The sequence below is a fragment of the Streptomyces sp. cg40 genome (assembly GCF_050320165.1).
GTDB lineage: Bacteria > Actinomycetota > Actinomycetes > Streptomycetales > Streptomycetaceae > Streptomyces > Streptomyces hokutonensis.
On record NZ_CP190128.1, the window covers coordinates 5235172 to 5291819 of the forward strand.

The following is a 56648-nucleotide window of genomic DNA, read 5'->3' on the forward strand; positions in this document are numbered from 1 at the left end:
CAGTCGCCGAGCCAGTCCCCCAGCCCGTCTCCCAGCCCGCCCCCGAGCCCCTCTCCGAGTCCGGCGTCGGAGGCACCTGAAGAGGCTCCGTCGGGGACCCCGTAAACCGTTTTGGCGATACCTCCCGCCATCCCATATGCTTCTCACGTCCCCGACGCGCTGAGAAGCGCCCAGGCGGGCCGATAGCCCTCATCGTCTAGCGGCCTAGGACGCCGCCCTTTCAAGGCGGTAGCACGGGTTCGAATCCCGTTGGGGGCACGCAACACACTGTGCGAGACTATTCCCGCACAAGCTTGGTCCTGTGGAGCAGTTTGGAGTGCTCGCCACCCTGTCAAGGTGGAGGCCGCGGGTTCAAATCCCGTCAGGACCGCTGAGGTTTCCCCGGAAGCCTCGTGGCTGGGTAGCTCAGTTGGTACGAGCGATCGCCTGAAAAGCGATAGGTCGCCGGTTCGACCCCGGCCCCAGCCACCGGATCGAAAGCCCTGTCCCACCGGGACGGGGCTTTCGTCGTGGCCGGACGACACAGGGTGGGGCGCGATGGGCCAGGACACGGACCTCGAGAAGATACGCGCGCGGTACGGGCTGCTCGCGGTGGTGGGCAGCAATGTAGCGATCACCGCGGTGGCGATCTTCGGGGTGTGGCAGCTGGACGGTGACCGGGCGGTGATCGTGGGCGTGCTCTCCTCGGCGTTCACCGCGATGGCGAGTCTGACCACGGCGTATCTGGGGATCAAGGCCGTGTCGAACACGGCGCAGTCGATGGCCGGCAAGAACGCCGGTGCGGGATCGGGCACGGGTCAGGAGTAGCGCGGCGCCCGCCCCCGCCAATTCATTCGCCAGGAATTTCGCCAAGGTGAGATCCTGGACGGCGTATGTCTACGCACCCCGCCTCCGCCCCCGGCACTCCTGCCGCCCCCGCCCTCGGCGATCTCGCCCCCCGCCTGGCCGAGCTGACCCTGCGCGACGCGCACCGGCTCGGGCGCAGGCTCGAAGGCGCGCGCAGGATCCGTAAGCCGGAGGCCCGTGCCGCCGTGCTCGCCGAGATCGAGGCCGAGGTGGCCCGTGGCGAGGAGCGGATGGCCGAGCGGCGCCGTCGTATCCCCGCGATCTCGTATCCCGAGCAGTTGCCGGTCAGCCAGAAGAAGGCCGACATCGCCGCCGCGATCCGTGATCACCAGGTCGTGATCGTGGCCGGTGAGACCGGCTCAGGGAAGACGACCCAGATCCCGAAGATCTGTCTCGAACTCGGCCGTGGCGTCCGCGGCATGATCGGGCACACGCAGCCGCGTCGTATCGCCGCCCGGACCGTGGCGGAGCGGGTCGCGGAGGAGATGGACACCCCGCTCGGCGAGGCCGTCGGCTGGAAGGTCCGCTTCACCGACCAGGTCAACCAGGACTCCACCTTCATCAAGCTGATGACGGACGGCATCCTGCTCGCCGAGATCCAGACCGACCGCGAACTGCGCGCCTACGACACGATCATCATCGACGAGGCCCACGAGCGGTCCCTCAACATCGACTTCCTGCTCGGTTATCTGGCCCAACTGCTGCCCAAGCGCCCGGACTTGAAGGTCGTCATCACCTCGGCGACGATCGACCCGGAGCGTTTCTCGCGGCACTTCGGCGAGGCCCCGATCATCGAGGTGAGCGGCCGGACGTATCCGGTGGAGGTGCGTTACCGTCCCCTCCTCGAAGACGACTCGGAAGACTCCGACCGCGACCAGATCACCGCGATCTGTGACGCCGTGGAGGAGCTCCAGGGCGAGGGCAAGGGCGACATCCTCGTCTTCCTGTCCGGCGAGCGGGAGATCCGCGACACGGCGGACGCGCTGGTGAAGAAGAACTACCGCTTCACCGAGGTCCTCCCCCTCTACGCCCGGCTCTCGCACGCCGAGCAGCATCGCGTGTTCCAGCAGCACACGGGCCGAAGGATCGTTCTGGCGACGAACGTCGCCGAGACGTCTCTCACCGTCCCGGGCATCAAGTACGTCATCGACCCGGGCTTCGCCCGCATCAGCCGCTACAGCCACCGTACGAAGGTGCAGCGGCTGCCCATCGAGGCGGTCAGCCAGGCAAGTGCCAATCAGCGCAAGGGCCGTTGCGGCCGTACGTCGGACGGCATCTGCATCCGGCTCTACTCCGAGGACGACTTCCTCGCCCGCCCGGAGTTCACGGACGCCGAGATCCTGCGGACGAACCTCGCGTCCGTCATCCTCCAGATGACCGCGGCCGGTCTCGGGGAGATCGAGAAGTTCCCCTTCATCGACCCGCCGGACCACCGCAACATCCGCGACGGTGTCCAACTCCTCCAGGAACTCGGTGCGTTGGACCCGGGCGAGAAGGACCCGCGCAAGCGGCTCACGCAGACCGGCCGCAAGCTCGCCCAGCTCCCCGTGGACCCCCGTCTGGCCCGCATGGTCCTGGAGGCCGACAAGAACGGCTGTGTCCGCGAGGTCATGGTGATCGCCGCCGCGCTCTCCATCCAGGACCCGCGCGAGCGCCCCGCCGAGAAACAGACGCAGGCGGACCAGCAGCACGCCCGTTTCCGCGACGAGACGAGCGACTTCCTCGCCTTCCTGAACATGTGGCGGTACATCCGCGAACAGCAGAAGGAGCGCGGCTCCTCCGCCTTCCGCCGGATGTGCAAGCAGGAGTACCTGAACTTCCTCCGCATCCGCGAGTGGCAGGACATCTACAGCCAACTCCGCACGGTCGCCAAGCAGATGGGCATCCAGTTCAACGAGGAGGACGCCGCCGAGCAGAGCGTCCACGTCTCCCTCCTCGCGGGACTGCTCTCGCACATCGGCATGAAGGACGTGAAGGACGGCGCGAAGAACGAGTATCTGGGCGCCCGCAGCGCCAAGTTCGCGATCTTCCCCGGCTCGGCGCTCTTCAAGAAGACCCCGCGTTTCGTCATGTCGGCGGAGCTGGTGGAGACTTCACGCCTCTGGGCGCGCGTCAACGCCAAGATCGAGCCCGAGTGGGTCGAGCCGCTCGCCGGCCATCTCCTCAAGCGGACGTACAGCGAACCGCACTGGGAGAAGGACCAGGCGGCCGTGATGGCCTTCGAGAAGGTCACGCTCTACGGCGTCCCGATCATCGCCCAGCGCAAGGTGAACTACGGCCGCATCGACCCGGAGGCGAGCCGCGAGCTGTTCATCCGCAACGCGCTGGTCGAGGGCGACTGGCGCACGCACCACAAGTTCTTCGCCGACAACCGCAAACTCCTCACCGAGGTGGAGGAGTTGGAGCATCGCGCCCGGCGCCGGGACATCCTGGTCGACGACGAGACGCTCTACGACTTCTACGACCAGCGGGTCCCCGAACACGTGGTGTCCGGCGCCCACTTCGACTCCTGGTGGAAGCACAAGCGGCACGAGGAGCCCGAACTCCTGGACTTCGAGCGCTCGATGCTCATCAACGAGCGCGCGGGCGACATCAGCAAGGACGACTATCCGGACTCGTGGCGGCAGGGCCCGCTCAAGTTCCGGGTGACGTACCAGTTCGAGCCGGGCGCGGACGCGGACGGGGTCACCGTTCACATCCCACTCCACGTCCTCAACCAGGTCACGGACGAGGGCTTCGACTGGCAGATCCCGGGCCTGCGGGAGGAGGTCGTGACGGAGCTGATCCGCTCCCTCCCGAAGCCGATCCGCCGCAACTACGTACCGGCCCCGAACTTCGCCCAGCGCTTCCTGGCGACGGCGACCCCGTTGCAGGAGCCGTTGACCACCACCATGGCCCGCGAGCTGAAGCGCATGGTCGGGGTCCCCTTCACGGCCGACGACTTCGACTGGTCGAAGGTCCCGGACCATCTCCTCATCACCTTCCGGATCGTGGACGAGCGGCGCCGGAAACTGGCCGAGGACAAGGACCTGGAGGCGCTGAAGCTCCGGCTGAAGCCGAAGGCACGCCAGGCGATCTCGCAGGCGGCCGCGGCGACGGCGGAGCGCGAGGGCGGAGAGTCCCTGGAGCGCAAGGGCCTGACCGACTGGTCGATCGGCACGCTCACGAAGGTCTTCGAGACGCGTCGGGCGGGCCAGCCGGTGAAGGCGTACCCGGCGCTGGTCGACGACGGCGACACCGTCTCGGTCCGGCTCTTCGACACGGAGGCCGAGCAGGCCGAGGCGATGTGGAAGGGCACGCGGCGGCTGATCGTCCGCAACATCCCGGTCAATCCAGCGAAGTTCGCTTCCGAAAAGCTGACCAACGCGCAGAAGCTCGCGCTGTCCGCGAATCCGCACGGTTCGATCCAGGCGCTGTTCGACGACTGCGCGCTCGCGGCGGCCGACAAGCTCATCGGTGACTTCGGCGGGCCGGCGTGGGACGAGGAGTCGTACCGGAAGCTCTACGAGCGGGTGCGCGCGGAGATCGTCGACACGACGGTGCGGGCCGTGAGCCAGGTCCAGCAGGTGCTGGCCGCCTGGCAGGCCTGTGAGCGCCGTCTGAAGGCGGCGAACAGCCCGGCCCTCCTCCCGAACCTCGCGGACGTACGCGCGCAGTTGGACGCCCTCGTGAAGCCCGGGTTCGTGACGGCGGCCGGGATACGTCGCCTACCGGACCTGATGCGCTACTTGGTGGCCGCGGACCGCCGACTCCAGCAGATGCCGACGGGAGTCCAGCGGGACACCACCCGCATGGAGAAGGTCCACGAGATGCAGGACGAGTACGCCTGGCTCCTGGAACAACTCCCCCAGGGCCGCCCGGTCCCCTCCTCCGTCCGTGACATCCGCTGGATGATCGAGGAACTCCGGGTCAGCTATTTCGCGCACGCGCTGGGCACGGCGTACCCGGTCTCCGACAAGCGGATCGTGAAGGCGATCGACGCCGCCGCGCCGTAACAGCACCCGCACACAGGGTGAGTTCGACCAGGCGGGCCACCCTCCTGTACAGTCTCGTCTCGCAGCACAACGCACCATCAAGTGCCGCGAAACCAGGTCCTGTGGAGCAGTTTGGAGTGCTCGCCACCCTGTCAAGGTGGAGGCCGCGGGTTCAAATCCCGTCAGGACCGCAGTGAACGACCGAGGCCCGCAACTCTCCGGAGACGCGGGCCTCACTCGTACGCCCACCCACACCAGCCGCGCTCGCCACCCTGCCAAGGCGGAGGCCGCGCCCGCGGCGCAGCCGCAATCGGGTACAGCAAATCCCGTCAGGACCGCAGTGAACGACCGAGGCCCGCAACTCTCCGGAGACGCGGGCCTCACTCGTACGCCCACCCACACCGACCCCTGCTCGCCACCCTGCCAAGGCGGAGGCCGCGCCCGCGGCACAGCCGCAATCGGATACAGCAAATCCCGTCAGGACCGCAGTGAACCACCGAGGCCCGCAACTCTCCGGAGACGCGGGCCTCACTCGTACGCCCACCCACACCGACCCCTGCTCGCCACCCCGCCAAGGCGGAGGCCGCGCCCGCGGCACAGCCGCAATCGGATACAGCAAATCCCGTCAGGACCGCAGTGAACGAGACCCATCTCCTTCGGGAGGTGGGTTTTTTCGTGCACGCGCGGCGGCCTTTCTGCGCCGGCCCGCGCCACCCAGCCCGTCCGGCGTCTGAGGACGAGGCCCCTTCAGGGCCGATGGGGGTCTGGGGGCGGAGCCCCCAGGGACGGCGCCAGGCGCAGACGGCCCTCTTGACGCTGCCGCAGGCGCCCGGTACCCAGAAACCAGGCCCCGTTCCCGCAGGGCCACTGGAGGTGGCGTATGGCGGCTTCGGTCAGGCGTGAGACGCGGGCTCTGCTCCGTGCGCATCTGTCGGCCGCCAGTTCCTACCGCCATGTGACCCGGCACTGTCCGATCTGCCACCGGCTGCAGCGGCTGGCCCTGGACTCCCCTCCACAACCGGAGCCCGAGGACGATCCACCGGACCAACTCCCCTAGCGCACAGGGACCATGGGCAACAAGCCCCGCGGCATGTGACGGGTGTCACCGCATAAGTTTTTGAAACGGTGGAACTTAAGACTCGCCTACAACTGGTCAATTTAATATGTGCAATTGCACCCCTGTGAGCGATGGTCCACAGGAGATCCGACAGCCCTCCCCAGACTCCGACAAGGTCCCTCACAGGACCCCTCGGGAGCCGCGCAGGGACCCACGACCAGGCACAAAAAAGATCGCGCTGGACCCGGCGGAGTCCAGCGCGATCTACGACGCACCCTGTGTTCACATGTCTAAGAGCGTTGGGCGTGGGCCCTGTTGGGGCAGAACCCGCGTCGCTTGGAGCTGTGCTGTCGGGCGCTTGACCGGTTGGGGGACCAGCCGTTTCGCCCTTATTCAGTTGGTCAGGCTTCGCTGCGCTGCTGCGGAATGCCCGCGAGCAGTGCACGGACCTCCGCCTCGCGGTAACGGCGGTGTCCGCCGAGCGTGCGAATCGAAGTGAGCTTGCCGGCCTTCGCCCACCGCGTGACCGTCTTGGGGTCCACACGGAACATCGTGGCGACCTCAGCCGGGGTCAGCAGCGGCTCGGCATCAGGGGTGCGAGCGGTCATGAGCGGCCTCCTCGGGAGAACCGAACCTTCTCGGTTCTTTCCTCTAAATTCTGCACCTTGACCCGCGTTGCCCGAAATGGCGGACGCGAGTCGAGTCGGTTATAGGACGAACGGCATGTCCTCGGCACTACAACTACACCATCTGTCCAACCGCTACGGCCAAACCGATGGAATTGCCATCCCAGGTGTCCATCAGCGACGGAAGCCGATGGACCATGCCATAACGGACAGTCACACCACTGTGACGATCAGTCACAGGGTGATCAGGAGTCATCGAGACCCCCCAAAGCACGCAATGCTGAGATTCCGCCCACAACGGGACGGACAGAGTCCTCCCCGGACTCCTTGTCCTATTTTGGCATGAGGGCGGGCAAGGGGCGCAAGGGATCTGCACGTGCGATCCGTCACGCTTGACATCAATCGTCCGGATCGGGACCTACGTCCCGTGTTGACGAACCGTAAGAATCCTATGCGCACTTGTTCGAAGGTGTCAGCCTCGCGGGCCGCCGCCTCAGCTGCCTCAGTTCGCCGACCGCCGGTCCCGTACCGACCGCCACCGCTCCACGAGCCGCCCGTACGCCTCGCCGGCCGCCGCCCCGTCCCCGGTCCGCAGCGCCTCGATGCCCTCGGCCACGTCCGCCGCCGAGTGGTCGTCCTCCAGCTCGCCGGCCGGCAGGACGTGCACGAGGCCGCCGTAGTCCAGTTCCACCAGCGAACGCGGATGGAACTCCTCAAGCCAGCGCCCGACGTCCACCAGACCGTCGATCAGCGGCCCGTCGTCGATCGCGTCCTTCAGGGTCCGCAGCGCTCGCGCCGTGCGCCGCCGCGCCTGCACCATCGGCGTGCGGTAGCGCAGCATCGGCGGATCGTCCCCGGAGGCCTTGTCGTAGCGGCGCTCCTCGTCCCCGACGAGCACGAACCAGTTCAGCGGCACCTGCCAGGTCGCCGTGCGGATCCACGGCCGCGCGTCCGGGTTGCGGGCCAGCCAGCGCTCGTAGTCCTGGGTGGCCTGGTGCCGTACGAGCGGCGGCAGCACGGAGTCCAGGACCGACGGCGGAAGTTCCTCCGCGAGGTCCCCCAGTGCCTGCCAGCCGCGCAGCCGGGTGCGCCAGGGGCAGACGCAGACCACGCCGTCGACCTCGACCACGAAGGCGTCCGCGCTCTCGTGCACCGGCACCGCGACCGGCGGGGTGGGCAGCAAGTCGGCCAGCGCGCGGCGGAGTTCGTCCTGGTACGACGGCCGGTCGGGCCGGCGGGCGTAGCGCGCCCAGTGGCCGCGCTCCGGCTCCGGGAAAGCGGCCAGCGGTTCGTAGACCCGCAGATAGGTCGCGTACGGGACGGTCACCGAGGACACCTTCTTGGGCACGCCTGCTCCCTCCCCCGCCGACCGTGCGGAAAACCTTCGGAACCCGCTCACAAACGGGCGGGAAAACTATGCAAATCGTCGCACGGCCACCCCCCTGCGGTAGGTGATCCTGAACACTGCACCGATGGCGGCCACACCCAGGCCCTACGCTCGTGCCACGGCACCCGCCACCCCTATGGGGGCCTGTCTCCAACCGCCGCCACTTACCCAGGAGTCACCACAGTGACCGACGTAGACAACGGCGTCCTGCACACCCTGTTCCACTCGGACCAGGGCGGTCATGAGCAAGTCGTGCTCTGCCAGGACCGGGCCAGCGGCCTCAAGGCCGTCATCGCCATCCACAACACCGCGCTGGGCCCCGCACTGGGCGGCACGCGCTTCTACCCCTACGCGAGCGAGGCCGAGGCCGTCGCCGACGCGCTCAACCTCGCCCGCGGGATGTCGTACAAGAACGCCATGGCCGGCCTGGACCACGGCGGCGGGAAGGCCGTGATCATCGGCGACCCGGAGCGCGACAAGACCGAGGAACTCCTGCTCGCCTACGGCCGGTTCGTGGCCTCGCTGGGCGGGCGCTACGTCACCGCGTGCGATGTCGGCACGTATGTCGCCGACATGGACGTCGTCGCGCGCGAGTGCCGCTGGACGACCGGCCGGTCCCCGGAGAACGGCGGCGCCGGCGACTCCTCCGTGCTGACCGCCTTCGGCGTCTTCCAGGGCATGCGGGCCAGCGCCCGGCACCTGTGGGGCGACCCGTCGCTGCGCGGCCGTACGGTCGGCGTCGCGGGCGTCGGCAAGGTCGGGCACCACCTGGTGGAGCACCTGCGGGACGAGGGCGCCGAGGTCGTCGTCACCGATGTGCGCGAGGAGTCCGTACGGCGGGTCCTCGACAAGCACCCGACCGGTGTGCGGGCCGTCGCGGACACCGAGGCGCTGATCCGGGTCGAGGGGCTGGACATCTACGCTCCCTGCGCGCTCGGCGGTGCCCTGAACGACGGGACCGTGCCGGTGCTGACCGCCAAGGTGGTGTGCGGCGCGGCCAACAACCAGCTGGAGCACCCGGGCGTCGAGAAGGACCTCGCCGACCGCGGGATCCTCTACGCGCCGGACTACGTGGTGAATGCCGGCGGGGTGATCCAGGTCGCCGACGAGCTGCACGGGTTCGACTTCGAGCGGTGCAGGGCGAAGGCCGCGAAGATCTTCGACACCACGCTGGCCATATTCGCACGTGCGAAGGACGACGGTATTCCGCCGGCCGCGGCGGCCGACCGGATCGCCGAGCAGCGGATGCACGAGGCGGCCTCGCGGAACAGGTGAGCCGGTACCCGCCGGCGACGACTTCGAGAGAACTCTCACGTTCGTCGGCGGGTCGCCTGCCAAGAAGTGGTTAAAATCGCGGTTGACCAGCGAGGACAGGGCACCTCGCGGGTCCTGTGGCCCGGCACGTGCTGCGGGCGACGTACCGTATGGGCGCGGGCTCAGGTACCGTGGAAGCCCTACGGACCGGTCTCTCCACGGAGAGTCCGTTCCAGATCATGAACGCGTGTCAAGACTCTGAGGCCACCGAGCCTCGTATCCGAGGGGGTCGAGCCATGGGGCGCGGCCGGGCAAAGGCCAAGCAGACGAAGGTCGCCCGCCAGCTGAAGTACAGCAGCGGCGGGACTGACCTCTCGCGTCTGGCCAATGAGCTGGGCGCTTCGACTTCGAGCCAGCCGCCGAATGGCGAGCCGTTCGAGGACGACGACGAGGAAGAAGACGACCCGTACGCTCAGTACGCGGATCTCTATAACGACGACGATGAGGACGAGGACGACGAGTCCGGTCCTCAGTCGCAACGTCGCGGCGCTTGACGCAACAGCGTCCCTCCGCAGTTTCCGCGTATCCGGAACAACTGCACCTCACCCGGTCCGGGGCAACACCGCCGGACCGGGTTTTGTGCTGCCGTTCGGCAGGCGGCTGTTGTGATCAGACCGCGTAGTCCCCGACCAGCTCCGCGCCCGTCGCGTGGTCGCCGCGCTCGGTGATCTCGCCGGCGACCCAGGCCTCGACCCCGCGGTCGGCCAGCGTCTCCAGGGCGACGTCCGCGGACTCCTCGGGCACGATCGCGATCATGCCGACGCCCATGTTCAGCGTCTTCTCCAGCTCCAGGCGCTCGACCCGGCCGGTCTTCCCGACGAGGTCGAAGACCGGCGCCGGGGTCCAGGTGGAGCGGTCCACGATCGCGTGCAGGCCGTCCGGGATCACCCGGGCGAGGTTGGCGGCCAGTCCGCCGCCGGTGACGTGCGAGAAGGCGTGCACGTCGGTCGTGCGGGTCAGCGCGAGGCAGTCCAGCGAGTAGATCTTCGTGGGCACGAGGAGTTCCTCGCCGAGCGTGCGGCCGAGCTCGTCGATCCGCGCCTCCAGGTCCAGGCCGGCCTGGTCGAGCAGCACGTGCCGGACGAGCGAGTACCCGTTCGAGTGAAGTCCGGAGGAGGCCATCGCGATGACCGCGTCACCCGTGCGGATGCGATCCGCGCCGAGCAGCCGGTCGGCCTCCACGACGCCCGTACCGGCGCCGGCGACATCGAAGTCGTCCGGGCCCAGCAGACCCGGGTGTTCGGCGGTCTCGCCGCCGACCAGGGCGCAGCCGGCCAGCACACAGCCCTCGGCGATGCCCTTGACGATGGCCGCGACACGCTCGGGGTGCACCTTGCCGACGCAGATGTAGTCGGTCATGAAGAGCGGCTCGGCGCCGCACACCACGATGTCGTCCATGACCATCGCGACCAGGTCGTGGCCGATCGTGTCGTAGACGCCGAGGCGGCGGGCGATGTCGACCTTCGTGCCGACGCCGTCCGTGGCGGAGGCGAGCAGGGGGCGCTCGAACCGCTTGAGGGCGGAGGCGTCGAAGAGCCCGGCGAAGCCGCCGAGGCCGCCGAGGACCTCGGGGCGCTGGGTCTTCTTCACCCACTCCTTCATGAGTTCCACGGCGCGGTCGCCGGCTTCGATGTCGACGCCTGCGCTGGCGTAGCTGGCACTGGTCTCAGACATTGCCTGGGATCTTTCGCGTTGATTGGTGCGGCGGGGCTGCGGCGGTGCTTACGGGCGACGGATCGCGTCGGCCGCGGCCGTGGCGGCCGGACCGGCCGCCAGCTCGGTCTCCAGGAGCTGCTTGCCGAGCAGCTCGGGGTCCGGGAGGTCCATCGGGTACTCGCCGTCGAAGCAGGCGCGGCAGAGGTTCGGCTTGGCGATGGTGGTCGCCTCGATCATGCCGTCCAGGGAGATGTACGACAGCGAGTCGGCGCCGAGCGAGGTGCCGATCTCGTCGATCGTCATGCCGTTGGCGATGAGTTCCGCGCGGGTGGCGAAGTCGATGCCGAAGAAGCAGGGCCACTTCACGGGCGGCGAGGAGATCCGGATGTGGACCTCGGCGGCCCCGGCCTCGCGGAGCATGCGCACCAGCGCCCGCTGGGTGTTGCCGCGCACGATCGAGTCGTCGACGACGACCAGCCGCTTGCCCTTGATGACTTCCTTCAGCGGGTTCAGCTTCAGGCGGATACCGAGCTGCCGGATGGTCTGCGAGGGCTGGATGAACGTACGGCCGACATAGGCGTTCTTCACCAGGCCGGCGCCGAACGGGATGCCCGAGGCCTCCGCGTAGCCGATCGCGGCCGGGGTGCCCGACTCCGGAGTCGCTATGACCAGATCGGCCTCGACGGGAGCTTCCTTGGCGAGTTTCCGGCCCATCTCCACGCGGGAGAGGTACACGTTCCGCCCGGCGATGTCGGTGTCGGGGCGGGCGAGATAGACGTACTCGAAGACACAGCCCTTGGGCTTCGCTTCCGCGAATCGGGACGTACGCAGGCCGTTCTCGTCGATGGCGACGAACTCGCCCGGCTCCAGCTCGCGGACGTAGGCGGCGCCGCAGATGTCCAGGGCGGCGGACTCGGAGGCGACGACCCAGCCGCGCTCCAGGCGGCCGAGGACCAGCGGGCGGATGCCCTGGGGGTCGCGGGCCGCGTAGAGGGTGTGCTCGTCCATGAAGACGAGCGAGAAGGCGCCCTGGACCTGCGGGAGGACCGTGTGGGCGGCCTCCTCGATGGTCAGCGGCTTGCCGTCCGGGTCCTCCTGGGCGGCGAGCAGGGCCGTGAGGAGGTCGGTGTCGTTGGTCGCGGCCACGCGCGGGGTGCGGCCGCCCTCCTTCTTGGGGAGGTCGGCGACCATCTCCGCGAGCTGGGCGGTGTTGACCAGGTTGCCGTTGTGGCCGAGCGCGATCGAACCGTGCGCGGTGGCGCGGAACGTCGGCTGGGCGTTCTCCCACACGGAGGCGCCGGTGGTCGAGTAGCGGGCGTGACCGACCGCGATATGACCCTGGAGCGAACCGAGCGAGGTCTCGTCGAAGACCTGCGAAACGAGGCCCATGTCCTTGAAGACGAGGATCTGGGAGCCGTTGCTGACCGCGATTCCCGCGGATTCCTGGCCTCGATGCTGGAGGGCGTAGAGCCCGAAGTAAGTGAGCTTGGCGACCTCTTCACCGGGAGCCCAGACTCCGAAGACGCCGCAAGCGTCCTGGGGTCCTTTCTCGCCGGGGAGCAGATCATGACTGAGTCGACCGTCACCACGTGGCACGGCACCGAGTGTAGGCGAGATCGACCACTGGTCCGAATTCGGGATACACGCCTGCAATGGATCACTCCCCGACGGCACCGCTCCCACCAGCCAAAACACGGAGAGCGACGCTACGACGGCCCCGCCGCCCGCCCTACGAGGTGAGCGGTCGCACATCCTGCCGCGCCCGAACCGCCCTCAGGACATGATCGGCAACAGGGCCGCGAGGTCGGCCCGCTCCCCGCTGGCCCTGACCGTCGCCTCTTCTACGGCGTCCTTCCACGAGGTCCGTCCGGTCGCGAGCCGGATCCAGGTCAGGGGGTCGGTCTCCACGACGTTGGGCGGGGTGCCGCGGGTGTGCCGGGGCCCTTCCACGCACTGCACGACGGCGTACGGCGGGATCCGCACCTCCGTCGAACCGCCGGGCGCCTTCACCGCCAGCGCGTCGGCCAGCAGCCGGGTGCAGGCGGCGAGTGCCTGACGGTCGTAGGGGATGTCGAGACCCGGGACGGCCGCGTTCAGGTCGTCGGTGTGGACGACGAGTTCGACGGTACGGGTGACGAGGTAGTCGGCCAGTGGCATGGCACCGGCGTTGGTTTCGAGCAGCCGGTTGCCGGGGTGGGCGTCCAGGTGCCCGGTGAGGGTCCGCTCGATGTCGGCGAGGTAGGTGCCGAGGTCGGGGTGCCGCTCGGCGAGCGCACGCGTGAAGTCGGCGATGGCGGAGGAGTTGGCCGCGGTGGCGAAGGGCCAGTCGAGAAGCACGGAGTCCTGCGCGGGCGGGGCCGGCCGCTCCAGGGCGCGGTGGACGGCGGTCACCGCCATCCCGATGTGCGCGACGAGTTCGCGTACGGTCCAGTCGCCGAGCCGGGTCGGCGACGCGAGTTGCTCGGGGCCGAGGCCCGCCACCGCCTCCCGCACGTTCCCGAACTGGGCGAGTACCGCGGTGCGGGTCTTCGCCGGGTCATAGGTGCGGGCGCGCTTCTTGGCCGTGGGCATGGCGGGGAGCCTAGTGCTTGTCGGGAGCGGTCTCATGGCGTTTTCCGCGCGTCCGGGAGAGGGCCGTATCGGCGGTCTGTCGGAGGTGTCGGCGGTGCGTCGGCGGGCTGTCGGCGGCGGGTTGAAACCTGGCCGGGATCCCGTCGGACGGCCGTCCGGTGGGCCCGTCGTACGCAAGGAATCGTCATGACCACGCACGTCACGATCATCGGCGCCGGACTCGGCGGACTGACTCTCGCCCGTGTCCTGCACGTCCACGGCATACCGGCCACGGTCTACGAGGCGGAGGCCTCACCGATGGCCCGGATGCAGGGCGGCATGCTCGACATCCATGACTACAACGGCCAACTCGCCCTGGAGGAAGCCGACTTGCTGGACGCGTTCCGCGCCATCGTCCTGCCGGGGCGGCAGGCGACCCGCGTCCTCGCCCCGGACGGCACCGTCCTGCTCGACAAGCCGGACGACGGCACGGGTCACCGCCCCGAGGTGCAGCGCGGCGAACTGCGCCAGATCCTGCTCGACTCGCTCCCGGCCGGCACCGTGCGGTGGGGGCACAAGGTCACCGGGGTGCGCACGCTCGGCAAGGGCCGGCACGAGGTGGTGTTCGCGGAGGGCGGCACCGTCGTCACCGGTCTGCTCGTCGGCGCGGACGGCGCCTGGTCCCGCGTCCGGCCGCTGCTGTCCGACGCCACCCCGGAGTATTTCGGCCGGACCTTCGTCGAGACCTACCTCCACGACGCCGAGACCCGGCATCCCGCCGCCGCGAAGGCGGTCGGCGGCGGATCGCTGTTCGTGTTCGACAAGGGCACGAGCGGGCAGTGGATCGCGGCCCACCGCGAGAGCGGCGAGACGCTGCACGCCTATATGACGCTGGCCAGGCCGCTGGAGTGGTTCGACGGCATCGACTTCACCGATGTCGCCGCGGCCACCGCGCGCATCGCCGCGGAGTTCGAGGGCTGGGCCCCCGAGATCACCGCCCTGATCACCGACAGCGACACCGCTCCAGTACCGCGCCCACTCAACTCGCTGCCGATCGGCCACCGTTGGGACCGGATTCCGGGCGTGACCCTGGTCGGCGACGCCGCCCATCTCTCCCCGCCGGACGGCGAGGGCGCCAACCTCGCCATGCAGGACGGCGCCGAACTCGCCCTCGCCATCGCCGCGTACCCCGACGACATCGAGCGGGCGCTCACCGCGTACGAGGAGGCGCTGTTCCCCCGAAGCGCCACCGCCGCCGTCGAGGCCGTGGCCACCAACGAGGCCATCGGTACGGACCCGTTCGCCTTCTTCGACCAGGACGAACAGGAGGCGTGACGGACGAAAGCGTCCGTGGAGCGGTCATCACCGTGACCGCGTCCACGGACGCTTTCCACACCCGTGCGTTACGCCAGCAGCGCCGGGATCGTCCCCTCGTGCGCCTCGCGCAGTTCCGCCAGGGACAGCGCGAACTCGCCCTGGATTTCTACGGATTCACCGTCCACGACACCGATGCGCGTGACCGGCAGGCCCCGTGCGCCGCACATGTCGTTGAAGCGGAGTTCCTCCGAGCGCGGGACGGCGACGACCGCGCGGCCCGCCGACTCCGAGAAGAGGAAGGTGAAGGCGTCGAGCCCGTCGGGGACGATCAGGCGTGCGCCCTTCTCGCCCAACAGGGCCGATTCCACTACCGCTTGGATCAGACCGCCGTCGGACAGGTCGTGCGCCGAGTCGATCATGCCGTCGCGGGAGGCGGAGATCAGGATCTCGGCGAGGAGGCGTTCGCGCTCCAGGTCGACCTTCGGGGGCAGTCCGCCGAGGTGGTCGTGGACGACCTGGGACCAGGCCGAGCCGCCGAACTCCTCGCGGGTGTCGCCGAGGAGGTAGAGCAGCTGGCCCTCCTCCTGGAAGGCGACCGGCGTGCGGCGCGCCACGTCGTCGATCACGCCCAACACCGCTACGACCGGCGTCGGGTGGATGGCGACGTCGCCCGTCTGGTTGTAGAGCGAGACGTTGCCGCCCGTGACCGGGGTGCCCAACTGCTGGCAGGCGTCGGCCAGTCCACGGATGGCCTCCGCGAACTGCCACATGACCGCCGGGTCTTCGGGCGAACCGAAGTTCAGGCAGTCGGAGACCGCGAGGGGCTTCGCGCCCGTGGTCGCCACGTTGCGATAGGCCTCGGACAGCGCCAACTGCGCGCCCGCGTACGGGTCGAGCTTCGCGTAGCGGCCGTTGCCGTCCGTCGCGATGGCGACCCCGAGGCCGGTCTCCTCGTCGATGCGGATCATGCCCGAGTCCTCGGGCTGCGCGAGGACCGTGTTGCCCTGCACGAAGTGGTCGTACTGCGAGGTGATCCACTTCTTCGACGCCTGGTTCGGGGACGACACCAGCGCCAGGACCTGGGCCTTCAGTTCCTCCGAAGTCCCGGGCCGGGCAAGCTTGTTGGCGTCGTCGGCCTGGAGCGCGTCCTGCCAGGACGGGCGGGCGTACGGGCGCTCGTAGACCGGGCCGTCGTGCGCGACCGTGCGCGGGTCGACGTCCACGATCTTGCCGCCGTGCCAGAAGATCTCCAGGCGGTCGCCGTCGGTCACCTCGCCGATGACCGTGGCGATGACGTCCCACTTCTCGCAGATCTCCAGGAAGCGGTCGACCTTGGACGGCTCGACGACCGCGCACATGCGTTCCTGCGACTCGCTCATGAGGATTTCCTCGGGCGAGAGCGTGGAGTCGCGGAGCGGGACGTCGTCCAGGGTGACCGTCATGCCGCCCGAGCCGTTGGACGCCAACTCGCTTGTGGCGCAGGAGAGTCCGGCCGCGCCCAGGTCCTGGATGCCGACGACCAGCTTCTCCTTGAAGGCCTCAAGCGTGCACTCGATGAGGAGCTTCTCCTGGAAGGGGTCGCCCACCTGGACGGCGGGGCGCTTCGACGGCTTGGCGTCGTCGAAGGTCTCGCTCGCCAGGATCGACGCGCCGCCGATGCCGTCGCCGCCCGTGCGGGCGCCGTAGAGGATGACCTTGTTGCCCGCGCCGGAGGCCTTCGCGAGGTGGATGTCCTCGTGCCGCATGACGCCGATGGCGCCCGCGTTGACCAGCGGGTTGCCCTGGTAGCAGGCGTCGAAGACGACCTCGCCGCCGATGTTCGGCAGGCCCAGGCAGTTGCCGTAGCCGCCGATGCCCGCGACGACGCCCGGGAGGACGCGCTTGGTGTCGGGGTGGTCGGCCGCACCGAAGCGCAGAGGGTCGACGACGGCGACCGGGCGGGCGCCCATCGCGATGATGTCGCGCACGATGCCGCCGACGCCGGTGGCAGCGCCCTGATACGGCTCCACGTACGACGGGTGGTTGTGGGACTCCACCTTGAAGGTGACCGCGTAGCCCTGGCCGACGTCGACCACGCCCGCGTTCTCGCCGATGCCCACGAGCAGCGCGTCGGACTGGGGGGCCTTCTCGCCGAACTGGCGGAGGTGGACCTTGGAGGACTTGTACGAGCAGTGCTCGGACCACATGACCGAGTACATGGCGAGCTCGGCACCGGTGGGCCGCCGGCCGAGGATCTCCACGACCCTCTCGTACTCGTCCTTCTTCAGGCCGAGTTCGGCCCAGGGCAGCTCGACGTCGGGGGTCTCGGCCGCGTGCTCGACCGTGTCCAGAGGCGTCCGGCTCATGCGTTGACCAGCTTCTTGAGGATCGAGGTGAAGAAGGGAAGGCCGTCCGTGCGGCCGGACCCGATGAGCGGCTCGACCGCGTGCTCGGGGTGCGGCATGAGACCTACGACGTTCCCGGCCGCGTTGGTGATGCCGGCGATGTCGCGCAGCGAGCCGTTCGGGTTCAGGTCCAGGTAGCGGAAGACGACGCGGCCCTCCGCCTCCAGCTCGTCGAGCGTGTGCTCGTCGGCGACGTAGCGGCCGTCCATGTTCTTCAGCGGGATGTGGATCTCCTGGCCGGCGGTGTAGTCACCGGTCCAGGACGTGTCCGCGTTCTCCACCCGCAGTTTCTGGTCACGGCAGATGAAGTGCAGGTGGTTGTTGCCGAGCATCGCGCCGGGGAGGAGGTGCGCCTCGGTGAGGACCTGGAAGCCGTTGCAGATACCGAGGACGGGGAGTCCCGACTTCGCCTGCTCGATGACCGTCTCCATCACCGGCGAGAAGCGGGAGATGGCACCCGCGCGCAGATAGTCGCCGTAGGAAAAACCGCCCGGGAGGACTACCGCGTCGACCTGGTGGAGGTTCTTGTCCTTGTGCCAGAGGGCGACCGGTTCGGCGCCGGCGAGGCGGATCGCGCGCTGGGTGTCCCGGTCGTCGAGGCTGCCCGGGAAAGTGACGACGCCAATACGAGCGGTCACTTCGCGGCCTCCGCGACTTCCTCCACCTTGACGGTGAAGTCCTCGATCACGGTGTTGGCGAGGAAGGATTCCGCAAGATCGTGGATGCGGGCGAGCACGGCCTCGTCGACCGGGCCGTCAACTTCCAGTTCGAATCGCTTTCCCTGACGTACGTCGGAGATGCCTTCGAAACCCAGGCGCGGCAGCGCACGCTGGACCGCCTGGCCCTGGGGGTCGAGGATCTCCGGCTTGAGCATGACGTCGACTACGACGCGTGCCACTGGCACTCCCGGTGTTGTGGTGCTGAGCGTGTTCCTGCGGGTCTTCGACAGGTGTCTTCAGACTACCCGCACAAAATTTCTACGCGAGTAGATTGGTAGGAAGCTACGTGACCGCGATCACGATCCGGTATCGGACAGGGGAGTTCATGAAAAGTTACGGGAAAGATCCCCGATCAACGCCGGATACCTATTGCACCCGGACACGCGGACAGATTTAGTCAGGCTTCACAATGCATTGCCGGGCACTGTACAAATGAATTAGAAATAGCCGACACTCGGCACATCACCACAGCTGAGCTGTATGGAGTGCCGCACGAAGGGACCGATATTCGTGGCGCAGAAGGTCGTGGTCACTCTCTTTGACGACATCGACGGCTCGGAAGCGGCGGAGACGATCGCCTTCGGACTCGACGGCAAGTCGTACGAGATCGACCTGAATCAAGCCAATGCCAAGAAACTGCGTAAGGCGCTCGCGCCGTACGTGGACGCAGGTCGCAAGCGGTCGAGGTCGGGCAAGGCCTACCGCCAGACCGAGGTCGCCCCCGACCCGGCGGCCGTGCGCGCCTGGGCGCAGGCGAACAAGATGGACGTGCCGGCCCGCGGACGCATCCCCAAGAAGGTCTACGAGGCGTTCGCCGCCGCGCAGTAGAAGGACCGTGGGGCTGGGCCCGACGACCGGTCACCGGGCCCTCGGGGGAACCGACTTGCGCTGCACCCCTCCTGGTCAGCTAGAGTTCGGAGCACGCCGAGGGGCGAGGCCGAAAGGCCCAGCTCACGGAGTACATGCGGGTGTAGTTCAGTAGCAGAACATCCCCCTTCCAGGGGGAAGGCGCAGTGTGCAATTCCTGTCACCCGCTCTGCATCACCGTCCGGACCACTCTGGTGGATCGGGTAGGCTGGTGCTCGCGCCGACTGGTGAGAGCCGGTCGGAGGCAATGCGGACGTAGCTCAGTTGGTAGAGCGCAACCTTGCCAAGGTTGAGGTCGCCAGTTCGAACCTGGTCGTCCGCTCGGGAACAAGACCCCGGTCCATTGGACCGGGGTCTTTTCGTGTGCCTCGACGCCCGTCTGACATTTGTCATGCCGAGTGATGACACCGGACACTGCTGCCGCGCCCCCGCCGCCGGGACGCTGGAGCCATGGACACCAACGAACACGAACACGTGATTGAGGTCACCGACCTACGCCGTGTGTACGGGGGCGGGTTCGAGGCTGTGCGGGGGATCACATTCTCCGTGCGGCGCGGAGAGGTATTCGCGCTGCTCGGCACCAATGGCGCCGGCAAGACCTCGACCGTCGAGGTGCTGGAGGGACTCGCGGCGCCGTCCGGCGGCCGGGTGCGCGTCCTCGGCCACGATGCCCACACCGAGCGGGCCGCCGTACGGCCGCGGACCGGGGTGATGCTTCAGGAGGGCGGCTTTCCGTCCGAGCTGACCGTCGCCGAGACCGCGCGGATGTGGGCCGGCTGCACGAGCGGGGCGCGGCCGGTGGCGGAGGCGCTCGCGCTGGTCGGGCTGGAGCGGCGGGCCGCCGTACGGGTCAAGCAGTTGTCCGGGGGTGAGCGGCGGCGGCTCGATCTCGCGCTCGCGCTGCTGGGGGAGCCCGAGGTGCTGTTCCTCGACGAGCCGACGACCGGTCTGGACGCCGAAGGGCGCCTGGACACCTGGGAGTTGGTGCGGGCGCTGCGCGACGGCGGGACGACCGTGCTGCTGACCACGCACTACCTGGAGGAGGCCGAGGGGCTCGCCGACCGGCTGGCGATCATGAGCGGGGGGCGGATCGCGGTCACCGGGACACCGGACGAGGTGACGGCGGGGCGGCCCTCGCGGATCTCCTTCGAACTGCCCGCCGGGTACTTCGTGGGGGACCTGCCGCCGCTCGGCGAACTGGGGGTCGTCGGGCACGAGGTGGACGGGAGGGTCGTACGGCTGCGGACGCACGAGTTGCAGCGGGCGGCGACCGGGGTGCTGGTGTGGGCCGAGCGGGCGGGGATCGAGCTGCGGCGGCTGGAGCTGCGGTCGGCCTCGCTGGAGGAGGCGTTCCTGGGGATCGCGCGGGAGCGGGAGGTGGCCGTATGAACGCCGTGGCGACTACGCCCGCGGGGCGGATGCGGGCGCTGGGGCGGGCCGAGCTGAGCCTGCTCGGGCGGAACCGGAACGCGGTGGTCACGGCGCTGTTCGTGCCGCTGGCGCTGCCGTTCAGTGTGCGGCCCGCGATCGACCAGCTGGATCTGAAGGGGGAGGGGCTGTCGGTCGACTCGGTGATGCTCACCGCCGCGATCGGGTTCTCGCTGCTCTTCGCCGTGTACTCGTCCCTCGTCGGCGCCTTCGTCGCGCGCCGCGAGGAACTCGTCCTCAAGCGGCTGCGCACCGGGGAGCTCGGCGACTCCGAGATCCTCGCCGGGACCGCGCTGCCGGCCGTGTGCCTCGGGTTCGTGCAGTCCGTGCTGCTGGCCGCGGCCTGTGTGCTGCTGCTGGACGCCGGGGCGCCCGCGATGCCCCAACTCGCCTTCCTGGGGCTGCTGTTCGGGCTCGTCCTGAGCGCCGCGCTGGCCGCTCTCACGGCGAGCGTGACCAGGACGGCGGAGAGCGCTCAGGTGACCGCGCTGCCGGTGGTGCTGGTGTCCATGATGGGATCCGGGATCATCGTCCCGCTCCAGCTCATCTCCGACCGGGTCGCGGACGTCTGCCGGTTCCTCCCGCTCTCCCCCGTGATCCGGCTGATCGGCGGCGGCTGGAGCGGCGACCTGTCCGGCTCCGACGCCCTGGTCGCCGTCCTGACCGCGCTGGCCTGGACCGTCCTCGCGGTGTTTGCTGTACGGCGGTGGTTCCGCTGGGAACCGCGGCGCTGACGTACGGAGAGCACCGGATCATGCGGACATCTGGCAGCACGCGCGGCTCCGGCGGCTGGTGGGGGCGGAAGACCACGCCCGCGAAGGTCGAGACGTACACCCGGTGGTCCTTCCACTTCTTCGCCCTGATCGAGGTCGCGGCGGTCGGGCTGCCGCTGTTCGCGCAGGTCGGGACGGATGCCGCGAGCTGGATGGCGGTGCTGGTGACCGGGCACGCGCTGCTCTGTTCCGCCACCGCCTCCCGGGCTCTCGACTGGACGCGCGGCCGGCGGGCACAGCCCGTACGACTGCTGTGGTTCCTCGGGGCGGTGACCGCGCTGATCGCCGTCGTCGCGGTCGTCCTGGGGGAGCGGGGTCACGGCGACGACCAGGCGCAGGCCGCCGCGGCCACGCTCCTGGTGGGCGTGCTGAGTTTCGGCACCGGCACCCTGACGCTCGGGGTGCGCGGCCTGCGCCAGGTCCTCACGGTGGTGGCGGGCGTGGTCGGCGGAACGCTGGTCCTCCAGCTCCCGCTGGGGGTGGCCGCCCCGGCCGCGCTCGTCACCGCGCTCATCGTCCTCGTCGCCGGCGGCGGTCTCGCCTTCACCGCCGTCTTCTCCGTGTGGCTCCTCGACGCCGTCTACGAACTCGACGAGGCCCGCGAGACCCGGGCCCGGCTCGCCGTCGCCGAGGAACGGCTCCGCTTCGGGCGCGACCTGCACGACGTCATGGGCCGCAACCTGTCGGTGATCGCGCTGAAGAGCGAACTCGCCGTACAGCTCGCACGGCGCGGACGGGCCGAGGCCGTGGACCAGATGATCGAGGTCCAGCGGATCGCGCGGGAGTCGCAACGGGAGGTGCGGGATGTCGTACGGGGCTATCGCGAGACCGCGCTCGACGTCGAACTCGCCGGAGCGCAGGGCGTGTTGACGGCGGCGGGCATCGAGTGCGAGGTGACCGGCGAGGCGGCGGGGCTGCCGTCCGAGGTGCAGTCGGCCCTCGGCTGGGTGGTCCGCGAGGCGACGACCAACGTCCTGCGGCACGGCAACGCGGGGCGCTGTGCGGTCGCGGTGCGGGTGGCGGAGGGGAGCGTGGTGCTGACGGTGGAGAACGACGGGGCGAAGACGGTGGGTGCGAGCACCGGTACCGGCGGCGGAGCGGGGCTCGTGGGGCTGCGGGAGAGGCTGAGCGCGGTGGGCGGGGAGCTGGAGGCGGGGGCTGTGGACGACGACCGGTTCCGGGTGAGGGCGAGTGTGCCGCTGCCGGCGGGGGCGGGGGGTGCCGCGTCATGACCGCCGCCGTCGTACGGCTGCTGCTCGCTGATGACGAGCATCTGATTCGGGGGGCGCTGGCCGCGTTGCTCGGGCTGGAGGACGATCTGCTGGTGGTCGCGGAGGCGGCGACCGGGCCCGAGGCGCTGGCCATGGCGCGGGCGCACCGGCCCGATGTGGCCGTACTGGATCTGCAGATGCCGGGGGCGGACGGTGTGAAGGTCGCCACATCGCTGCGGGCCGAACTGCCCGACTGCCAGGTGTTGATCGTGACCGGGCACGGTCGGCCCGGGCATCTGAAGCGGGCGCTGGCGGCGGGTGTGCGGGGGTTCGTGCCGAAGACGGTGAGCGCGCAGCGGCTCGCGGAGATCATCCGCACGGTGCATGCCGGACAGCGGTACGTCGACCCGGAGTTGGCCGCCGACGCCATCTCCGCCGGGGACTCGCCGCTGACCGCGCGCGAGGCCGAGGTCCTGGAGCTGGCCGCCGACGGTGCGCCGGTCGCGGAGATCGCCGAACGGGCCGCGCTGTCCCAGGGGACCGTGCGGAACTATCTCTCCTCGGCCGCCTCGAAACTCGGTGCCGAGAACCGTCATACGGCAGTGCGTCTCGCACGCGAGCGAGGTTGGGTATAGTTGCTCTCGCGCCACGGCGCAGCGCGGACGTAGCTCAGTTGGTAGAGCGCAACCTTGCCAAGGTTGAGGTCGCCAGTTCGAACCTGGTCGTCCGCTCCACGTAAGAACCCCGGTCCGGGTGGACCGGGGTTTTTTCGTGCCCCGTTTTCGGCGGCTAGCTCCAGCTCTGGCCCGTCAGGCGCTCGTACGCCTCGATGTACTTCGCGCGGGTCGCGTCCACGACCTGCTGCGGCAGCGGCGGCGGGGGCTGCTCGCTGCTGCGGTCCCAGCCGGACTCCGGGCCGGTCAGCCAGTCGCGCACGAACTGCTTGTCGTACGACGGCTGCGCGCGCCCCGGCTCCCACTCCTCGGCCGGCCAGAAACGGGAGGAGTCCGGGGTGAGGACCTCGTCGGCGGCGATCAGGGTCTCGCCGTCGAAGCCGAACTCGAACTTGGTGTCCGCGAGGAGGATGCCCCGGTCCCGGGCGATGTCCCGGGCGCGGGAGTAGACCGCGAGGGTCGCCTGGCGCAGCTGCGCGGCGGTGTCGGCGCCGACCTGGCGGGCGACCTCCTCGTACGACACGTTCTCGTCGTGCTCCCCTACGGCGGCCTTGGTGGCCGGGGTGAAGATCGGGGCGGGGAGTTCGCTGCCGTCGACCAGGCCCTCGGGGAGGGCGAGGCCGCAGACCGTGCGGGAGGCGTTGTACTCCAGCAGGCCGGAGCCGGTGAGGTAGCCGCGGGCCACGCACTCGACCGGGACCATCCGCAGGGACTTGCAGACGAGGGTGCGGCCGGCCCAGTCGGCGGGGGCGCCGGGCGGGAGGTCGGTGCCGAGGACGTGGTTGGGGATCAGGTCGGCGAGCTGGTCGAACCACCAGAGGGAGAGCTGGGTGAGGACGCGGCCCTTGTCCGGGATCTCGGTGGGCAGTACCCAGTCGTAGGCGGACATGCGGTCGCTGGCGACCATCACGAGTTCGCCCGCCCCGTTCTGGTACAGGTCGCGCACCTTGCCGGTGTGGAGGTGCGTCAGGCCCGGGACCTGGAGCGGCTCGGGCTTTTCTACGAATCCGGACACGGTTCCTCCAGTGGGTCTCTCCAACTGGCTCGATTGTCCCGTATGCGAGGCCGCCTCCGGACAGGGGGTGAGGTGACCTCGCGAGCGGGGTTCAGTCGTGCTTGCAGATGCGGTCCAGGAGGTTGGCGGTGGCGCGCTGGACGCGGGCGTCGACGTGGCCGGGGCGGTCCAGGGCCGGTGACCAGGCGAAGGTGCCGGAGGCGAAGACCAGGGAGCCGGACGGCGCGCGGTAGAGGGAGGTCTCCTGGTGGCGGAGGGCGCCCTCGTTGTCCGTGTACGGGGAGTGGGCGAGCAGGATGCGCTCGTCGTGCGGGGGGAGCTGGGTGCGCGGGAAGTACCGGTCGGCCTCGCCCGCGACCAGGCCCTCGATGCCCTCGCCCTCGGCGGTGCCGGTCGCCTCCCACAGCCAGTGGTCGGCGTTGCGCACGATCAGGGGATGCGGCTCGGGGACCCGGCCCGCGTACTGGATGCCCACCAACTGCTGCTCGGGGCGGTCGACTTCGCGCCACAGCACCGAGCGGCCCGGGCCCCGGCGCTTGCGGCAGGTGAGCAGCCGGTCGGGGACACCGGACGGCGAAGGCGCCAACTCCACCTGCCAGTACATGGTGTTGGCGGAGAGGAAGACGAGGGACGTGCCGTGCTCGCGGGCCAGTTCGACGGTACGGCGCATGGGGGTCGACCAGTACTCGTCGTGGCCCGGGAAGACCAGCCCCCGGTAGCGGGTGGGGTCGACATGGCCCGCGTGCAGATCGCGGTGGTCGGCGTAGGCGAGGTCGTAGCCGTAGCGCTCGGCCCAGCGGATGAAGTCGTAGGCGTGGCCCACGTGCAGGGGCAGGCCCGCGCCCGCGTACGGGCGGTCGAAGGAGACCGTCGTCGCGGCCTCGGACTCGCCGAGCAGCCGGCCGTCGGCGTCCCAGGCGTGGTAGAGGCTCGCGCCGGTGTGGCCGTCCTCCGGGTAGAGGTTGTACGCCTGCCAGGTGATGTCCGGCAGGAGGAGGAGCAGGTCGGCTGGGTGCTTGTCGCGGACCGTGAAGGGGATGTGCGAGCGGTAGCCGTCGGCGGTGGTGAGGACGGCCACGTAGGCGCCGATGCTCCAGTAGCTCGGGACCTGCAACCGCCAGGAGAGCCACCAGTGGTGGCAGGAGACCGTGCGGTCGGCGGTGAGCGGCGGGGGCTGGACGATGCCCGAGAGGCGGGGGCTGGTGGTGATCTTGGCGGCGCCGTCACCGCCGTAGTGGCCGATGCGGTAGATGTCGACGCCGAACTCCTGGGGCGGGTCGACGGTGATGTGGAAGTCGAGGGCCTCGCCGGGGGCGACCGCGCTCGCGTTGGTGAAGCCCTTGATCTGGCGGCGCACGTCGTCGGCCGAGCGCGGGCCGCCGCCGGACGCGGAGGCGCGCGGGGCGGGGACTTTGAGGGTGTTCCTGCCGGAGGCGTACGCCGGGGGCGGGGCGGGGGCCGGGTCCACGTACCAGGGGACGACGTGGCCGGTGTCGTCGAAGTAGGTCTCGCTGCCCCGGAGCCACGGGACCGGGCCCTGTCCGAAGGGGTCCGTCACGGCGTGCGCCAGCGCTCCCGACTCCCAGCGGCGGATCTGCTCCGACCCCATGTCGCTCCCCTCCCTCGTGCCCCCGCGGTGGTGCTTCGCCCGACTGTCGTATGCCGCAAGCCTTTGCCAGGCACCGGACGGCGTACGGGATCGGCCCCAGCACATCACATTAAGCACGCACTCTGTCACTGGTCGTTGCGAATTGACCAAAAGTGGAGGCGCTGGTTCCGATACGGATGACGGGTGGCGGGGTCCGCCGTCAGACGAGGCGTACCGGCTTCTCCGGGCGTATGCCCAGGTCGATCAGCCATGCCCGCAGCGGGGCCGGGTCGCCGTCCTCCACGAGGCTCAGCACCCTCGGGGCGAGGTCGGCCGCCCTCGTGCCGTTGACGAGAAGCGTCGGGCCGTCGAGCCAGTCGAGGCCGGGAGTCGCGCCGGCCGTGTCCATCGCGGCGCAGCACACCATCGCCGTGACGTGATCGGCGAGCAACTCCCGTCCGCTGCGCGGCGGTTGGAGCGGGAAGAGCGGCAGCGAGCCGTCGTCCCACAGCGCGGAGTCGGGCCCCTGTCCGGGCGGCGCCGAACCGGTCGCCGGAGCCGCCGCCTCCTCCCGCGCCAACTCCGCGGTGAGCCCGGCGGCGAGGGCCGCGCTGTGCGGGGAGCAGCTTTCGCCGAGCTCTTCGTCGTCGTCGGCGGCCATCGCCTTGTAGGGCTCGGGGGCGTGGAGGGCGGTGTCCGGTTCCGCGGGTGGGGTGGCGGGGGTCGGGCCCGTCGCGTAGCGCTCGTCGCTCCCGGCCGACTCCGCGTACCGGCCGGAGGCGTCCGCAGCCGGGTCCGTCAGGTGGTCGACCACCCGGGCCAGGGTCGGGGCGTCGTGGTGCGGGGCGACGGGGTCGGGGGAACGGCGGACGCCGAGGGTGTCCAGGACACGGTGGAGGCGGGCCGCGTCGGTACGCCAGGTGCGGTCGACCACCTCCTCCGGGTACTCCTGCCAGTCCACCGGCGCCCAGTCGGGACCGGCCTCGGCCGGGCCGCCGTGGAACAGGCGGGCGGCCAGCAGTGAGGTCGCCTCGTCGATCGTGCCGGGCTCTTCGAGCAGGTCGCAGGCGGGGCGCTCGCCGAGCCGGGAGGCGAAGCCCTCGGCCAGCCGGTCGCGGCGGGACAGCTCCGTGAGCGCAGCGACGACGCCCGCGTCCAGCCGGGACGGCCAGCGGCCCATCCGCCACGCGGGCAGCGCGACCCGGGTCAGCAGCCGGTCCCAGCCCGCGTACGCCAGCCCCACCTGCTCCTGGGCGACGATCCGCAGGCCGTAGTCCACAGCCTGTGCACGCTCGGCAGCGGCGGCGGCCACACCCCGCTCCATCTCGGCCGCGTGCACCCGGCAACTGCGCAGCAGCAGCCGGGCCACCCAGCCGACACCGGCGAGCACCGAGCGGATCACGGGACCACGCGGTGCCGAGGCCACGGCCACCGCCGCGTCCAGGCCCCGTACGAAACGGCGGGCCGCGGCTATGTCCGGGTGCGCGGAGGGTCCCGTACCCGCGACGACCGGGGCGAGCACCGCGCGCAGCTCACCGACCCGCATCCACCACAGGAACGGGGAGCCGATGACCAGGACGGGCGAGGCCGCCGTACGACGGGAGCGCGCCGGGGTGAGGCCGCGGACGCCCGTGATCTCGTCCCGGTCCTCCTGCGGGAGCGGACCGTGGGCCGGGTGGGTGCGGTCCTCCAGCCAGCTGTCGCAGTCCGGGGTGAGGGCTATCGCGGAGGGCGCGGGGACGTCGAGGCGGTCGGCCAGGTCGCGCACCATGCGGTACAGGTCGGGGGCCGACTCCTCGGCGATCGCGACCGTGGGACTCACGGCGGGGCGGGAGCGGGCGACGACCAGCGCGATGGCGCCGGCCGCGAGCAGCACCAGAACGGCGGCCACGCCCATGATCCAGCGGGCGAGGTCCCAGCCCCGGCCCACGAGATGGCCGGAGGAACCGCCGGCGAGCAGGATCACCGCGACGGCGGCGGGCAACAGGGCGACGGCCAGCGCGCGGCTGCGGATGCGCAGCACGGCCAGGGCCCGGGAACGCGCCGCCTGCGCGCCCGCCTCCACACCCATACCGGTCACGACCGGACCTCACCCCCTCCGTGCTGTCCCGCTCTGCTGGCGTTGCTCACTCCCCCACTGTGGCACCCGCCACTGACATCGCAATGCCGGTGGGCCAAGTGCCGGAACGCTTGCGCCGCACCATAGTTGGGGCCCCGGCCCCCGTCAGCCGGATGGGGCATCGGTCACTCGATGGAATGGCTCAGGGGAAAGGTGGATGACGGAGGGCGAGGGTGAGGGCAAGGTTCAGGCCCCGAATCCTGAGACGAATTCGGGGCCTGCGGGGTTCATCGGCGCGCGGGAGCGCTTTGGGGTTCGCTTGGGTTCGCGTGGGGTTCGCTTGGGGTTACGCGCCCGTCGCCGCCTTCGCCGCGATGTCCGTGCGGTGCTGGGAGCCGTCGAGGCGGACGCGGGCCACGGCCGCGTAGGCGCGCTCGCGGGCCTGCGTGAGATCCGTACCGGTGGCCGTGACGGACAGCACCCGGCCGCCCGCGCTGACGACGTCGCCGCCGTCGTGCCTGGTCCCGGCGTGCAGCACGTACGCGTGCGGGGCGTCCTGCGCGGCCACCTCGTCGAGGCCTGTGATCGGGTCGCCGGTACGCGGGGTGTCGGGGTAGTTGTGCGAGGCGATGACGACGGTGACCGCCGCGTCCTCGCTCCAGCGCAGCGGGGCCAGGTCTTCGAGGGTGCCGTTCGCCGCGGCGAGCAGGACGCCGGCCAGCGGGGTCTTCAGCCGGGCCAGGACCACCTGGGTCTCGGGGTCGCCGAAGCGGGCGTTGAACTCGATGACCCGCACACCGCGCGAGGTGATCGCGAGACCGGCGTAGAGGAGGCCTGAGAAGGGGGTGCCGCGCCGCCGCAGCTCGTCGACGGTCGGCTGGAGGACGGTCTGCATGACCTCTTCCACCAGCTTCGGGTCGGCCCACGGCAGCGGGGAGTACGCGCCCATGCCGCCGGTGTTCGGGCCCTCGTCGCCGTCGAGCGCGCGCTTGAAGTCCTGCGCGGGCTGGAGCGGGACCACCGTCACGCCGTCGGTGATCGCGAAGAGCGACACCTCGGGCCCGTCGAGGAACTCCTCGATGACGACCCGCTCACAGGCGTTGGCGTGCGCCCTCGCCGCGTCGAGGTCGTCGGTCACCACGACACCCTTGCCGGCGGCCAGTCCGTCGTCCTTCACGACGTACGGCGCACCGAAGGCGTCGAGAGCCTCGTCGACTTCTTGCGGAGTCGTGCAGACGTAGGAACGGGCGGTGGGTACACCCGCCGCCGCCATCACTTCCTTGGCGAAGGCCTTGGAGCCCTCCAGCTGCGCGGCCTCCCCGGAGGGGCCGAAGACCGGGATGCCGGCCTCGCGCACGGCGTCGGCGACCCCCGCGACAAGGGGCGCCTCCGGACCGACGACGACCAGCTCGGCACCGAGCTCCGTGGCCAGCGCGGCCACGGCGGCGCCGTCGAGGGCGTCGACCGGGTGCAGCTCGGCGACCTCGGCGATGCCGGCGTTGCCGGGGGCGCAGTGCAGCGCGGTGACGTCGGGGTCGAGGGACAGAGAACGGCACAGGGCGTGTTCGCGGGCGCCGGTACCGATGACAAGGACGTTCACGGGGGTCAGCCTAGGACACGGGGAGGGTGGGGCGGGGCGGGGTGGTGTCGGGGGGGGGCGTACGGAGTGGTGACGGGCGGTCGTGCAGGGCGGTGACGGGGTGGTCGTGCGGGGCGGTGACGGGCGGTCGCCCGGGGTGGGGTCGGGCCGTCGTGCAGGGCGGTGACGGGGTGGTCGTGCGGGGCGGTGACGGGCGGTCGCCCGGGGTGGGGTCGGGCCGTCGTGCGAGACGGTGACGGGGTGGTCGTAAGGGGCGGTGACGGGGTGGTCGTGCGGGGCGGTGACGGGCGGTCGCCCGGGGTGGGGTCGGGCCGTCGTGCGAGACGGTGACGGGGTGGTCGTAAGGGGCGGTGACGGGGGGCCGTAAGGGCCCTGCTCAGTCGCTCCCTCCCTACTCGTTCGTGAACTCCTCCATCACCGTCGCTCCCAGCTCCCGCACGATCAGCTCGTGGCCGGAGAGGGCCGACTCGTCGAGGTCGGGGTCGTCGTCCTCGGGGGTGTCGTCCTCGGCGGAGACGGTGTGGTGGACGAGGGCCGCGGAGGGGGTGGCGGCGGCGGGGGGTTGGGGCTGGGCGGGCGCCTGTGCGGAGGGGGAGTTGGTGGTGTTCGTGGGTGCGGGCGCTGCGGCGGGGGTGGGCTGCGGGGATGCCGGGCGGGGGGCGGGCGCGGCGGGGCCGGGGGCGCCGTAGCCGCCGGGTGCGGGTGCCGTGCCGTAGCCACCTGCCGCACCGCCGCCACCGCCTCCGCCGTAGGAACCGCCTGGCTGCGGGGGCGGAGCGCCGCCGCCCGACGGGTCGACGACCGCCTCGATCTTCCACTGGACGTTGAACTGCTCGGCCAGCGCCTGCTTCAGTACGTCCTCGCTGCCGCTGCTGTTGAAGTTGTCCCGCGCCCCGGCGTTGACGAAGCCGATCTGGAGGGTCGTGCCGTCGAAGCCGGTGACCTGCGCGTTCTGGCTGAGCAGGATCCAGGTGAAACGGCGGCGGTTCTTCACCACTTCCAGGATGTTCGGCCAGAGCATGCGGGGGTCGAGACCGCCGGCCGGGGGCTGAACGGGGGCCGCGGCCTGAGCCTGGGGTGCGGAGGCCGGTACGGCGGCGGGGGCGGCGGTGGGTACGGGTGCGGGGGCGGGGGCGCTGTGGGCGGACGGGGGCTGGCCGCCGCCCGCCGGTGTTGCCGTGGGCCAGCCGCCCGGGCGGCGACCGCTGCCTGCGGCGGTGGCGGTGGGCCAGGCGCCGGGGGCAGGGGGTTGTGCCTGGGGTTGCGGCTGCGCCTGCGGGGGTGCCTGGGGTGGCGGGGCGGGTTGGGAGTAGGGGGTGGGGGCCTGCTCCGAGGGCGTCGCGGGGGCAGGGGTCGGGGCAACGCCGGGTGCCCCTGGGCCTCGTACGGCGGCCCGGGCGGCAGCGGCACCGCCGCCCGGCGGGACGGGTGCGGCGCCGCCTCCGCCGTAGGCCGGAGCCTGGGACTGCATCTGTGCCTGTGCCTGTGCCTGTGCCTGGCCCTGTGCCTGCGGTTGGGGATGGCCACCGTGGACGTCGGGTCCGGGGACGTATCCCATGGCGGGTGCTCCGCCGGCGCCCGCGAAGTTGACGCCTCGTTCGAGCCGGTCGAGGCGGGCCATGACGGACTGTTCGTCGCCGTACGCGGCGGGGAGCATCACGCGGGCGCAGATGAGTTCGAGCTGGAGGCGGGGGGAGGTGGCGCCGCGCATCTCGGTCAGGCCGGTGTTGACGAGGTCGGCGGCGCGGCTGAGTTCGGCCGCGCCGAAGGTGCCGGCCTGGGCCTGCATGCGTTCCAGGACGTCGGCCGGGGCGTCGATGAGGCCCTTCTCCAGGGCATCGGGCACGGCCGCGAGGATCACCAGGTCGCGGAGGCGTTCCAGCAGGTCGGCGACGAAACGGCGGGGGTCGTTGCCCCCCTCCATGACGTGGTCGACGACCTCGAACGCGGCGGCGCCGTCACCGGTGGCGAAGGCCTCGACCACGGAGTCGAGCAGCGAGGCGTCCGTGTAGCCGAGGAGGGAGGTCGCCATGGCATAGGTCACACCGTCAGTGCTCGCGCCCGCGAGCAGCTGGTCCATGACGGACATCGAGTCACGCACGGAACCGGCACCCGCGCGCACGACGAGCGGCAGCACGCCGTCCTCGACGGGGATGTTCTCCCGCCCGCACACCTCACCGAGGTACTCGCGAAGGGTGCCGGGCGGCACCAGCCGGAAGGGGTAATGGTGCGTCCGCGACCGAATGGTCCCGATGACCTTCTCGGGCTCGGTGGTCGCGAAGATGAACTTGAGGTGCTCCGGGGGCTCCTCGACGACCTTGAGCAGGGCGTTGAAGCCCGCCGACGTGACCATGTGGGCCTCGTCGATGATGTAGATCTTGTACCGGCTGCTCGCGGGCCCGAAGAACGCCTTCTCGCGCAGCTCACGGGCGTCGTCCACACCACCGTGCGACGCGGCGTCGATCTCGATGACGTCGATCGACCCAGGTCCGTTGCGCGCGAGATCGCGGCAGGACAGGCACTCACCGCAGGGCGTCGGGGTCGGCCCCTTCTCGCAGTTCAGGCACCGGGCCAGAATCCGCGCACTGGTCGTCTTGCCACAGCCGCGCGGCCCGCTGAACAGGTACGCGTGATTGACCCGGTTGTTCCGCAGCGCCTGCTGCAACGGGTCGGTTACATGCTCCTGCCCGATGACCTCGGCGAACGACTCCGGGCGATAACGGCGGTACAGCGCGAGAGACGACACGCGTACGAGGTTATAGGCGCGCACTGACAACGGGGGCCGACGGGCAAGCTCGCGAGGACGCGAGGGGCGGCAGCCACAGGGATGCCGGGCACCGGGCACCGGGCACCGGGCACCGAAAACTCAAGCGCCCCCCACGCACCCGCCAGAGCCAACCTACCCTTGCTGCCTTCCGGCCCTGGGGGAGTTCAGTCAGATAGCGCCGCGTGGGGGGCTCCGCACAGGCTACAGGATCTGAGCGGGGGGAACGAGTTCGCGAGCACTCCTCAACGTCTTGTATTGTTTGCCGCGGAGGATTCGCCTAGTGGCCTAGGGCGCACGCTTGGAAAGCGTGTTGGGGGCAACCCCTCACGAGTTCGAATCTCGTATCCTCCGCCAGTGCCTCACCGGGCACGATGTCGATGGGCCCCGCTGTTCGCAGCGGGGCCCATCGACGTTGTAGTGGCCAACTTGGGCAGCAAGGGGCCGAAATCGGCCTCCATGGTCCCTTCATGTCGGCGAGGCCACACACTTCCCGCCTGAATCTCGGAAAGTACGCCCGCGCGGTTCACGCGCGAAGTTCTCTCGGGCTTCTACCTGTGACGGGCCGCAAGAGGTCCGCCTGCCTGAGAAGGAGACGCTTGTGGACGTACCTACGGCAATGTCACGGCGAAACGGACCGCCCAACAGTTGTTGAGCGGCCGTTCAGTGATGCACAGCCTCAGGGAAGCCGCCAAGCTCGTCGCTGAATCGAAGCTGGTTGCAGAGCTCCATGATCGAGGCGTCTCCGGTACATGGCCGGCGTGTTGACGGCCGAGCGGGGGCTGCTGATGTCAGTTCGCCACTGGACGAACCTCGCGATGCGGCAGCTCGCGCCGCCCTGTTGAGGGTCTCGCCAGCCGCCGTGCGCCGGCTGATCCAAGGTCCGCTCCCATGTCGACCGGTCAAGCAGGAGGAGCGAACGGGTTCTTCTCGTCCGGTGTCTGTGGCGTGGCCGTCCAGGCCGGGCGGGGTGGGAGCGGGGTCCAGTCGGGGCCTCGGTGGGTCAGCCACCACTGGCCTATGACGTGGAACTTCTCCTCGAAGCGGCGGTCCCAGGCGAGGAAGCCTGTGCTGGGGGCCCGTAGCCGGGTCCTGCGGCCGTTCGCCTCGTGGAGGACGACCGTTCTGGTGCCCATGATGGTTTCGATCTGGATGGACTGGATGTCGGCCCAGGGGATGGTTCGGCGGCGCAGGTTGCGGACCACGGCCGCGGACTCGGTGAGGGTGACGCCGAAGTAGGCGGGAAGCAGGATGTCCAGGACCAGCAGGCCGAAGCAGACGGTCAGCCAGGCGGCCAGCGCGTCCGGGGGCGGTGAGCCGGTCAAGGACGTGACGAGGAGGGCCACACCGACGACGAGCATGGGAAACACAGGGCCCAGCCGTTGCCACACCGTCGCGCTGTAGCGCTGTCTCGGTGAACTGCCCACCGCCGCACCCCCGTTGCCCTGTTGTCCCGCTTGTCAGTCGCGGTCGTTCATTGTCGCCATTGTTGCTGTGACCGGTGACCGTCGGCGAAAGAAATTCTCCGGACGTGACAACCTCCTTGGCCCATGCGCCCGTTCCATGGGCATGAAGTACTTCTCACCGCGCACCGCGCCGGTGCCGGGCGGAGGTGGCCTGTGATCCGGACGCCGGTCGGGCGGGACGTCTCCGATGCGGGTGGTGTCGTCGAAAGCGGGCTGGACTTCGACGACTTCGCGCGCAGCCGGCAGGCGCATCTGCGGCGTTCGGCCCATCTGCTGTGCGGGGACTGGCACTTGGCCGAGGACCTGACGCAGACGGCGCTGGCGAAGCTGTACGCGGTGTGGCGTCGGGTGCGGCAGTTGGAGTCGCCGGACGGGTACGCCCGGCGGGTGCTGTACCGGACCTTCATCGACGAGACCAGGCGCCGACGCTGGTGGGAGCGGACGGGATCGGGGGCGCTTCAGGAGGACATGGTGGCCCCGGCCCCGGCCCCGGCCTCGGATCCGGATCTGCGGCTGACGCTGCTGGACGCCCTGCGGCAACTGCCGCCACGCGGACGGGCGGTGCTGGTGCTGCGGTTCTGGGAGGACCAGAGCGTGGAGGCCACCGCGGCGGCCCTGGGATGCAGCGTCGGCACGGTGAAGAGCCAGACCTCCCGGGGGCTCGGCACGCTCCGGCACATCCTCGCCGAGTCCGGCAAGGACTTCGGGACGACAGGAACCGGGACTACGACAGACACCGGCACCGACTATCTGCGGGCGGAGTGGTGAGCATGAACGGGAAGGGCGGTGACCGGTACGCGGACCAGCACACCCACGCCTACGAGCCCCAACTGATCGAAGCCTTCGGTGAGTTGGGCTCGATGCCCGAGCCGCCCATGCCGGACCTCGTGCCGGGCGCCGTCGTACGCGGCACGCGGATGCGCCGGCGGCGCAGGGTCGGTACGGCCGTGAGCGCCGCGGTCGTCGCGGGGGTGCTCGCGCTCGGCGGGCACGCGCTGCTCGCACCCCGGCCCCAGGCCGCGCCGACGCTGCCCGCGGCGGAGCCGACGGTCTGGTATCCGTCGCTGGAGCTGCTGCGGTCGATCCTGCCCGCTCGCAACGCCGCCGAGATCGAGGCCGGGAATCCGCGCCAACCCCTGCGGCCCGGACGGTACTTCAGGGTGACCACCGCCGATGGCGGCACGGCCGACCTCTACGTGGGCGTCAGCCGGACCGCCGTGGACCCGTCGTACGCCCAGCGGGCCCAGTCCTGCCCGAACAACACCGGACGCGTGCTCGCCTCCCCGTGGAACGGCCTGATCTACAAGTGCAGCCTGACCAGGCGCGGGTCGGGCAGCGTGCTGCGCTACTACGTGTCCGACATGGGACTGCCCGAGCCGGGCAGTCCCCGCACCGAGAACTCCTGGGCGACCGGTGTCAGTTACCTGACCTCGGGCGGCTGGACGGTACAGGTGATCGCCGGCTCGCTCGACGAGGCCGCCGCCGGCAAGAGCCGCGGCAGTTCCTGGACGGACACTCCCCTGCTCCAAGTGGCCACCGACCCGCGCATCTTCGACGCCGTCAAGGAGACCGGCGACTGAGCTGACGCACCTCCGGCACACATCTTGATCAACCCCGACAACGAGGATGGCATGAGCATGCCCAAATTCAGTACACCCGACATACGCAGCCCCCTGGTCACCGCACTCGCCATCGGCCTGCTGCCCCTCCTCGCCGCCTGCGGTGGCGGCGGCGCGGGCGCCAAGTCGGCCGCGTCCGGCGGCAGTTCGGGCGGCGGATCCGGCGCCGCCACCACGACCGCCTCCAACGGCGCCGTGCAACTCACCGTCCCCGACGGCGTCGACGAGGCGACCAAGCAGCAGTACATCGAGGAGAACGCCATCGCGGTCTGCATGAAGAAGCAGGGCTTCACCTACACCCCGAACGTGCGGACCTCCACGGCGGCCGATCCGCTCGTGGCGGTCGACGGGGAGGACTACGCGCAGGCGAAGCAGTTCCGGCAGAAGTACGGCTTCGGGTACTACGCCGGCGCCGTCTACCCGAACGACCCGAACGTCCCCTTCAGCAAAGCCGCGGCGGCCAAGCGGATCACGCCCGTGGACCACGACGAGGACGGGCTGACCGACGCGCAGAAGAAGGCGTACGACATCGCGCTGAGCGGTCCCCCGGCCAAGTCCAAGGCCGAGGAGAAGCCCGGCGGCTGCTCGGAGGTCGGGCGGGTCGCGGCGCACGGACCGGCGCTCAGCGCGGCGGCCGAGAAGAACGCCGAGAAGGCCCGTAACGACGCGAACCACGCCAACGGCCTCGCCCTCAACGGAGATCCCCAACTCGTCCAGCTCGCGCAGCAGTTCGCGACCTGTCTGACCGGGCAGGGCATCCCCGTCTCCACCACCCAGCCGACCGGCATGGTCGACATGGTCCGCATCGACATCTCCAAGAAGCTCCCGGAGAACTTCATGTCGATGAGCAAGGAGACCGCGCTGCCCCTCCTGAACAAGGACATCGACATCGCCCTGAAGGACCTGGACTGCGGAAAGAAGTTCCGCGCCGCGTACTTCCCCAAGGAGAAGGCCAAGCCGTACTACGGGGAGGACGGATGAGCCGCCCGGAGGAAGCGAGCACGCGCCGGATCGGCAGCGGTCGTAGGCGACTTGGGCTCGTGGTGGGGGCCGTGGTGCTCGTCGGTGCGGGCGGGTGGTTCGCCGGGACGCAGGTGCAGTCGCCCGCGGACGCCGCCGCCGCGCACACGGCGCCGAAGGCCGGGCCGGTGACCGTGGCGGTCGTACGGCAGTCGCTCACCGCGAGTGTGGTGGCGACCGGGTCGGTCGAGTTCGCCTCGCCGCGGCCGCTCTCGCTGGCCGGGCCGGTCGGCGCGGGGACGTCCGCCGGTACGGACGGCGAGGGTGCCGAGCAGCGGGTCACCAAGGCGCCGACAGCCGGTACGAAGATCAAGGAGGGCGACGTGCTGATGACGGTCAACGGCCGTCCGGTGTTCGCGCTCGGCGGTTCCGTGCCGATGTACCGCGTACTGGGGCCCGGCAGTTCTGGCGACGATGTGACGCAGCTTCAGAAAGCCTTGCAGCGGCTCGGGTTCGACCCCGGCTCGATCAGCGGGACGTACGGTCAGGGCACCGCCGGCGCTGTCGCCGCCTGGTACAAGAGCAAGGGGTACGACGCCCAGGAACCGAGTCCCGCCGATCAGCAGCAGCTCGGCTCCCTCGAACAGGCCGTATCCGCGGCGCAGGAGGCGCTGCTCACCACCGACAGCGTCTCCCCCAGCACCGGTTCCGCCTCTCCGAGCCCCCAGTCCGGCACCGACCAGCAGGTCCACGAGATCCAGGTCAAGTCCGCCAAGAAGGCGCTGGACCTGGCGAACGACGCGCTCAGCAGTTTCAAGGCCACCTACGGTACGAAGGTCCCGGCCGGCGAGGTCGTCTTCCTGCCGAAGCTGCCCGCGCGGCTCGACAAGGTGAGCGTGAAGACGGGCGACACCCCGTCCGGCCAGATCGGCACGGTGACCAGCTCCGACGTGGTGGTGGAGGCGGCCGTCCCCGGCACGGACGCGCAGCTCCTGCGGCACGGGATGACCGCCCGACTGACCACGGCGGACGGCAAGTCGGCGACCGGCACGGTGGATGTCGTGGCGGACGGCTCCGGCTCCGGCTCCGATACGTCGTCGGCCGCGGACTCCTCCGCCTCGGACTCCTCCGCGACGGCCCCCGCCGCCGCCGATGAAAGCGACTCCTCCGACTCCTCCGGCTCCACCGCCGCCGTCCAGGTGCGCATCACCGTCCCGGAGCCCGGGCCGCTCGCCGGTGAGGCCGGGGCCGCCGTGAAGGTGACCATCAAGGTCGGGGCCTCGGACGGCAAGGTGCTGACCGTGCCGATGGCCGCGATCCACACCTCGTCCGACGGGCGGGCCCGGGTCCAGGTCGCCCGCGGCAACACCGTGACCGACGTCCATGTCACCGTCGGGCTCTCCGCTGCCGGGATCGTCGAAGTCAAGCCCGCCGGGGGCACGTTGAAGGCGGGCGAGAGGGTGGTGGTGGGCGAGTGACCGACACCGTGGTGGAGAGCGTGGTCGATACGGTCATCCAACTCACTGGTGTGGAGCGGACGTTCCCCTCCGAGCCACCTGTGCACGCCCTGCGCGACGTCCACTTGACCGTCCGGCGTGGCGAACACCTGGCCATCGTCGGGCCGTCCGGTTCCGGGAAGTCGACGCTGCTCAACACGCTCGGGCTGCTGGACCGGCCCACGGCGGGGTCGTATCTGCTGGACGGGGTGGAGACCACCGGGCTCGGCGACCTGGAGCGGACCTCGTTGCGCGGGAGCCGGATCGGGTTCGTGTTCCAGGCCTTCCACCTGCTGCCGTACCGGACGGTCGACGAGAACGTGATGCTGGCCGAGACCTATCGCAGGCCGCGTTCCGAGCGCGGGCGCGGTGGGCGGCTGGCGCGGGCCCATCTGGCCCTGGAACAGGTGGGGTTGGGGCACCGGGTGGGTTTCCGGCCGGACCGGCTGTCCGGTGGGGAGCGGCAACGGGTCGCCATCGCACGGGCGTTGCTCAGCGATCCGGCGCTGCTCCTCTGCGACGAGCCGACCGGGAACCTGGACACCGAGAACACCCTCTCCGTGCTGGAGCTCTTCGACGACCTGTGCGCGCAGGGCATGACGCTGGTCGTGATCACCCATGACGACGCGGTCAGCCGGCGGGCGGCCCGCCGGGTCCGGATCACCGACGGGCGACTCACGACGGAGGACCGGTGAGAGGCGCGAAAGGGCTGGTGAGAGACGGGAAAGGGCTGGTCGAGCGGCCCTGGATGGATCCGCGGGACCTGTGGACGGAGGCCCTCGCGGGGGTGCTCGCCCGGCCGGTGCGGTCCGCGCTGACCACGCTCGGCACGGTCCTCGGAATCACCACGCTCGTCATCACGATCGGGGTCGCGTCGACCGCGGGCAACCAGATCGTCGGCCGGTTCGACGCCCTCACCGCCACTTCGGTGACCGTGACCGTGCCGGCGCCGCTGCCCGGTGCGGAGGACGCCGGGCCGCTGGTGCCGTGGTCGGGGACCGACGCCGTAGGACGGCTGGCGGGTGTCGTCGCGGTGGCCGCGCTCGCGGACTCGAACGCGACCGACAGCGTGCTGGTGCGGTCCAACGACGTGACCGCGCCCGGTGACATGTCCGGCCAGACCCTCGCCGTGCTCGCCGCCTCGGCGGGGCTGCCGGCCGCCGTGCACGGGACCATGACGGCGGGACGGTTCTACGACGCGGGGGACATCGCCCGGCACGACCATGTCGTGGTGCTCGGCGACCAGGCGGCGAAGCTGCTCGGCATCAAGCGGGTGGAGGACGCGCCGGCGGTCTTCTTCAAGGGGCAGTCGTACACGGTCATCGGCATTCTCGGCGGGATCCGGCGCGAACAGCGGCTGTCCACCGCCGTGTTGGTGCCGCCGACCACCGCGGCCGACCGGATCGGGCTGACGGACATCACCCGGGTGCTGGTCGACACCGCGCTGGGCGCGGCGAAGCAGGTGGCGCGGCAGGCGCCGATCGCGCTGGCGCCCGGACACCAGGACTCGCTCTCCGTCGAGGCGCCGCCCGATCTGTCCAAGGCGCGGGCCGGGGTGCAGAACGACACCAACAGCCTGTTCCTCGTCCTCGGGCTGGTCTCGCTGGTGGTCGGTGCGATCGGCATCGCCAATGTGACGCTGGTGACGGTGATGGAACGCGTCGGCGAGATCGGGCTGCGGCGCTCGCTGGGCGCGTCCCGACGGCAGGTGGCCGGGCAGTTCCTGCTGGAGTCGACAACCATCGGGCTGCTGGGGGGAGTTGTGGGAGCGGCGCTGGGCATCGCGGTCGTGGTGTGTGTCGCCGTGTTCAAGGAGTGGACGCCGGTGCTCGACATGCGGCTCGCGCTCGGTGCCCCGCTGGCCGGCGCCCTCGTCGGACTCCTCGCGGGCCTCTACCCGTCGCTGCGCGCCGCCCGCATGGAGCCGGTGGACGCGCTGCGCGCACCGTCGTAGAAATACGGCCGTCGTAGAAACAAGACGGTCGTAGAAGCACGACGGTCGTAGAAGCACGACGGTCGTAGAAACACGGCCGGGACAGGGCCGACCTCCTGACCTGCACTCCTCGGGCCCGGTGCCGGAGCGGTGAGGGGAGCGGCCCATGTCCTCGATCACCACGCCTCGTGCGGAGAACTCCGCGACGCGGCTGGAGTTCTGGCGCGAGACCGTCAGCCGCACCTTCGTGCCGCTGGAGATCGAGCCGCGTGAAGGGCCCGATTTCCACGCGCGGTTGAGGGTCGCGCGGGTCGGTGAGGCGCGGGTGTCCGTCGTGGCCACTCCGCCGCACACGGCCCGCATCCGGCGACCAGCCGGCTCGGACGCGTCCGACCACGTCAAGGTCAGCCTCCAGCTGACAACGGCGAGGAGCCCCTCGGGGTCGATCTCCTCCACCTCAATGTGCGGGACGGGCGGCGGGTCAGCGCGTGGACGGCGTTCGTCCAACCCGTGCTGGACAGCCCGCTGTTGACCGTGCTGACCGGTGCGCCGGTGGTCCAGGTGCCCGTCGTGGGCGGGCGCGCGTGCGGGGTCGAGGGCGGCCGGACCGTCGCCGTACGGAGTACGGGCGATGTGGTGCTGTCCGGCGGGACGATCGGCGCGGCGCAGTTGCTGCTGCGCAGCGGGATCGGGCCCGCCGACGAACTGCGGGCGATCGGCATCGGCGTCGTCGCCGATCTGCCGGGGGTCGGGCCAATCCGCACGATCACGCGCTCGCCCCGGTGGGGTACGAGTCGGCGCGGCCGGTGCCGGCGGGGACGTCCAACAAGATCGGGGCGCAGTACTTCGCGAAGACCGATCCCGCACTCGCCGTCCCCGACCTCCAGCCCGTGATGTCCCACGTGCCGCTGCCCGTCGTAGGACAAGAGGTGCCGGCGGAGGGACACGGGTGCAGCCTCGCGCCGGGCACGATCCGGACGCTGAGCCGGGGGCGGCTGTGGCTGTGGTCCGCCGATCCGGGCGAGGCGTCCGCGCTCGACCCGCGGTACTTCGAGGAGCCGTACGACCTGCGGGCGATGGTGACGGCGGTCAGGCGGGCGCGGGAGATCGGGGAGCGGAAGGCGCTCGGCGAGTGGCGGGCGCGGGAGGTCGCGCCCGGGCCGGGGGTGGTGACGGACGACGAGATCGCCGCGTATGCGAAGCGGAACCTGGCCAGTTGTCACCACCAGGTGGGGACGTGCCGGATGGGCGCCGTGCCGGAGGCGGTCGTCGATCCGCTGGTTCGGACGCGGGGGCTGCGGGTCGCGGACGCGTCGGTCGTGGCGGCCGTCCCGTCGGGCAACACGCATGCGCCGACCGTGGTGATCGGCGAGCGGTGCGCGGAGTTCCTGATCAGCGGCTGATCTCCCGTTGCGGGGTGCCCCGGTCCGGGTTGGAGTGAGGGCAGAACGCAGCTCACCGAAGGAGTCCGTCGTGGTGGACAGGCGCAGGTTCATCGTGGGGTCCGGTGCCGCCAGCGCCTTGGCCTTGCTCGGCGGGACGGCCGGATGCACGGCGCGGGCCGAGGGCGAGGCCGTGAGCGCGACGGCTCCGGCCGACGGGCACATCCGGGGCGCCACCGCGATCACCAAGGTCTACGGCGACGGGCAGAAGCTCATCGCGGTGGCGGTCGAGTACGACGCCGACATCACCGGTTCGGCCCTGTCGACGTCGACGTTCAAGATCACCGGCCGGACCGTCACCAAGGTCTACGCGAACCGCTCGGCCGACCTCGCCGAGCGGGGCAGGGACGGGCGCCACGTCATCGTCGAGCTGTCGCCGGACGACAAGGCGGCGGCACTGTGGGTGACGCAGCAGGGGTCCGGCGCGGCGGCGGGGAGCGCGTCGCCCACGCCGTCCGGTTCCTCGCCCACCGCGTCCGCTACGGCATCCTCGTCGTCCTCCGCCGGCGCGGCCCCCGGCGGAGGCGGTCCGAAGGTCGGGGACAGCACGCCGGGCGGGACGATCGTCGCCGCGAAGGCGACCGTCACCCAGACCGGCACCGTCACCACCGCCTCCGGCGCCCGCTACCCCGCGAGCGCCACGAAGGTGACCACGGGCGCGGTGAAGAACCTGATCGTGGACGACTTCCGGCAGTTCACCTTCAACGACCCGGTGACGAAACAGACCCTGAAGTACAACCTGTTCGTCCCCAAGGACTACGACCCCCGCAAGCACTACCCGCTGGTCCTGTTCATGCACGACGCGAGCGTGGTCAACGTCGCGACCGAGGGCCCGCTGGTGCAGGGCCTCGGCGCGGTGTGCTGGGCGAGCCCCGAGGACCAGGCCCGGCACGAGGCCTTCGTGCTCGCGCCCGAGTACGGCTCCGTCGTGATCGACGACACCTACGAACCGTCGCCGCTCTTCGACACCACCGCGCATCTCGTGCAGGCGCTCACCAAGAAGTACAGCCTCGACGGGAAACGGCTCTACGCGACCGGGCAGTCGATGGGCGCGATGATGACGCTGGGCCTGAACATCAAGTATCCGGAACTGTTCGGGGCGTCTTTCGTCGTCGCCGGGCAGTGGCCGTCCGACCAGGCGAAGTCGTTGGCGAAAAAGAAACTCTGGATTGTCGTGTCCCAGGACGACGACAAGTCGTACTCCGGCGAGAACGCCATCACGAAGGTCGTCAAGGCGCAGGGCACGGCCGTGGCGACCGCGGTATGGGACGGGCGGTCCACAGGTGCCCGGTTCGCCACGGACGTCCGGAGCATGAAGGCGCAGAAGGCACCGGTCAACTATGCCGCGTTCAAGACCGGCACGGTCGTGCCGAAGGGCTCGTCGACCAGCGCGCACATGGCCACCTGGCACGTCGCCTACACGATTCCGGGCATCCGGGAGTGGGTCATGGGCCAGTCCCTCTGAGTTCGCTCTGAATGCGGCCTGTTTTCGTCGTCGAATTTCCGCCGCCGCCGAATCGGGCGAATGCGGGTCAATAATTGCGGCACGATAACCCGCGCCAGCTAAGGTTGCGCGAAGCGAATTCACCGGGACGACCAGGGAACTTCTGCGCCCCCTGTGGAAACGCTTCATATTTCGCCTATCGCTTCACAGATTGAGGCAGGACAGTGGCGCCCGGCAGCCCTGACAACCTCGATCGAAGGAGCTCACCTTCATGGACAGGCGTAGGTTCATGGCCGGTACCGCGACCGCGACGGCGGGGGCCCTGGTGGTGTTCGCCGGCGCGTCCCCCAGCTCGGCACGGGAGGCGGACGGGACGACGGCCGCGACCGGTGCCGCCGGTGCGGGCGGTTCGGGCGGTTCGGGCGGGGACCATGTGAAGGGCCTCACGGCCATCACCCAGGTCTTCGGCGCCGGGCAGAAGCTCGTCGCGGTGGCCGTCGAGTACGACAGAGAGATCGACGGGCGGACGCTGTCGACGTCGACGTTCACGGTCGCCGACCGCACCGTGACCAAGGTCTACACGAACCGCTCCGCCGACCTCGCCGACCGGGCGCGCTACGGCCGCTACGTCATCGTCGAGCTGTCCCCGGACGACACGGCGGCGGCCCTGTGGGTGACCCAGCAGGGCGGCGGCACCCCGCCCACCGGCGGTACCGGCACCGGCGACTCCGGCGGCGGGGTCGGGGCGGGCGGCCCGAAGGTCGGCGACACCACCCCCGGCGGCACCATCGTCGCCGCGAAGGCCACGCTCACGCAGGCCGGCACGGTCACCACGGCCCACGGCACGCGGTACCCCGCGAGCACCACGGCGCTGACCACCGACGCGGTGAAGAACCTGATCGTCGACGACTTCCAGCAGTTCACCTTCAACGACCCCGCGACCGGTCAGACCCTGAACTACAACCTGTTCGTCCCCAAGGACTACAACCCGCGCAAGCACTACCCGCTGGTGCTGTTCATGCACGACGCGAGCGTGGTCAACGTCGCGACCGAGGGCCCGCTGGTGCAGGGGCTCGGCGCGGTGTGCTGGGCGAGCCCCGAGGACCAGGCCCGGCACGAGGCCTTCGTGCTGGCTCCCGAGTACGGCTCGGTCGTGATCGACGACGACTACCTGCCGTCGACCCTCTTCGACGCCACCGCCAACCTCGTCGAGTCCGTGACGCAGCAGTACAGCATCGACCGCAAGCGCCGCTACACGACCGGGCAGTCGATGGGCGCGATGATGTCGCTCGGCCTGAACATCAAGTACCCCGACCTGTTCGCGGCGGCGTTCATCGTCGCCGGGCAGTGGCCCGAGGCGCAGGCCGCGCCGCTGGCGAAGAAGGACCTGTGGATCCTGGTCTCCGCCGACGACACCAAGGCCTACCCCGGCGAGCAGGCCATCACCGCGGTCATCCAGGAACAGGGCACGCAGGTCAGCACCGCGCTGTGGGACGGGCAGTCCACCGCCGCCGAGTTCGCGGCCGACGTGCGCGGCATGAAGGCGCAGCGGACTCCGGTGAACTTCGCCGCGTTCGAGGCGGGCACGGTCGTACCGACGGGCTCCACGACCAGTGCGCACATGGCGACCTGGCAGGTCGCGTACACGATCCCGGGCATCCGGGACTGGATCATGCGCCAGTCGATGTAGTCGATCGAACGGTGCTCCGCCCCGGGGGCGGGTCCTGGCCGCGGCGCTCGGCGGCATAGAGTGCTGCGGCAGGTCCGGCAGGCGTGGGTGGAGGTAGATCGCGATGGAGAACCTGCCACAGCTCACCGTGGGACGGCTGTTCACCTCCTGGCAGGCGGACGTCCCCGCGCTGCTGGTCGTCGCGGTCCTCGGCGGCCTGTACGGCTGGGGCGTCCTGCGGCTTCGTCGCCGGGACGAGTCCTGGCCGGTGGCGCGGACGGCCGCGTTCGGGCTGTTCGGGCTCGGCACGATCGTGGTCGCCACGATGTCCGCGCTCGCCGTGTACGACCGGGTGCTGTTCTGGCCGGCCGCCGTCCAGAACGTCCTCCTCGACCTGATCGCCCCGCTCGGCCTGGCCCTCGGCGATCCGCTGCGGCTGGCTCTGCGCGCCCTGCCGGAACGCGCGGCGGCGCGGGCGCAGGGAGCCCTGACGGGCCGGGTACTCCGGCTGCTCACGTTCCCCCTCGTCAGCACGGCCCTCGTCCTGACCACAGAGCTGACGATCTACTTCACGCCGTACTTCGAGACGGCGTTGGCCAACGGCTGGCTGCACCAGCTCATGTACCTCCAACTGCTGCTCGCCGGGAGCCTGTTCGTCCTGCCCGTGCTCACCCGCGAGGAGGCGCTGCCCGCATGGTGCACGCATCCGGTGCGGGCGGCGCTGGTGTTCGTCGACGGGATCATCGACGCGGTGCCGGGCATCGTGGTGATGACCCACGGCACGCTGATCGCCGGTTCCTGGTACCTCGCCCACGCCCCGTCCTGGGCGCCGGACGTCCAGCACGACCAGCAGCTCGGCGGCGGCGCGATGGTCGGCATCGCGGAACTGGTCGCGATCCCCTTCCTGCTCGCGATCCTGGTGCAGTGGGCGCGCACGGAACGCGCGGAGACGGTCGCGCTGGACCGGCGGCTGGACACGGAGCTGGAACGGATCGCCCCCACGGAAGCCGTGGTCGACGGCCCGGAACTCGTCCGCCCCTGGTGGGAGACCGAGAACAGCGAGGTCGCACAGCGGTTCCGGGGACAGCGGTAGACGTCCCTCAGGTGAGGGGCAGGGCGTCCAACTCCCGTATGAGCCGGGCCCCTTCGCGGGTCATGATCTCCGGGTCGCGCAGGGCGTTGGAGAGCAACGACATGCCCTGGTAGGCGGCGACGAGGGTGAGCGCGAGCCCCTCGGGATCGGCCGCGCCGAGCTGCCGGTACTGCCGCTCCACCCAGTTCACCAACCCCCGTATGACCTGCCCCGCGGCGAGATCGAGGCCGTCCTCGTACCGCTTGTCCAGCTCTACGGCGAGGGTGCCCATCGGGCAGCCGTGGCGGGCCGCGATGTCCTTCTGGTCGACCCAGCCGCCGATGAGGGCCTTGAGGCGTTCGCGCGGGTCGGGGAGCTGGTCGAGGCGGGCGGTCAGGGTCGCGAGGTTGCCGGTGTGCTCGGAGAGGGCCGCCTCGATCAGCTCGTCCTTGGTCTTGAAGTAGTAGTAGACGTTGCCCGTCGGGACGTCGGCGGCGCGGGCGATGTCGGCGATGGTCGTGCGCTCCACGCCCTGCTCGTGCAGGACCCGGGCGGTGGCGGTGGTGAGCCGCTGCCGCTTGCCCATGGCAGGGGGCGGGGCGGGCCGGGTGGGCCGGGAATCCTTTGAGTCAGTCACCTGACTAACTATAGACAACGGGCGGGTCGATCGTGCTAGCGTCATTCCCGACGGAGTTAGTCAGCCAACTAACTCATAACGGTTCACGCAGGCGACGGGGGTATCGAGATGATCGTGGTGACGGGTGCGACCGGGAACGTGGGACGGACGCTGGTGCGGATCCTCAAGGAGGACGGGGTCCCGGTGACGGCGGTGGCCCGGAACATCAGCGGACCGGGGACGGTGGCCGCCGATCTGGCCGAACCGGAGACCCTGCGGGGCGCGTTCGAGGGCGCGGAGGCGCTGTTCCTGTTGGCGGCGGGCGAGCGGCCGTACGACGTCCTGGACGTGGCCAAGGCGGCCGGTGTCCGCAAGGTGGTGCTGGTGTCCTCGCAGGGGGCGGGGACACGACCGGAGGTGTACGCGCTTCCCCGCCAATTCGAGGCCGCAGTAAGGGAGTCGGGGCTCGACTGGACGATCCTGCGGCCGGGCGGGCTGGACAGCAACGCGTACGCCTGGGCCGAGTCGATCCGCGCCCGGCGCACGGCGGCGGCACCCTTCGGGGACGTGGGCCTGCCGTTCGTGGACCCCGACGACGTGGCGGCGGTCGCCGCGACCGTCCTGCGCGAGGACACACACGCGGGCGAGACCTACACCCTGACCGGTCCGGCGCAGACGACACCCCGCGCGCGGGCGGAGGCGATAGCCAGGGCACTGGGCGAGCCGGTGACCTTCACGGAGCAGTCCCGTACGGAGGCGTACGAGCTGATGGCCCGGTTCATGCCACTGCCCGTGGTCGAGGGCACGCTGGCCATCCTGGGCGAGCCGACCGAGGAGGAGCGGCGGGTGAGCCCTGATGTGGAGCGGGTGCTGGGGCGGGCGCCGGGTACGTTCGCGGCGTGGGCGCAGCGCAACGCGGCGGCGTTCCGGTGACGGCGACGAAGGTTCACGCGACGCCCGTCCTCGACTCGGCCATGACGCACCGGGAGTCGGGGACCGGAGTGCCGATCGTCTTCCTGCACGGCAACCCGACCTCGTCGTACCTGTGGCGGAACGTCCTGCCGGGCCTGACGACCGGACGGCTCCTGGCCCCCGACCTCATCGGCATGGGCGAGTCGGGCAAGCCGCCCATCTCCTACGACTTCGCCGACCAGGCCCGCTATCTGGACGCCTGGTTCGACGCGCTCGGGCTGTGGGACGTGGTGCTGGTCGGACACGACTGGGGCGGCGCCCTGGCCTTCGACTGGGCCGCGCGCCATCCGGACCGGGTGCGGGGCATCGCGTTCACGGAGACCATCGTGAAGCCGATGACCTGGGAGGAGTTCCCCGAGGGCGGCCGGGAGCTGTTCCGGGCGATCAAGACGGCCGACATCGGCGAGGCCATGATCCTCGACGAGAACGCCTTCATCGAACAGGCCCTGCCCGCCGCCTCCGCGACCCCGCTCGCGGCAGCCGACCTGGCCGTCTACCGAGAGCCGTACCCGACCCGCGAAAGCCGCCGCCCCCTCCTGCGCTGGGCCCGCTCGATGCCACTGGACGGCGAACCCGCAGACGTCGTGACCAGGATCGAGGCGTACGACCGCTGGCTGGCGACCAGCCCGGACATACCCAAACTGCTGCTCACGTTCGCACCCGGGGCCGGGACGATGATGACCCCGGACATCATCGCCTGGTGCGCCGCGAACATCGCGGCCCTGGAGATCGACCACTCCGACGCGGTGGCCGGCCACCACACACCGGAGGACCGGCCGGAGGTGATCGCCGGGGCGATATCGGGGTGGGCGGAGCGGCTCGGGCTCCTCTACTGAGAAGCCGTGCCCCGCTACCGCACGATCCGCACCCGCCGTTCCACGCTCACCTGGTCGATGTCCGACGTTCTGACCGTCACCTTCATCGTCCAGGTGCCGGCGATGGGGAGGTTGAGGGAGTTGGTGCCCCAGTAGCCGCCCTCGTCCTTGATGTTGGCGTCGAGGGGGCCGATCTTCTGGGCCGGGAGGGTGAAGGAGAGGCGGAGTTCGGGGACCGTGGCGAAGCCGCCGTCGGGGCCGTAGACGACCGCTTCCACCGAGTTCAGGCCGACGCGGCCGGGGTCGAGGGTGATCTGTACCTTGCCGCCGGCGTTGCCGACGCGGAAGGGGACCATGGTGACGGAGGCCGCGGGGATGTCGGCCGGGGTCGCCGTCTGTTGTGCCTCCGCCGCCGCTCTGCCCGGCAGGGTGTTGGTCAGCAGGGTGGTGATCACCAACACGGTGACGCCTACGGCGACTTCGAGCAGGACCGAGCGGCGCAGGCCGCGGCGGTATCCGTCAGGGGAGCCGTCACCGGCGCCGGGGTCCGGGAGGGCCTCGCCCTCGCTCTGCCCCTGGCCGGTGGACTTGGCGGACGACGCTCCGTCCGCCCCCGTCTTCACCAGCTCCGGGACCTGGAGGTGCACTTCCGCCCCCGCCAGCCGTGCCGTCCACTGGCGGGACCAGGCCGCCGCCGCGAGCAGCAGTGCCACCGCGCCGAGTTTCACCAGCAGGATGCGGCCGTAGGACGTGCCGGTCAGGGCGTTCCAGGAGCCGAGGCCGCGCCAGGACTGGTAGACGCCGGTGACGACCAGGACGGTGACCGAGATGAAGGCGAGGCGGGAGAAGCGGGTCACCGGGGCCGCGTCGAGGGCGGGTGAGCGATAGAGGACGGTGAGGAGGGCCGTGAGGCCGCCCAGCCAGACCGACATCGCGAGCAGGTGCAGGACCGCCGAGGTCATCGCCACCGGTACCTGGATGCCGGCGGACGCGTGTTCCGCCGACGCCCAGGTCAGGGCCAAGCCGACGGCCAGAGCGGCGCCCGTCCCCAGGGCGACCCGTCCGAACCGGTCCCGTCCCCGGAGTCGTAGGAGGAAAGCCGCCGTTGCGGCGAGGAGGAGCAGGCGGGCCGCCAGGGCCTGACCCGGGCGGGTGGTGAGCGTGCGAGGGAAGGCGGCGGGGTCGAACGCCGTGGCCAGGCCCGTGCCCGCCTCGTAGGGGGCGCGGAGGATCAGGAGGGCCAGGGTCGACGCCAGGAGGGTCCACCAGCCCGTCAGGATCGGCTTGTTGAGGACCGTGGGGTTCGGGGGGCGGCACAGGGCCAGGAAGGTGGCAGTGCCGATGAGGAGGGCCGCGGCGATGTACGCGAAGTAGCGGGCCGTGTCGTACAGGCTGGCCGTCAGCGGGTTCTCGTTCGGGGCCGTGCTGATCGGGGTGGTGGTGGCGGAGGGTTTGCCGATGGAGAAGGTGAAGGCGCCGGAGACGGGGTGGCTGTCGGCCGAGACGACGCGCCAGGCGACCGTGAAGGTGCCGGTGCCGAGCTTGGCCGGGAGGGTCACGCTCGCCGTGTCGCCGGCGTCCTTCGCGTGGTGCGCGGAGCTGGTCTTCACCCGCCGGTTGTCGGGGTCGTAGACGCGGAAGGAGTCGTCGAGGAGGGCGACGGACTCGGAGAAGGTGAGGGTGAGGGTGCGGGGGGCCGACTTGAGGACGCTTCCGTCGGCGGGGTCGGTGGATTCGAGGGCGGCGTGCGCGGACGCGGTGCCCGCGCTGCCGAGGAGGAGCAGGACCAGCACGGTGCCCAGCAGCACCAGCCCTTGAACTCCTCGGCGCCGACTGCCTCGGCGGTCGCCGTTGACTCCGTAGTCGCCGTTGACTCCGTAGTCGCCGTTGACTCCGTCGCGTCCAAAACGCTGTCCCTCATTCCGTCGTCGGCGCACGTCATATCTCCGTCTTCGGACTTGCAGGCCTCGGGGTATGTACGGAAGAACCGTTCCCTTCGCTCACCACGTGGGCCGGGCCGAGACTCCGCCGTCCACGACCAGGTCGTGCCCGGTGACCCAGGAGGCGAGCGGGGACGCCAGGAACACGCACGCGTCGCCCACGTCCTCCGGGCGGCCGAGCCGCCCCGTCGGCGCCGCGTCCCGCCACCGCCGCACCCCCTCCGGCCAGGCCTCCCCCAGTCCCTCCCGGTCGATCAGGCCGGGCGAGACCGTGTTGACGCGGATGCCGTACGGGCCGTACTCCAGGGCGGCCGACCGCGCGTGCATCACCACGGCCGCCTTGGACGCGGAGTAGTGCGCGTGCAGCGGCGCCGGGGCGCTCGCCTCGATGGACGCGATGTGCGTGACCGTGCCGCCACCGTGTTCCCTCATCACCTCGGCCGCCGCCTGCGTGCACGCGAACACGCTCATCAAGTTCGTGTCGACGACCGCCCGCCACTCCGCCGCCGTCATCCCCTCCAGCGGCTGCGTCGGCTGAACACCCGCGTTGTTGACCAGCGCCGTCAGCCGCCCACCACCGAACTCCGCCGCCTCGCGCACCAGCGCCCGGCAGGCCTCCTCGTCGCTCAGATCTGCTCGCAGTACGACGGACTCGGCGCCCAACTCCCTTACCCGGGCCGCCACTTCGCTCGCCGCCCCGACCGCCGTACGACAGTGGACCGCGACCGCCGCCGCGCCCTCTTCGGCGAACCGCACGGCGATGCCCCGGCCGATGCCGCCGCCCGCGCCCGTGACCAGGGCGACCTGGCCCGCCAGCAGGCCGCTCACGGGCGGCACAGCCCGGCGATGCGGGCCGCCTCGGCCGGGTAGCGGGCGGTCAGCTCTGCGGTGTCGCCGTGCTCGTAGCCCTCGTAGGTGAAGCCGGGCGCCATCGTGCAGCCGAAGAACGTCCACGCGCCGAGCGCCCGCGCCCCCATCCAGGTACCGGCCGGCACGGTCAACTGGACGTGCTGGCCGTGCAGGACGTCCGGGCCGAGGACCGCCGTGCGGGAGGTGCCGTCGGGGGCGAGGAGCAGGAGTTCGAGCGGGTCGCCGAGGTAGAAGTGCCAGACCTCGTCGCCGGGCAGCCGGTGCAGGGCGGAGAAGTCCGGGGCGGCGAGGAGGGCGACTATCGCGGTGCCCTCGGGGCGGCCGTCGGACCGTTCCGGGCCCGCCCAGGTACGGCGGAACAGGCCGCCCTCGCGGGGAATCGGCTCCAGGTCGTAGTGGGCGACGAGGTCTTCTGGGGTCACTCCGGCAGGCTACGGGAAGGCCACCTCACGAGGCAGAAACGCCAGTTGGGCGTGCTTCTCTGGCAGGAACACGTCCGGGATGTCGATCTCCGGGAGCACCACCTTCGGGCCCGCCACGAATCCCTGCCGCAGGAAGCGCGCGATCGCCTTCTCGTTCCGCACATCCGGATCGACCACGATCCGACGCCGGTCCAGGCCGAGCAGGACGTACCCGGCGAGGACACCCATCAGCGCCGCCGACCAGCCGGGGCGGACGCCCTCCGGTCCGGCGGGGGCGAGGAGGAGGTGGATGCCGATGTCTCCCGGTTCTACGGCGTAGCAGTCGCCGACGCGGTCGGCGGCGGGCTCGTAGGTCTGGAGGAGCGCGACCGGTTCGTCGTCCCTGAGCACCAGGTGCGCGTGGTGGGTGTCGAGAGTCTCCATGTGGGCGTAGATCTCGGCGACTTGGGCCCAGGTGAGGCCGTTCATGCCCCAGAACGCGGCCCGTTCCTCGCTGACCCAGCGGTGGATCGTCGCGGCGTCGGCCTCGGGGTCCAGGGGGAGGATGCGGACGGTGCCGAAGCCGTCGACGTGCTGTTCGTGGACCGGGCGGCGAGCGGGCGGCTCGGGTTCGAGACGGCTGAAGTCGGTGATCACCGGGACCAGATCTCCCTTGAGCCACAAGGGGAGTTGGTCGCGGTGGTGCGGCGAGGCGGGCAGCCCCGACGCGCCCAGCGGCACCACCCACAGGCTGTCCTCCCGCCGGGCCAGGTCCCATACGAAGCGGGCCGCCGGGCCGCGCGCGCTCAGGTCGGTGAGCCCGGGCACGGAGGAGGTGCACAGTACGCAGTCGTGGTCACCGGACAGGCCAGGCCCGGGAGTCGGGGTGCCGGCGAGTGTCCGCCAGGGGGTCAGGCGGTGGGTGTCGCCCCAGGTGCCGAGGGGTGCGGCGGCGACTTCCTCGACCGCCGCCCGTACAGCCTCCGGCCGGTCGATGCCGTACAACTCCCCTGTCCCCAGCAGGTGTTCGAGCGCGAAGCCCACGCGCGGGAGCAGCGCGAGCCACGGCAGGAACACCTCGGGGTACGCGGGCGGCTCGGCCGGCGCCGCGAACGCCGGGTGGGCCGCGAGCCGTCGTACGACCGCGCCGCGCACGGCCGCGTAGGCGGCGGCGTCCGTGCTGTCGGCGTCCATGCGGCGGTTCCAGGTCAGGAGCCGGTCACGGAGTGCGGTGGCCTCGGGCGTGAGGTCGGTGAGGGCGGCCAGATGGTCCAACAGGGCTGTGACGGAGCCCAGTTGGGTGTCCATGTGGATCGCGGGCATGTCGGCGGCCGACCAGTGCGGGCGCTCGGCGAGGAGCTCGGCGATGCGGTCGGCGCGGTGGGGCGGGGCGAACTCGACGCCGAGCGGGGTGGCGGGGCCGCGCTGGTTGGCCATGACCGCGATGCCGTCGGCGGGCGGTTCGGCGCGGGGCGGCTCGTGCCAGCCGTGCCATTCGTGGCCGGGTTCCCAGGCGGGGACGAGCCGGGTGCGGTTGGCCTCGGCGCGCAGCGGGACCTTTCCGGCCACCCGGTGCAGCAGTCCGCCCTCGGTGTCGGCGGCCTGGACGACGTTGACGGGTTCGGCCCAGTCGTCGAACGCCCGGTCCACGTCGGCGACTTGGCGGGCGCGCAGGAGCGGGAGCAGGGTGGTGAAGCCGAGGTCCTCGGTGACGCGGGGCGGGTAACGGAGGCTGATGGCGAGGGGCGGGGTGCCGGGCGGCGCGGTGACTCCGCCGTCCAGGCCCTCCGGCCCGCCGATGACGACCGGCCCTCGTTCGGTCTCGATGACCTCGACCTCGACGGGTGCCTCGCCCGCCACCTCGACCGTCTCCGTGTGCCGGACCGCGCGCCGCCAACTCCCGTCCGGGCCGAGGGCCTCGACACCGGCGCCGGTGCGGCGCAGGCGCTCCCGGTAGAGGTCCTGGTAGTCGGCCATCGCGTTGGTGATGGCCCAGGCGACCGTGCCGGTGTGGCCGAAGTGGGCGATGCCGGGGACACCGGGTACGGCGAGGCCGACGACGTCGAACTCCGGGCAGGAGAGGTGGACCTGCTGGTAGACGCCGGGGTCCTCGATGAAGCGGTGCGGATCGCCGGCGAGGACGGGCAGGCCGGTCGTGGTCCGTGCCCCGCTCACCAGCCAGCCGTTGCTGCCCGAGGTGCCGGGTCCGTCGGTGGCGAACAGGCCGACGGCGTCCGGCCCGAGGTGCCGTACCGCCTCCTCGCGCCACAGCTTGGCCGGGAACCCGGCGAACAGGATGTGCGTGGCGAGCCAGACCCCGAGCGGGGTCCAGGGCTCCCAACGGCCGGGCGTCAGCCCCGACTCGGCGAACTCGGGAGCCGAAGTCCCTTCTCCCAGGCCTTCGTTGACACCGTCGACGTACGACCGGACCCAGCGCGCGGTCTCCGGGTCCCGCTTCTCCAGGGCGGCGAAGCAGCGTCTGGCGGTGTCGTCGAGGCGGGCGCGGCGGGCGAAGAGGTCCCAGGGCAGGGCGCCGATGCCGAGGAAGGCGGCCGAGGTGCCCTGCGCGCGGTGCCGTTCGGTCTCCAGCTGCCAGGCGCGGTCGTGGGCGGTGACGCGGCCCTGGGCGCGGGCGAGTTCACCGGCGCTGTCGGCCCGCAGGTGGGGGATTCCCCAGGCATCGCGGTAGATCTGGGTCGTCACCCTGTGAACCCTCTACTTCCCTGTTTCGAGGCTGTGATTTAGGTTAGCCTTGCCTAAGTTAATGGTGGTGAAAGCGTACGCGAAGGGTGAAGAGACGATGGCACAGGGGCGCGGATGGGAGGGCGCGGTTCTCCGGCTGCTGCGCGCCAAGGACTTCGAGTTCACCGTGACGAGGGCCGAGGACGTCACCCCGCACTACCGCCGCCTCCACCTCACCGACGGCGGCATGCTCGCGGCGACCGGCGTCCATCCGACGATGTGGGTCCGGCTCTGGTTCGACAACGCGGGCAAGCCGCACCAGCGGGCGTACACCCTGGTCGACCCCGACCCGGCGGCCGGCACGTTCGGCCTCGAATTCGCCCTGCACGAGGGGCACGCGAGCGACTGGGCGCGGTCGGCGAAGCCCGGCGACACGATCGGGGCGACGGTCCAGGGCACCGGCTTCGAGACCCCCGACCCGGCCCCCTCCCACCTCTTCGCGATCGGCGACCCGGCGTCCGTCCCCGCCGTCAACTCCCTGCTGGGGGCGGTGGGTTCGACGGTCCCGGCGACGATCTGGTTCGAGGGCGAGCCCGCCGGACTCCCCCTGCGCACCGCCCCGGACCGGCACGAGATCCGCGCGCTCCCCAGGGGCCGGCTGACCGAGCGCGTCCGCGCGGAACTCCCCGACCTCCTGCGGGCCACCCCCGACCCCTACGTCTGGATCACCTGCGACACGACGACGACCCGGGCGCTGTCCTCGTACGTCCGCAAGGAGTTGGGCGTACGGCGGGAGCGGGTGCACGCGCTGGGGTACTGGCGGGCCACCTGAGGCGGGCCGACGGGGACCCTCTTCAAAAAAAGTGTGTCACTTTTCACGCAAAGTGACACACTTTTACAAGGCACCCTCCCCGTGCACAGGGAGGCGTCCCGACCCCGGACGCGCCAGAATCGACCCATGGACGTCACCCTTCACCTCGCCCAGGACCCCGAGGCCGACGAGCTCCTCGGCCGTTCCCCGCTCGCCGCGCTGGTCGGGATGCTGCTCGACCAGCGTATTCACATACGACGTACGTGGACGAGCCCCCAGTTTATCCCTGCCGGGCGCGCGTCGACAGGGTGCCACGATGACCCAAATCCCCTGCTCAGCGCCCCTGTGAGCGTTTCGGAGGGTGCGGCTCAGGCCGCATAGAAGGTGCCCACTAGGCAGCAGCGAGGCGACTCGGTATTACGAAGCAAGATCACGACGCAAAAGAACGCCCGACCACGGCGGCGGTCGAGCGCTCTTAGGTTGGGAGTGTACTGGCGGCTACTCCTCGCCGAACTCACCGTCGCGGGCTCCGTCGATGAACGCCGTGAACTCAGCGTTCGTGAACGTCAGCACCGGTCCCGACGGGTCCTTGCTGTCACGCAACGCGCGACCGCCACCAGGCAGAACGGCCACCTCTATGCAGTTGCCGTTGTTGCCGGAGTACGACGACTTCACCCACTCCAGCAAGGTGGGTTGGATGGTTGGCTTCATCGGCCCTGTTCCGTTTCCTGAAGGGCGTCAGTGATGAGCGCCCGGGACTTGCTGACGTTGGCTGCGGCCATGTTGAGGCGACGGAACAGCGTGGTGTACGTCTCCACGTCCGCAGCGTCCTCGTAGTAGAGGGTGCTTGTTGGCGACTCGGTGTAAACGACGTCTGTCTCGGCCGAGGTCGGGAAGCTCATGATTACGAACGGTCCGAAGAGACAGGCGTTCATCGGGTCCTCGCGCGGCAACACCTGAAGCTCGACGTTCTGCTTCCTACTGTCCGCGATCAAGGACTCAAGCTGTGCCCGCATCACGTCGCGACTGCCGACCTGGTGGTAGAGCACGTTCTCCGCGACGATCACCCACAGCTGTAGCGGGCTGTCTCTGGTCAGGATGCTCTTACGCTCCCGCCGTACGTTGATCTGCGCTTCGATCTTCTCCTTGGTAGCGTCCGGCGCCTGGAGCTTGATGAGCGCTTCGGTGTACTCCGGGGTTTGCAGCAGACCAGGTACAAGGTTGGTCTCGACGTTGTAGAGCTCCGACGCGTCCCACTCGACAGCGGCGTAAGCCGCGTACGCCGGGTCGACCACGTTGACGTACCGACTCCACCAACCCTTTTGCTTGGCCTCACGCGACAGCTTCTCGATCGCGGACCGTTCGGTTGGATCGACGACGTTATAGGCGTCCATGAGTGCCCGGAGGTCCGGCAGACGGATGCCGGACTGCGCGTTCTCGATCCGGCCAACCTTTGATTCCGCCGAACCAAGCACCTTGGCAGCGTCGGCATGGGTCAGCCCAGCAGCGTTGCGAAGCTCCCGGAGCGTCCGGGCAAGTCGCCGCTGACGGAACGTCGGGTTGTTGTTGATGGGCACCGATCCGGCCGCCTCTCCTACTCCTTCTTGCAGGTCAAGTGTGCCGCTCGCCTCACCGTGAGGGCAACAAGCATTCGGACCCACTCAAAGTGGGGACTTGACACTTTAGGGTCTCCACCATGCACAGTACTTACTGTGGTGGGACGTCTGCTCGCCTGACGTCGGCTTCGTCGCTCGCCCGCCCGCGAACCGTCCGAGGGGACCCAAGTATGGCTGAACCCAGGTCATTGCAGGTGCGGTATAGAAGACGTCGCCCCTCCGTACCGGCTGCTCGTGCTAAGGCCCGAGCCGTCGCGTTCGACTGGCGCTTACCTCCGCACGTCGCTGACTCCCTAGAGTGGGTAGTCACCGAACTGGTGACGAACGCGGTAATCCATGGCCGGGCAACCCGGGGAACGTACGTTTTGGTGGCCTACCACCTTGATGACGACCTCTTGCGCGTAGAAGTTCGCGACGCTGCAACCGGCACCCCGAACCTGATCCTCTCCGACACCCTGGCGAGCGACCTTGCCCTAAGTGGTTGCGGACTCAAGATCGTGGCTGCGCTCTCTGAGAGCTGGGGCGTCACGCAACGGGTCATCGGCAAAACGGTGTGGGCCGAGTTGGCCATGTCCTCGAAGGAGGACGAACCCCATGACCGGTGACACGATCAACCACCGTCCGCTCTGCGCTGGCTACCTGCGTCGGCTGGACGGTGTTGACGATCAGGTTGAACAGCGCCTCATAGCCGACATGTGCGCGCTCAGCGCACGCGAGGGTTTCACGCTGACGCTGGTGTTCATCGAGAAGCAGCCCGGCTACACAGCAGCCCTCGATGCCATGACGCACTACTGCCAACGCCACGACATACGCAACGTGGTCGTGCCGTCCAGCCAGCACCTCAACACCTTGCCCTCGCTGGCGTACCTCGCAGAAAACCTGCTCCAACAAGACATAGGCGGTCGGGTATGGATCGCCGCTCCTACCAAGGAGGAAGAGATGTCGTGCCCGCTTGCGACTGAGGACGGCGGGACGACATGACCGCCAACAACAACGTCACCCCGATCCCCCTACT

General features: G+C 70.4%; 51 protein-coding genes, 8 tRNA genes, 1 other RNA gene and 1 pseudogene (2 of these 61 only partly in view). 39 read left to right on the plus strand and 22 right to left on the minus strand.

Annotation, left to right across the window (positions count from 1 at the left end):
- The 8 genes from ACQHII_RS23150 to ACQHII_RS23185 form a co-directional block, all read left to right on the plus strand.
- On the plus strand, positions 1-105 hold the final stretch of the coding sequence (locus ACQHII_RS23150; RefSeq protein ID WP_427921101.1) for a metallophosphoesterase family protein. 1518 nt of this gene lie to the left of the window's left edge; only the last 105 of its 1623 coding nucleotides appear in the window; its start codon lies beyond the left edge, outside the window; its stop codon occupies positions 103-105.
- A gap of 80 nt (positions 106-185) precedes the next feature.
- Positions 186-258: transfer RNA gene (locus ACQHII_RS23155), tRNA-Glu, on the plus strand.
- 37 nt (positions 259-295) lie between these two features.
- Positions 296-370: transfer RNA gene (locus ACQHII_RS23160), tRNA-Asp, on the plus strand.
- Between the two features lie 24 nt (positions 371-394).
- Positions 395-468: transfer RNA gene (locus tag ACQHII_RS23165), tRNA-Phe, on the plus strand.
- Between the two features lie 69 nt (positions 469-537).
- A complete protein-coding gene (locus ACQHII_RS23170; RefSeq protein ID WP_427921102.1) occupies positions 538-807 on the plus strand; it encodes a hypothetical protein in 270 nt (89 codons plus the stop codon).
- A gap of 65 nt (positions 808-872) precedes the next feature.
- Positions 873-4841: an ATP-dependent RNA helicase HrpA gene (gene hrpA / locus ACQHII_RS23175; RefSeq protein ID WP_427921103.1), complete on the plus strand. Its 3969-nt coding sequence runs from the start codon at positions 873-875 to the stop codon at positions 4839-4841.
- Positions 4842-4936: 95 nt separating this feature from the next.
- Positions 4937-5011 (plus strand) — tRNA-Asp (locus ACQHII_RS23180).
- Positions 5012-5700: 689 nt separating this feature from the next.
- Positions 5701-5877: a DUF6274 family protein gene (locus ACQHII_RS23185; RefSeq protein ID WP_427921104.1), complete on the plus strand. Its 177-nt coding sequence runs from the start codon at positions 5701-5703 to the stop codon at positions 5875-5877.
- A gap of 401 nt (positions 5878-6278) precedes the next feature.
- Here the strand turns inward: ACQHII_RS23185 and bldC are convergent, their stop codons facing one another.
- On the minus strand, positions 6279-6485 hold the full coding sequence (bldC, locus tag ACQHII_RS23190) for a developmental transcriptional regulator BldC (RefSeq protein WP_003949541.1): 207 nt from the start codon (positions 6483-6485) through the stop codon (positions 6279-6281).
- A gap of 520 nt (positions 6486-7005) precedes the next feature.
- Complete coding sequence (locus ACQHII_RS23195) at positions 7006-7851, minus strand: hypothetical protein (protein ID WP_427921105.1); 846 nt, start codon at positions 7849-7851, stop codon at positions 7006-7008.
- Between the two features lie 222 nt (positions 7852-8073).
- Between ACQHII_RS23195 and ACQHII_RS23200 the strand changes: the two genes are divergently transcribed.
- Both ACQHII_RS23200 and ACQHII_RS23205 read left to right on the plus strand, forming a co-directional pair.
- Positions 8074-9165 carry a Leu/Phe/Val dehydrogenase gene (locus tag ACQHII_RS23200; protein ID WP_427921106.1) on the plus strand — a complete coding sequence of 364 codons (1092 nt, stop codon included), beginning with the start codon at positions 8074-8076 and terminating at the stop codon, positions 9163-9165.
- Positions 9166-9440: 275 nt separating this feature from the next.
- Positions 9441-9698, plus strand: coding sequence for a DUF3073 domain-containing protein (locus tag ACQHII_RS23205; protein ID WP_019061825.1), 258 nt, complete (start codon positions 9441-9443; stop codon positions 9696-9698).
- A gap of 115 nt (positions 9699-9813) precedes the next feature.
- On the opposite strand, the gene purM is transcribed toward ACQHII_RS23205, so the two are convergent.
- The 3 genes from purM to ACQHII_RS23220 form a co-directional block, all read right to left on the minus strand.
- Positions 9814-10878: a phosphoribosylformylglycinamidine cyclo-ligase gene (purM, locus tag ACQHII_RS23210; protein WP_427921107.1), complete on the minus strand. Its 1065-nt coding sequence runs from the start codon at positions 10876-10878 to the stop codon at positions 9814-9816.
- A 48-nt stretch (positions 10879-10926) separates the two neighbouring features.
- Positions 10927-12456, minus strand: coding sequence for an amidophosphoribosyltransferase (gene purF, locus ACQHII_RS23215; RefSeq protein WP_427921109.1), 1530 nt, complete (start codon positions 12454-12456; stop codon positions 10927-10929).
- A gap of 177 nt (positions 12457-12633) precedes the next feature.
- Positions 12634-13431 carry a sterol carrier family protein gene (locus ACQHII_RS23220; protein ID WP_427921110.1) on the minus strand — a complete coding sequence of 266 codons (798 nt, stop codon included), beginning with the start codon at positions 13429-13431 and terminating at the stop codon, positions 12634-12636.
- 186 nt (positions 13432-13617) lie between these two features.
- On the opposite strand from ACQHII_RS23220, the gene ACQHII_RS23225 reads away from it, so the two are divergent.
- Positions 13618-14745: an FAD-dependent oxidoreductase gene (locus tag ACQHII_RS23225; protein ID WP_427921111.1), complete on the plus strand. Its 1128-nt coding sequence runs from the start codon at positions 13618-13620 to the stop codon at positions 14743-14745.
- A 68-nt stretch (positions 14746-14813) separates the two neighbouring features.
- On the opposite strand, the gene purL is transcribed toward ACQHII_RS23225, so the two are convergent.
- From purL to purS, 3 genes are read right to left on the minus strand one after another with little or no spacing between them, the layout of a single operon-like run.
- Positions 14814-17072 carry a phosphoribosylformylglycinamidine synthase subunit PurL gene (gene purL / locus ACQHII_RS23230; RefSeq protein ID WP_427921112.1) on the minus strand — a complete coding sequence of 753 codons (2259 nt, stop codon included), beginning with the start codon at positions 17070-17072 and terminating at the stop codon, positions 14814-14816.
- Complete coding sequence (gene purQ, locus ACQHII_RS23235) at positions 17069-17749, minus strand: phosphoribosylformylglycinamidine synthase subunit PurQ (protein ID WP_355910760.1); 681 nt, start codon at positions 17747-17749, stop codon at positions 17069-17071. Before purQ ends, purL begins: the two co-directional genes overlap by 4 nt.
- Positions 17746-18009 carry a phosphoribosylformylglycinamidine synthase subunit PurS gene (purS, locus tag ACQHII_RS23240; RefSeq protein ID WP_020124274.1) on the minus strand — a complete coding sequence of 88 codons (264 nt, stop codon included), beginning with the start codon at positions 18007-18009 and terminating at the stop codon, positions 17746-17748. Before purS ends, purQ begins: the two co-directional genes overlap by 4 nt.
- A 331-nt stretch (positions 18010-18340) precedes the next feature.
- Here purS and ACQHII_RS23245 point away from each other — a divergent pair, with 331 nt between their 5' ends.
- The 8 genes from ACQHII_RS23245 to ACQHII_RS23280 all read left to right on the plus strand — a co-directional run bounded on the left by ACQHII_RS23245 (position 18341) and on the right by ACQHII_RS23280 (position 22843).
- Complete coding sequence (locus ACQHII_RS23245; protein ID WP_019073805.1) at positions 18341-18658, plus strand: histone-like nucleoid-structuring protein Lsr2; 318 nt, start codon at positions 18341-18343, stop codon at positions 18656-18658.
- 136 nt (positions 18659-18794) lie between these two features.
- Positions 18795-18866: transfer RNA gene (locus ACQHII_RS23250), tRNA-Gly, on the plus strand.
- 80 nt (positions 18867-18946) lie between these two features.
- A tRNA-Gly gene (locus ACQHII_RS23255) sits at positions 18947-19019 on the plus strand.
- Between the two features lie 128 nt (positions 19020-19147).
- Complete coding sequence (locus ACQHII_RS23260; RefSeq protein WP_427921113.1) at positions 19148-20086, plus strand: ABC transporter ATP-binding protein; 939 nt, start codon at positions 19148-19150, stop codon at positions 20084-20086.
- The gene (locus ACQHII_RS23265) at positions 20083-20859 is read left to right on the plus strand and encodes an ABC transporter permease (RefSeq protein ID WP_427921114.1); all 777 of its coding nucleotides are present in this window, start codon (positions 20083-20085) and stop codon (positions 20857-20859) included. The genes ACQHII_RS23260 and ACQHII_RS23265 overlap by 4 nt, the downstream gene beginning before the upstream one ends.
- A 20-nt stretch (positions 20860-20879) precedes the next feature.
- On the plus strand, positions 20880-22130 hold the full coding sequence (locus ACQHII_RS23270; RefSeq protein ID WP_427921115.1) for a sensor histidine kinase: 1251 nt from the start codon (positions 20880-20882) through the stop codon (positions 22128-22130).
- A complete protein-coding gene (locus ACQHII_RS23275; protein WP_427921116.1) occupies positions 22127-22744 on the plus strand; it encodes a response regulator in 618 nt (205 codons plus the stop codon). The genes ACQHII_RS23270 and ACQHII_RS23275 overlap by 4 nt, the downstream gene beginning before the upstream one ends.
- Before the next feature lie 23 nt (positions 22745-22767).
- Positions 22768-22843, plus strand: a tRNA-Gly gene (locus ACQHII_RS23280).
- Positions 22844-22898: 55 nt separating this feature from the next.
- On the opposite strand, the gene ACQHII_RS23285 is transcribed toward ACQHII_RS23280, so the two are convergent.
- From ACQHII_RS23285 to ffs, 6 genes are all read right to left on the minus strand, one after another.
- The gene (locus ACQHII_RS23285) at positions 22899-23798 is read right to left on the minus strand and encodes a phosphoribosylaminoimidazolesuccinocarboxamide synthase (RefSeq protein WP_427921117.1); all 900 of its coding nucleotides are present in this window, start codon (positions 23796-23798) and stop codon (positions 22899-22901) included.
- 91 nt (positions 23799-23889) lie between these two features.
- Positions 23890-25407 carry a N,N-dimethylformamidase beta subunit family domain-containing protein gene (locus ACQHII_RS23290; protein ID WP_427921118.1) on the minus strand — a complete coding sequence of 506 codons (1518 nt, stop codon included), beginning with the start codon at positions 25405-25407 and terminating at the stop codon, positions 23890-23892.
- 199 nt (positions 25408-25606) lie between these two features.
- Positions 25607-27466, minus strand: a complete 1860-nt coding sequence (locus tag ACQHII_RS23295; protein ID WP_427921119.1) for a hypothetical protein — start codon at positions 27464-27466, stop codon at positions 25607-25609.
- A 325-nt stretch (positions 27467-27791) separates the two neighbouring features.
- Complete coding sequence (gene purD, locus ACQHII_RS23300; protein ID WP_427921120.1) at positions 27792-29045, minus strand: phosphoribosylamine--glycine ligase; 1254 nt, start codon at positions 29043-29045, stop codon at positions 27792-27794.
- A 391-nt stretch (positions 29046-29436) separates the two neighbouring features.
- The gene (locus ACQHII_RS23305; RefSeq protein ID WP_427921121.1) at positions 29437-31791 is read right to left on the minus strand and encodes a DNA polymerase III subunit gamma and tau; all 2355 of its coding nucleotides are present in this window, start codon (positions 31789-31791) and stop codon (positions 29437-29439) included.
- Between the two features lie 117 nt (positions 31792-31908).
- Positions 31909-32007: signal recognition particle sRNA small type (gene ffs / locus ACQHII_RS23310), an RNA gene on the minus strand.
- Between the two features lie 71 nt (positions 32008-32078).
- On the opposite strand from ffs, the gene ACQHII_RS23315 reads away from it, so the two are divergent.
- Positions 32079-32166, plus strand: a tRNA-Ser gene (locus ACQHII_RS23315).
- 545 nt (positions 32167-32711) lie between these two features.
- Here ACQHII_RS23315 and ACQHII_RS23320 read toward each other — a convergent pair.
- Positions 32712-33236 carry a hypothetical protein gene (locus tag ACQHII_RS23320; protein WP_427921122.1) on the minus strand — a complete coding sequence of 175 codons (525 nt, stop codon included), beginning with the start codon at positions 33234-33236 and terminating at the stop codon, positions 32712-32714.
- Between the two features lie 192 nt (positions 33237-33428).
- Here ACQHII_RS23320 and ACQHII_RS23325 point away from each other — a divergent pair, with 192 nt between their 5' ends.
- From ACQHII_RS23325 to ACQHII_RS23380, 12 genes are all read left to right on the plus strand, one after another.
- Complete coding sequence (locus ACQHII_RS23325; RefSeq protein ID WP_427921123.1) at positions 33429-34043, plus strand: SigE family RNA polymerase sigma factor; 615 nt, start codon at positions 33429-33431, stop codon at positions 34041-34043.
- Positions 34044-34045: 2 nt separating this feature from the next.
- Complete coding sequence (locus ACQHII_RS23330; protein WP_427921124.1) at positions 34046-34855, plus strand: hypothetical protein; 810 nt, start codon at positions 34046-34048, stop codon at positions 34853-34855.
- A gap of 57 nt (positions 34856-34912) precedes the next feature.
- Positions 34913-35875 carry a hypothetical protein gene (locus ACQHII_RS23335; RefSeq protein ID WP_427921125.1) on the plus strand — a complete coding sequence of 321 codons (963 nt, stop codon included), beginning with the start codon at positions 34913-34915 and terminating at the stop codon, positions 35873-35875.
- Positions 35872-37332: a peptidoglycan-binding protein gene (locus tag ACQHII_RS23340; RefSeq protein ID WP_427921126.1), complete on the plus strand. Its 1461-nt coding sequence runs from the start codon at positions 35872-35874 to the stop codon at positions 37330-37332. Before ACQHII_RS23335 ends, ACQHII_RS23340 begins: the two co-directional genes overlap by 4 nt.
- A complete protein-coding gene (locus tag ACQHII_RS23345; protein WP_427921127.1) occupies positions 37329-38045 on the plus strand; it encodes an ABC transporter ATP-binding protein in 717 nt (238 codons plus the stop codon). Before ACQHII_RS23340 ends, ACQHII_RS23345 begins: the two co-directional genes overlap by 4 nt.
- A gap of 17 nt (positions 38046-38062) precedes the next feature.
- Positions 38063-39304 (plus strand): ABC transporter permease, encoded by a 1242-nt coding sequence (locus tag ACQHII_RS23350; RefSeq protein ID WP_427921128.1) that lies wholly within the window; start codon positions 38063-38065, stop codon positions 39302-39304.
- Positions 39305-39449: 145 nt separating this feature from the next.
- On the plus strand, positions 39450-39815 hold the full coding sequence (locus ACQHII_RS23355; protein ID WP_427921129.1) for a hypothetical protein: 366 nt from the start codon (positions 39450-39452) through the stop codon (positions 39813-39815).
- Complete coding sequence (locus ACQHII_RS23360) at positions 39746-40177, plus strand: GMC family oxidoreductase N-terminal domain-containing protein (RefSeq protein ID WP_427921130.1); 432 nt, start codon at positions 39746-39748, stop codon at positions 40175-40177. The genes ACQHII_RS23355 and ACQHII_RS23360 overlap by 70 nt, the downstream gene beginning before the upstream one ends.
- Positions 40066-40686 carry a GMC oxidoreductase gene (locus tag ACQHII_RS23365; RefSeq protein ID WP_427921131.1) on the plus strand — a complete coding sequence of 207 codons (621 nt, stop codon included), beginning with the start codon at positions 40066-40068 and terminating at the stop codon, positions 40684-40686. Before ACQHII_RS23360 ends, ACQHII_RS23365 begins: the two co-directional genes overlap by 112 nt.
- Positions 40687-40759: 73 nt before the next feature.
- A complete protein-coding gene (locus ACQHII_RS23370; protein WP_427921132.1) occupies positions 40760-42190 on the plus strand; it encodes a hypothetical protein in 1431 nt (476 codons plus the stop codon).
- Between the two features lie 250 nt (positions 42191-42440).
- The gene (locus ACQHII_RS23375) at positions 42441-43859 is read left to right on the plus strand and encodes an alpha/beta hydrolase-fold protein (RefSeq protein WP_427921133.1); all 1419 of its coding nucleotides are present in this window, start codon (positions 42441-42443) and stop codon (positions 43857-43859) included.
- Between the two features lie 103 nt (positions 43860-43962).
- Entirely contained in the window at positions 43963-44931 is a 969-nt protein-coding gene (locus ACQHII_RS23380) for a cytochrome c oxidase assembly protein (RefSeq protein ID WP_427921134.1), read from the plus strand.
- A gap of 7 nt (positions 44932-44938) precedes the next feature.
- Here the strand turns inward: ACQHII_RS23380 and ACQHII_RS23385 are convergent, their stop codons facing one another.
- Complete coding sequence (locus ACQHII_RS23385; protein ID WP_427921135.1) at positions 44939-45547, minus strand: TetR/AcrR family transcriptional regulator; 609 nt, start codon at positions 45545-45547, stop codon at positions 44939-44941.
- 108 nt (positions 45548-45655) lie between these two features.
- Here ACQHII_RS23385 and ACQHII_RS23390 point away from each other — a divergent pair, with 108 nt between their 5' ends.
- Positions 45656-46459, plus strand: a complete 804-nt coding sequence (locus ACQHII_RS23390; RefSeq protein WP_427921136.1) for an SDR family oxidoreductase — start codon at positions 45656-45658, stop codon at positions 46457-46459.
- Entirely contained in the window at positions 46456-47334 is an 879-nt protein-coding gene (locus ACQHII_RS23395) for a haloalkane dehalogenase (protein ID WP_427925393.1), read from the plus strand. The genes ACQHII_RS23390 and ACQHII_RS23395 overlap by 4 nt, the downstream gene beginning before the upstream one ends.
- Positions 47335-47348: 14 nt before the next feature.
- Here ACQHII_RS23395 and ACQHII_RS23400 read toward each other — a convergent pair whose 3' ends face one another.
- The 4 genes from ACQHII_RS23400 to ACQHII_RS23415 all read right to left on the minus strand — a co-directional run bounded on the left by ACQHII_RS23400 (position 47349) and on the right by ACQHII_RS23415 (position 53227).
- On the minus strand, positions 47349-49121 hold the full coding sequence (locus ACQHII_RS23400) for a copper resistance CopC/CopD family protein (protein WP_427925394.1): 1773 nt from the start codon (positions 49119-49121) through the stop codon (positions 47349-47351).
- Positions 49122-49313: 192 nt separating this feature from the next.
- Complete coding sequence (locus ACQHII_RS23405; protein ID WP_427921137.1) at positions 49314-50090, minus strand: SDR family NAD(P)-dependent oxidoreductase; 777 nt, start codon at positions 50088-50090, stop codon at positions 49314-49316.
- Complete coding sequence (locus ACQHII_RS23410; protein WP_427921138.1) at positions 50078-50545, minus strand: cupin domain-containing protein; 468 nt, start codon at positions 50543-50545, stop codon at positions 50078-50080. Before ACQHII_RS23410 ends, ACQHII_RS23405 begins: the two co-directional genes overlap by 13 nt.
- A 9-nt stretch (positions 50546-50554) precedes the next feature.
- Positions 50555-53227, minus strand: coding sequence for a GNAT family N-acetyltransferase (locus ACQHII_RS23415; protein WP_427921139.1), 2673 nt, complete (start codon positions 53225-53227; stop codon positions 50555-50557).
- Positions 53228-53324: 97 nt separating this feature from the next.
- Here ACQHII_RS23415 and ACQHII_RS23420 point away from each other — a divergent pair, with 97 nt between their 5' ends.
- Both ACQHII_RS23420 and ACQHII_RS23425 read left to right on the plus strand, forming a co-directional pair.
- On the plus strand, positions 53325-54038 hold the full coding sequence (locus ACQHII_RS23420) for a siderophore-interacting protein (RefSeq protein WP_427921140.1): 714 nt from the start codon (positions 53325-53327) through the stop codon (positions 54036-54038).
- A 126-nt stretch (positions 54039-54164) separates the two neighbouring features.
- Positions 54165-54293: pseudogene (locus tag ACQHII_RS23425) on the plus strand (HhH-GPD-type base excision DNA repair protein); the annotation flags it as partial.
- Between the two features lie 222 nt (positions 54294-54515).
- On the opposite strand, the gene ACQHII_RS23430 reads toward ACQHII_RS23425, so the two are convergent.
- Together ACQHII_RS23430 and ACQHII_RS23435 are read right to left on the minus strand one after the other, a co-directional pair.
- Positions 54516-54728, minus strand: coding sequence for a DUF397 domain-containing protein (locus tag ACQHII_RS23430; protein WP_427921141.1), 213 nt, complete (start codon positions 54726-54728; stop codon positions 54516-54518).
- Positions 54725-55594 carry a helix-turn-helix domain-containing protein gene (locus tag ACQHII_RS23435; RefSeq protein WP_427921142.1) on the minus strand — a complete coding sequence of 290 codons (870 nt, stop codon included), beginning with the start codon at positions 55592-55594 and terminating at the stop codon, positions 54725-54727. The genes ACQHII_RS23430 and ACQHII_RS23435 overlap by 4 nt, the downstream gene beginning before the upstream one ends.
- A 209-nt stretch (positions 55595-55803) precedes the next feature.
- On the opposite strand from ACQHII_RS23435, the gene ACQHII_RS23440 reads away from it, so the two are divergent.
- The 3 genes in view from ACQHII_RS23440 to ACQHII_RS23450 are tightly spaced (each overlapping or abutting the next) and all read left to right on the plus strand, a layout consistent with a single transcriptional unit that may run on beyond the window.
- Positions 55804-56238, plus strand: coding sequence for an ATP-binding protein (locus ACQHII_RS23440; RefSeq protein WP_427921143.1), 435 nt, complete (start codon positions 55804-55806; stop codon positions 56236-56238).
- Entirely contained in the window at positions 56228-56614 is a 387-nt protein-coding gene (locus ACQHII_RS23445; protein WP_427921144.1) for a hypothetical protein, read from the plus strand. The genes ACQHII_RS23440 and ACQHII_RS23445 overlap by 11 nt, the downstream gene beginning before the upstream one ends.
- Positions 56611-56648: the 5' portion of an ATP-binding protein gene (locus ACQHII_RS23450; RefSeq protein ID WP_427921145.1), read on the plus strand. It continues 583 nt past the right edge of the window; 38 of the gene's 621 nt are visible here — the first part of the coding sequence; it begins with the start codon at positions 56611-56613; the stop codon falls past the right edge of the window. The genes ACQHII_RS23445 and ACQHII_RS23450 overlap by 4 nt, the downstream gene beginning before the upstream one ends.

What these genes read in the sequence shown, in the direction of transcription:
- ACQHII_RS23260 (WP_427921113.1), top strand. Translation starts at nt 19,148, where the DNA reads ATGGACACCAACGAACACGAACACGTGATTGAGGTCACCGACCTACGC.
- ACQHII_RS23430 (WP_427921141.1), bottom strand. Translation starts at nt 54,728, where the DNA reads ATGAAGCCAACCATCCAACCCACCTTGCTGGAGTGGGTGAAGTCGTCG.
- hrpA (WP_427921103.1), top strand. Translation starts at nt 873, where the DNA reads ATGTCTACGCACCCCGCCTCCGCCCCCGGCACTCCTGCCGCCCCCGCC.
- ACQHII_RS23420 (WP_427921140.1), top strand. Translation starts at nt 53,325, where the DNA reads ATGGCACAGGGGCGCGGATGGGAGGGCGCGGTTCTCCGGCTGCTGCGC.
- ACQHII_RS23265 (WP_427921114.1), top strand. Translation starts at nt 20,083, where the DNA reads ATGAACGCCGTGGCGACTACGCCCGCGGGGCGGATGCGGGCGCTGGGG.
- ACQHII_RS23390 (WP_427921136.1), top strand. Translation starts at nt 45,656, where the DNA reads ATGATCGTGGTGACGGGTGCGACCGGGAACGTGGGACGGACGCTGGTG.
- ACQHII_RS23185 (WP_427921104.1), top strand. Translation starts at nt 5,701, where the DNA reads ATGGCGGCTTCGGTCAGGCGTGAGACGCGGGCTCTGCTCCGTGCGCAT.
- ACQHII_RS23170 (WP_427921102.1), top strand. Translation starts at nt 538, where the DNA reads ATGGGCCAGGACACGGACCTCGAGAAGATACGCGCGCGGTACGGGCTG.
- bldC (WP_003949541.1), bottom strand. Translation starts at nt 6,485, where the DNA reads ATGACCGCTCGCACCCCTGATGCCGAGCCGCTGCTGACCCCGGCTGAG.
- ACQHII_RS23205 (WP_019061825.1), top strand. Translation starts at nt 9,441, where the DNA reads ATGGGGCGCGGCCGGGCAAAGGCCAAGCAGACGAAGGTCGCCCGCCAG.
- ACQHII_RS23270 (WP_427921115.1), top strand. Translation starts at nt 20,880, where the DNA reads ATGCGGACATCTGGCAGCACGCGCGGCTCCGGCGGCTGGTGGGGGCGG.
- ACQHII_RS23440 (WP_427921143.1), top strand. Translation starts at nt 55,804, where the DNA reads ATGGCTGAACCCAGGTCATTGCAGGTGCGGTATAGAAGACGTCGCCCC.
- ACQHII_RS23330 (WP_427921124.1), top strand. Translation starts at nt 34,046, where the DNA reads ATGAACGGGAAGGGCGGTGACCGGTACGCGGACCAGCACACCCACGCC.
- ACQHII_RS23290 (WP_427921118.1), bottom strand. Translation starts at nt 25,407, where the DNA reads ATGGGGTCGGAGCAGATCCGCCGCTGGGAGTCGGGAGCGCTGGCGCAC.
- purL (WP_427921112.1), bottom strand. Translation starts at nt 17,072, where the DNA reads ATGAGCCGGACGCCTCTGGACACGGTCGAGCACGCGGCCGAGACCCCC.
- ACQHII_RS23380 (WP_427921134.1), top strand. Translation starts at nt 43,963, where the DNA reads ATGGAGAACCTGCCACAGCTCACCGTGGGACGGCTGTTCACCTCCTGG.
- ACQHII_RS23335 (WP_427921125.1), top strand. Translation starts at nt 34,913, where the DNA reads ATGCCCAAATTCAGTACACCCGACATACGCAGCCCCCTGGTCACCGCA.
- ACQHII_RS23375 (WP_427921133.1), top strand. Translation starts at nt 42,441, where the DNA reads ATGGACAGGCGTAGGTTCATGGCCGGTACCGCGACCGCGACGGCGGGG.
- purM (WP_427921107.1), bottom strand. Translation starts at nt 10,878, where the DNA reads ATGTCTGAGACCAGTGCCAGCTACGCCAGCGCAGGCGTCGACATCGAA.
- ACQHII_RS23445 (WP_427921144.1), top strand. Translation starts at nt 56,228, where the DNA reads ATGACCGGTGACACGATCAACCACCGTCCGCTCTGCGCTGGCTACCTG.
- ACQHII_RS23225 (WP_427921111.1), top strand. Translation starts at nt 13,618, where the DNA reads ATGACCACGCACGTCACGATCATCGGCGCCGGACTCGGCGGACTGACT.
- ACQHII_RS23220 (WP_427921110.1), bottom strand. Translation starts at nt 13,431, where the DNA reads ATGCCCACGGCCAAGAAGCGCGCCCGCACCTATGACCCGGCGAAGACC.
- ACQHII_RS23275 (WP_427921116.1), top strand. Translation starts at nt 22,127, where the DNA reads ATGACCGCCGCCGTCGTACGGCTGCTGCTCGCTGATGACGAGCATCTG.
- ACQHII_RS23355 (WP_427921129.1), top strand. Translation starts at nt 39,450, where the DNA reads ATGTCCTCGATCACCACGCCTCGTGCGGAGAACTCCGCGACGCGGCTG.
- ACQHII_RS23340 (WP_427921126.1), top strand. Translation starts at nt 35,872, where the DNA reads ATGAGCCGCCCGGAGGAAGCGAGCACGCGCCGGATCGGCAGCGGTCGT.